Consider the following 56,300-nt stretch of genomic DNA (forward strand, 5'->3'; position numbering starts at 1 on the left):
GAGATTGCACTCACTTTTTTCACTTCTCTATTTTATTGCGATCGCATTCCTCTTTAAAAACTGTCCGGAGTATTGATTTAACGTATATGATACTATGTAAAACACAACCTAATCTCAAAAACTTTAGTTTAGGGAACTCCACAAGTTGAAACTGGTAGATTTGCTCAGGCTCGATCGCACAATTAAGGTTATTGGCTTTGACGACGCTCCGTTTTCTCGTACAAGCGGCAGTCTGGTGTCGATCGCGGGCATAGTCTGCGGGGGAACTCGATTTGAAGGAATGGTGTGGGGACAAGTCCTCCCCGACGGATTAGATGCCACGGATGCCATTTCTGGGCTACTCATCGGAGGCAAATTTTTGCCGCAATTGCATCTGGTTTTGCTAGACGGAATTGCTTTCGGTGGCTTCAATATTATTGACCTTCCCCAGTTAGCATCGCGGCTGCAAATTCCTTGCGTTGCTGTCATGCGTCGCCAACCAGATTTAGCTGCTGTTGAAAAAGCCCTCGGTCATTTACCCGACTCGGAATATCGTTTAGAATTGTTGCGCCGCGCTGGTAAAATTCACGCTTTTGAACCTTTCTTTTTTCAAGTTTGTGGCGAAAAACCGGAAGTAATTGCGCTGGTGCTTCAGCGTTTGACAGACACTGGAAAAGTTCCTGAAGCTTTGCGTTTAGCTCATTTGATTGGTGCGGCGGTAATTAATGGAGTTAGCAGCAGTTCTGCTTGAATTATTGTTAAGAACGGGCAAGATGCCCATTCCACACAGACTAACTTTTCTGATTGGTGCCCCGGAGAACCCGTTAAGAACGGGCAAGATGCCCGTTCCACAAAGAGTAAATTTTCTTGTGGGGTGGGCATCCTGCCCGCCCATGACAGACTTATTGACAATGGTGCAATATCTCAGTTTCTAGTCTCTTACTTAGACAATCTCGCCCTCTAATTCACCAAATTCGATTTGAGTTCCCAACGCCAAAGTCAGGGTACTTTCAGGTTCTACCATTTTTATATCACCTTGAATGTCGGTAGCCCACCAAGCGCGATCGCACAAATTGGTCAATCCTAATGAAAGCTCGTTTCTCGATCGAGAAGTGACTATAGCTACAAGACCGTTAGATGCTGCGGCTGTTAAACTCGGTATGTCAGAGGTGAATAGTTGAGTTCCCGCACTCAGAGGAATAACTCGACTGCCTAATTTCAGAGAAAATTGCCTGCTGGTAAAAGAATTTACTGCGGGCTGATCTGATATAAAGGTAGGCGGAATATTTGCTGGTGTTGGGGCTGGCAAGTCAGAGTTTCCTACTGTAATTGTACAGTTGCCGATTTTCTTTTGGTCGCCCGATCGCAAATAACTCACCGCCCCGCTATCAACATTCTCGCAAACAATTTGACCTGCTTCTAATTGAAACCGCATTGCCAAGGGTGAAACATTAGGAATGCAGATAATAGACAAATTTTCATCACTGCCAAAAGTCACTGGTTCCGAACCCAGAGTGAGAGTGCGATTTGCTCCGGTATCGTAACTAATTACCAGCCAAGCTTTGTTGAACAAAGTTTCAGCTACAACTAGCATAATTCCAATCCAAAAACCGATCGCAGCACAGCCAGCTAAGCGGCCTGCTGTACCCGATAAATTGTAAGCAAACAGAATAAACAAACAGCCGCCCAAAACTCCTCCAACACCGCCGCCTCCAGTGCCGCGAAGCGCTCCCAAATTAGGAATCCGCTGTGCAAGTCCCAGTCCTAACAAACTGCCAGCTATTCCCCAGCAAATTACTCGTAATAATTCGTTGTTTCCGTCGCCAATTCCGCTGTAAATACCTTCTGCGATCGCCCCAGAAATCGCTCCTGCTATTAAACCAAACAAGCCGCCATTTTTTAAAGCCTGTTTAATTTGAGGTTTGCCTTTGATATAGTAATAATAGCCGAACATAATAGCAGTAGCAATGCCACCGCCTACCAATCCAAACCAGCGAGCGGTAGAAAATACACTGTCAAAAACAGATTCCGAACCAGTGAGACCCTGCATGAAAGGTTCGGTGATGAGATTGCCGACGAAACCGCCGACAGCACCGCTAATCCCAAACTGTAAAGCTTTTTTAATGGCTGATAGATTTCTTTTCACGGCGCACCAGATTTAAAGTGAGAGTCAAATCTAGCTACAAGCTCGAAACTTAGGATTTCCGATGATCTTATTATCTGGCATCGCGATCGAGAACAGGCAAGATGCCTGTTCCACAAACACAAAGAGTTGAGTTTTCTTATGAGTAGTAGAGGTTGGGCAGGAACCATTGGTGTCAACTTAAGCTTTTAGTCCGCCAGTCCTCCCGCTGACCCAGCAGTCCACCAGGGAATTCATTCCCTGTCTAGTAGCAAAAGTCCTCTCAAAGAGGACTGAATCATTCCTTAGTCCTCTTTGAGAGGACTTTCGCTTTGAGGCAGGGGTTTCAACCCCTGACGGACTATCGGTTTTACCTTAAGTGCACACCAATGGGTAAGAGATTCCGCCCGTCCAAGACTTATTCAGAATGGTGCAAGATGTGAGACGATCGCACCTCTCCCCGCCTGTCTCCCGCCTGTCTCCCCCCATCTCCCGCTTGTCTCCCTCTCAGGGAGAAGTCTTTGACCCTCGCGCCGTCGCCCGTCACAATTCCCGCTCAATGCTCGATCGCCTGTAACCCTTGCTGCCCGATAATTTTAGAAATTTTTTAACTGTGAAATTTTAACGGAGAAGACCCCAGCGAGGGCCCCAATATGAAAAGGAATGTTACAAACTATTACAGTAACACTCAGAATGTGAACATAATGCCTCAAAATACTTGCGAGAGGTAGTTGTGTCAGAGAAGCAATATCCTTACTAACTGCCCGACAGTCACTCGATCGCCACTAAGTGGCCTGCTGCAATCTTTATCATAAATTAAAGATCGCATCAGTCATTTATGGTATTGTAAGCGACAGGCTTAGTGCGAGCACTCACAACCGCACCGGCGTGAAGAACAAGCGCCGTTAAGCACCGAAGGCAGTCAACCGCCAACAACTTCAACAGTTGCTGAGTGTGGAAAGTCCAGCCTTCCCCGTCAAAGCTCCTGCCTGAGCAGGAAAGATACGGGACACAAGCGCCCGCTTTCGCTAGCTCAGCGCAGAGCAGTTCATATAGCAAAATATCCAGCGGGTACACACAAGATGAGTATCGTCACCAAATCAATCGTCAACGCAGACGCCGAAGCTCGCTACTTGAGCCCAGGTGAATTAGATCGGATCAAAAGCTTCGTCACCTCTGGTGAACGCCGCGTCCGCATCGCCCAAATTTTGAGCGAATCCCGCGAACGCATCGTCAAGCAAGCAGGCGACCAACTTTTCCAAAAGCGCCCTGATATTGTTTCTCCCGGCGGCAACGCTTACGGCGAAGAAATGACCGCAACTTGCTTGCGCGACATGGACTACTACCTGCGTTTGATTACCTACGGAATCGTAGCTGGCGACATTACTCCGATCGAAGAAATCGGTATTGTCGGCGTCCGCGAAATGTACAAATCTCTCGGCACCCCGATTGAAGCCGTCGCCGAAGGCGTTCGCGCTATGAAAAATGCAGCAAGCTCGCTGCTGTCTGGAGAAGATGCTTCCGAAGCTTCCTCTTACTTCGACTACGTTATCGGTGCGATGCAGTAAGGAATTTTGATTTTAGGTTTTCGATTTTAGATTGAAAAATTGGGGGTTGCCGGCAACAAGTTAAAAGCTTTTGCAAATAACCAGCCAGTTAAAAATCTCAAATCCCACATCCCAAATTCCAAATTCTAGCTCCAAAATTGGACTGACTCAGCCACTTTCTAGGAAACAAGACAACCATGCAAGACGCAATTACCGCCGTTATCAATTCCTCTGACGTTCAAGGTAAGTACCTGGACATCAGCGCTCTAGACAAGCTCAAGAACTACTTTGCTTCTGGCGAACTGCGCGTCCGCGCCGCTACAGCCATCAGCGCTAATGCAGCCACAATCGTCAAAGAAGCAGTTGCTAAGTCTCTGTTGTACTCTGATGTAACTCGTCCCGGCGGCAATATGTACACCACTCGTCGTTATGCAGCTTGCATCCGCGACTTGGACTACTACCTCCGCTATGCCACCTACGCTATGCTAGCTGGCGACCCTTCCATCCTCGATGAGCGCGTGCTCAACGGTTTGAAAGAAACCTACAACTCCTTGGGCGTGCCCATCGGTTCTACCGTGCAAGCAATCCAAGCAATGAAAGAAGTCACCGCCGGTTTGGTCGGTTCTGACGCTGGTAAAGAAATGGGCGTCTATTTCGACTACATCTGCTCTGGCTTGAGCTAAGACTCAGGAAGAAGGAAGAAGGAAGAAGGAAGTTCGGCAACGGATTCTGTAACGGATGTAACAGATTTCAGTCCGATGGAAGTCGGAAGAAGGAAGAAGATTTATTTCTTACCTCTTTTAACTTTTTACTTTTTACTTTGGACTTGTTACCTTTGGCTTTCAAAAGAGGTCAGGGAAGTTGAGAGTGATTGCTAGACCGTCAAAGGCTTGTCGAGAAAGCCCGGTGAGTTTTAACGAGCTAGTTTTGACTCCTAACTCCCTGCCTTCAATCTTTAAAAAATCCATCTAATAATCTGTAAACCTACTCAGGAGTTAGTTTCCCATGAGAATGTTTAAGGTGACTGCTTGCGTCCCAAGTCAAACTCGCATCCGCACTCAGCGCGAATTGCAAAATACCTATTTTACTAAGCTCGTTCCTTACGACAACTGGTTCCGGGAACAGCAAAGAATTATGAAAATGGGCGGCAGAATTATTAAAGTGCAACTGGCTACCGGTAAGCCCGGTGCTAATACAGGTTTACTTTAAGAGCCGAAGCTGGATTAGTAGAGGGGTAAGAGGTCGCGATCGACCTCTTTTTTGTTGTTATAGTAGAAGGAAGAATGTCCAGGGTTGTTAATCTAATCATTGACAAATATTTCAATAAGCCGAAAGTATAACTGCGATTATCGCTAACAAAACAGCAAGCATTTGTGGTAATGTAATAGCCTCTTTCAAGAATAAAGACGATAATAATATAGTAATCAGCGGGTAGATAGACGTAACACTCACTACATTGGCAACTTCACCTTTACCAAGGGCTATAAAAAATACTAATGATGCCACCGTACCACAAACGCCAACTAACATGGCAAACAAAATTCCCCTAAGATCCCCCTCAAAACTAAAATTATTAGTGTGGAAAATAATAAATAAAGTAGTTAAAATAGCGCCAATAGCTTCATAAACAAAAGCAGTTTTATAGTCAATATATTTAGTCGCTAAATTGCCAAAAAATCCCCACAAACCATATAATAGCGAACAGATTAATGCGTAAATTAACCAATCTGGTACTTTAGCCATCTTTGTTAGAGTTTATTGAGATCATTCTAAAATCCTATGGCTAATGACATTCGACGTTTCATTCCATTTTTTGACCCCAGCGCGTCTCAATGGGCCGCTGAGGCCCGGTGGCTGAGGTGGCTGACTTTTCTGTGGCTGTTTGTAGGCCTGACCGCATTGTTTTCGGCTTCCTATCCCATTGCAAATTATGAATTTGGAGACGGGCTTTATTATTTTAAACGACAGCTAGTCGCAGTGGCGATCGGGCTGGCCGGCTTTAACTTGATGGTGTACTCCCCACTGCGCTACATCATGAAAACATCTCAGTTAGGCGTTTTGTTGCTGCTGGGATTACTGTGGCTGACCTTGGTTCCGGGGGTGGGAACCACAATCAACGGGGCGACTCGCTGGATATCTCTGGGCCCGGTTCCGATTATTCAACCTTCGGAGTTGATTAAGCCGTTTTTTGTTCTCCAAAGCGCCCGGATTTTCGGCAACTGGTCCCGGTTGACAAATAAAGTTCGCTTAACTTGGCTGTTAATTTTCGGTGCAATGCTGTTGGGAATTTTGTTGCAGCCGAATTTAAGTACCACGGCTTTGTGCGGGATGACTTTGTGGTTGGTGGCTTTAGCGGCTGGCTTGCCTTACTTGCAGTTGGGCGCCACGGCTATGGGGGGAATGCTTTTGGCGGTTTTAAGTATTAGTTTGAGGGAATATCAGCGCCGCCGGATTATGTCTTTCCTCAATCCTTGGGCTGACCCGATGCAAGACGGCTATCAGTTGATTCAAAGTCTCCTGGCTGTGGGTTCTGGGGGCATTTGGGGTGTGGGTTTGGGGATGTCGCAGCAAAAATTATTTTATTTGCCGATTCAGTACAGCGATTTTATTTTTGCTGTGTTTGCTGAGGAGTTTGGTTTGGTGGGAGGTTTCTCGCTGTTACTGATGTTAGCGGCTTACTCTACTGTGGCTTTGAGGGTAGCGATGAAGGCTCGAAATAGTGAGAGTCAGTTGGTGGCGATTGGGGTGATGGTGGTGATGGTGGGACAGTCGCTGCTGAATATTGGGGTGGCGACGGGGGTTTTGCCGACTACGGGTTTGCCGCTGCCGTTTTTTAGTTACGGGGGTTCTTCGATGTTGGCGAGTTTGTTGTTGTCGGGTTTGCTGATTCGGGTGGCGAGGGAGAGTTCTGAGGCTGATGTGGTTTCTTTGGATGGACGCAGAGGGAAGCCGGAAAAACCGAAGTTACGATCGAACAACGGCACTACACAAACTGAATAATTTGTCAAGTTATTTCTTTGACGCGCGGGTAGCTAGAAACCGGGTTTTTTAACCAAAATATTTGCTTAAAACCTTCCATAAGAGTCAAAAAACCCGGTTTCTTTACCTTCTGCGGCCCTTTCATTCCGGGCGATCGACTATTTCCGCCCGTCACCCTTATTGGGCGGTTCTTCTTGTTGTTCTTGAGGTTGAGCTGTGATGTCAGTTAATTCTTTTTTGTCTGGTTGCGGTGTTTCTTGAGTAGAGTTAGCCATTGAGTTTTTCCCTAAATAGATGCAGCGCTTAATTATATCTTTTCCGGCTACAAATGTGTTGCTGTAGATAGGGGGAGGAAAATCAAGACAGACAATTCTGATGCAATTCGATTTTGGCTTTAATATTAGACAGCATTATGTAAATGCAAATGGCGGTCGCTTGCTATACTGCTGGAGGGTTGCAGCCAAACAAATCGGAGGCGGACGCAAAAACACCTTTGTTAAGAATTAAATGCCGAGATGGCGATCTCGATTGATTAACCCTTGCGGCTGCAATTTTCCCAGCATTCGCGTTACTGTTACCAGAAAGAATTGGTTTAAAGCCGGAACTGCGATCGGGAGAAATAAAAAAAAGACTATTCATTACTCCAATCCTCTTCCTTCCAGGTAGATGTCGCTATCTTGCGGTCAACAGTCAACAGTCAACAGCCAACAGTCAACAGTCAACAGTCAACAGAACCGCGTCGTGCAAATCGCATTAGCAATATTTTGATATGTCAAGCGGATATTCAAACCAGAGGCCTCTCAAAAGTTATGAAACTGCAAAAAATTGGATTGTCGGCACTGATCTCAATCTTAGCGGCGCTGACTGTAGGTGAGTTTCGGTTTATCCCTAACTCTCAATTTAAAATCATCAATTCTCAGGCCTTGGCTCAAACTCAAGCTCAGCGGAAAGCCGAAGCAGACCGACTGTTAAACCAAGGGATTCAGCAGCATCAGATTAGTCAATTTCAAGCTGCATTGCAGTCTTGGCAACAGGCACTAATAATTTATCGAGAAATTAAAAACCGCCAAGGTGAAGGGAAAGCTCTGGGAAATCTGGGAATTGCTTACGATTCCCTCGGCGACTACGCCAAAGCCATCGAGTACGCTCAGCAGTTGTTGGCGATCGCCCGAGAAATTAAAGACCGCCAAAGCCAGGGGAAAGCTCTGGGAAATCTGGGAAGTGCTTACCTTTCCCTCGGCGACTACGCCAAAGCGATCGAGTACCAACAGCAGTGGTTGGCGATCGCCCGAGAAATTAAAGACCGCCAAAGCCAGGGGAAAGCTCTGGGAAATCTGGGAAATGCTTACCATTCCCTCGGCGACTACGCCAAAGCCATCGAGTACACTCAGCAGTTATTGGCGATCGCGCGAGAAATTAAAGACCGCCAAAGCGAGGGGGGGGCTCTGGGAAATCTGGGAAATGCTTACCATTCCCTCGGCGACTACGCCAAAGCCATCGAGTACGCTCAGCAGCAGTTGGCGATCGCGCGAGAAATTAAAGACCGCCAAAGCGAGGGGAAAGCTCTGGGAAGTCTGGGAAATGCTTACCTTTCCCAGGGCAACTACGCCAAAGCGATCGAGTACCAACAGCAGGACTTGGCGATCGCCCGAGAAATTCAAGACCGCGAAAGCGAGGGGACGGCTCTCAACAATCTAGGATTGGCTCTCGCCAACTCTGGCAATCTCCCAGCAGCAGAGAAAACCCTACTTGATAGTATTAAAGTTTCCGAATCTCTCCGTGCTGGATTAGACGATGCCAATAAAGTGTCAATATTTGAAACGCAAACTAACCCCTACGTCAATTTACAACAAGTCCTCATTGCCCAGAAAAAAACTAATGACGCTTTAGAAATTGCCGAACGGGGTAGAGCCCGAGCTTTTGTGGAGTTATTGGCATCTCGCCTTTCCCCATCTGTATCTGTCCAAACTACTATCAACCCGCCCAATATCCAGCAAATTCAACAAATTGCTAAACAGCAAAACGCTACCCTCGTCGAGTATTCAACTATTGGGAATCAAGCCCTTTATATTTGGGTCATCAAGCCGACTGGTGAAATTACCTTTCGCTCAGTTGACCTGAAATCTCTTAACATCAATCTACCCGAAGCCAGCGAAGGGGCAAGAGTATCTGCTGCTCTGGGGACGAGAGGATTAAATGATCGAGATACCGCCATCGCTGAGATGATTCGCGGCACTCGCGAGGCTCTGGGTGTATCGGCGGGGGACACTGCCAATAAACAAACAGCTAATCCCCCTGCTTCTACCACTGCTAATTCTCGGATAATCTACCCCAAATTACAGCAAAGTTATCAACTACTGATTCAACCCATTGCCGATCTTTTACCTACTGACCCGAATGCTCCTGTCATCTTCATTCCCCATAAATCCCTGTTTTTAGTTCCCTTTGTCGCCTTACAAGATCCGACAGGTCAATATCTGATTGAAAAACATACTATCCTCACCGCTCCCGCCCTGCAAATTTTGCAGTTCACCCGCCAATCACGGCAAAAAGTCCGACAACTTTCTCTCCAGAATAACTTAGTTGTAGGCAATCCAATTATGCCCAAAATTGGCACACCGCCGCGCCAATTAGCTGCCTTACCGGGCAGTGAACAGGAAGCAATTACAATTGCCCAACTTCTGAATACTAAACCGATTACAGGCTCTCAAGCCACTAAAGCATCGATTGTTCAACAGATGCTAAAAGCCCGGATTATTCATCTGGCAACTCACGGATTACTCAATGAAGTGAAGAGGCGAGATTTACCGGGAGCGATCGCCCTGGCTCCATCAGGAAATGATGACGGATTGCTGACTTCCAGTGAAATCTTGGATTTAAAATTAAATGCAGAATTAGTGGTATTAAGTGCTTGCAATACTGGCAGAGGAAAACTCACAGGTGATGGTGTGCTTGGGTTATCTCGTGCTTTCATTAGTGCTGGTGTTTCCAGTATTATCGTTTCTCTGTGGTTAGTGCCGGATGAGCAGACAGCGGAATTAATGGCAGAATTCTATCGCCAGTTACAGAAAAACCCGAATAAAGCTGAAGCTTTACGGCAAGCAATGCTGATGACAATGAAGATGCACCCAAATCCGCAAGATTGGGCAGCGTTTACGCTGATTGGCGAAGCAGAATAAGATTTTTTTCGGCGCTTGCTACACTGCTTGAGGGTTGCAGCCAAACAAATCCGATGTGGACGCAAAAACATCTTTGTTAAGAATTAAATGCCGATCGCCATCTCGACTGATTAACCCTTGCTGCTGCAATTTTCCCAGCATTCGAGTTACTGTTACCCGCGTCGTGCAAATCGCATTAGCAATATCTTGATGTGTCAAGCGGATATTCAAACGAGTTCCCTCAACCACAGGCTGACCAAATTCCTGTTGCAATAATAGCAGTAGCTGATACAAACGGTCATCTACTCGCCGCTGTCCGGCGATCGCTAAAATTGCTTCCATTTGCCGCAGTCGCCGTACCATTTGAGGCAGCAACTCGTGAGCCAATTGAGGAGAAGCTTCGATTTCCACCATAGAATACCACATCAAATAAATATCTGATGTCGCCGTAGCTCGGTAAGTCTGCAAGCTTGTCAACCACAAACCGAAGCACATCGAAGGCCCAACCCAACCCAAAAGTCCTTCTTCCCCGGTTGGATAAAGCGTACTCAGTTGTGCTAGACCTTGACAGACTCGCCAAAGACCTTGCGACATCATAGGAATGGTTTCGCCCTTAGCATAAAAATGCAAGTTTCGACTCGCTCCTGTGTTATGCTGGACTTCCGCTAAAAGTGCTTTGGATGTTGGTGGCATATCCGTTATTTCCAGCTAAAAAACATTGGTCTGAGACCTACGCCTCTGACTCTAACCGGCAAAGGTAAAGGTTTGGTAATCGTCTGGTTAGCGGCAAGATAAGTTTTAGTCATTAGTCATTAGTTGTTAGTCATTAGTTGTTAGTTGTTATAAAATAATGACTGACGAGCCGCTGGCTTAAAGAAAATAAATGTACTCGTTATTCGGGCTTTTGCAAATAAATATTTAAGTTAAAAAATCCGCCGAATATTTGTTAATAAAGAGTCGGTAAATCAAGGTTTTATAGAAAACAGAGGCGAGTTCTGAAGGTCGATCGCACTCCCAGGCCCGCTGAGTCAAGTGCTGCTATCTGCTGCCACAACCTTCAAGAACTTCTAAAATAGTTCAAGAAGGTATCAAAAGACAAAGTAAGGTTTTTCATGGCCGATCAATTAATTCGCGCTACAGCCGCAGAGGGCGGAATTCGCGCTGTAGGCGTCATTTCCACCCGCCTCACCGAAGAAGCAAGACAGCGGCACAAGCTCTCCTACGTGGCTACAGCCGCCCTCGGTCGCACAATGTCGGCAGGGCTGTTACTCGCCTCCAGCATGAAGCGGCCCGAATCGAGAGTCAATATTCGCATCAAAGGAGATGGGCCACTGGGCGGGCTTCTGGTGGATGCGGGACTTGATGGAACAGTTCGAGGTTATGTGGACAATCCCGGAGTGGAATTGCCGCCCAATGCTAAAGGCAAACTCGATGTCGGCGGGGCAATAGGTGACGGTTATTTGTACGTGGTGCGGGACGTTGGATATGGCTTCCCTTATTCAAGTACGGTGGAATTGGTTTCCGGCGAAATTGGCGACGATCTGACTCACTATTTGGCAACCTCGGAGCAAACGCCTTCGGCTCTGGTTTTGGGGGTGTTTGTGGGGGCGGGCGGGGTAGAAGCGTCTGGGGGTGTGCTGTTGCAGGTTCTGCCCAAGGCGGCAACGGACGAAAAATTGGTGCAAACTTTAGAATCTAGAGTTGCTGAATTGTCGGGCTTTACGCCGCTGCTGCGATCAGGCAAAACGCTGCACCAGATTCTCGAAGAGTTACTGGGAGATATGGGCCTGGAAATTTTCCCGGAAACTCAGATGGTGCGCTTTGACTGTGGCTGTTCGTTCGATCGAGTTTTGGGAGCTTTGAAAATGTTGGGCGAAGCCGAATTGCAAGACATGATTGAAAAAGATGGGGGGGCTGAGGCTACGTGCCATTTCTGCAATGAGGTTTACCAAGCTAATAGCGACCAACTTGCGGAACTGATCGGCGATTTGCGCTCAAACTCCGGTTCTTGAGACGATAATGTGTAATTGGCTCTATTGAGTGCGAGTTAGGGATGATGGCCTTGACCAATTGCCAATTACGCATTATCAATTACCTAATCACAAAATTTTGATTTTGGCGGTTTGGCGATCGGCTCTTGCAGTCTGGGGCCGACGGGAGTATGTAAAAGTGATGAATACATTTTATAGAGCAGTTGATAGCAGCGCTCGCAGTTTTTAAATAACTAACGCTGGCTGGTTGCTGTTTGTGGTGAGGATATGAGTCAAGATCGCAAAATACCAGGCCGTTGGTCTGCATCAGAATCCTTGGAGTCAACAAAGGATACTTCGTCGCTGGTGCGCTTACCAGCAAGGAAAAACCGGGCTGAACGACTTAAAGAGCTCCGAGAGTTGGTTACTTCGGGAAAACTGCCGGGAGGGCATCTGGAACTACCGCCGAATTTGTCTGGGGAAAACTCGCAGCCGCCGGGGGAACACAATCCGTTTTGGCGGAACTGGTCGAATAAGTGGCAGTTTTGGCTGGCGCTGAGTTTGATGCTATCGGTGGGTATGGGGTTTGTGGCAATTGCGTCTTTACTCAACCTGACCTCGCAGTCCAATTGCTCAAAGATTTTTTGGCCAACGGCTTCTGCTAACGATCGCTTTTTTTGCGCTCAAGAAGCAGCAAGCAAGCGGACGGCGGATGATTTGCTCAGGGCGATCGAATTAGTGAATGCTTTGCCACAAAACCATCCGCTGCGGCCGAGAATTAACACTCAAATCGATCGGTGGTCGGAGGATATTCTCAAGCTGGGAAATGCTAGTTTCCAAGAAGGAAAGTTGGACGAGGCGATTGCGCTTGCTCGTAAGGTTCCTAAAAACGTTCCCGCTTACCCGAAGGTGGAAAAGCAGATTGAAAAGTGGCAGTCGATATGGGGCGATGCAGAGAAAATTTACCGCACGGCTGAAGACCACTTGCGTCAGGAAGAGTGGCCGCTGGCTTTCAGCCAAGCTACTCTGCTTTTGGATTTGGGAAATACTTTCTGGGAATCGGCTAAGTACGAGGAATTGACTAAGCTAATTCAGACGACTCGGGCTGAGGGCAATAAGTTGCTAAAAGCCCGGAATACAGCCTCCGAGGGAGGTCTCGACAATCTGGTGACGGGGATTAAGCTGGCTCAGGGAATTGATCAAAACAGTTATTTGTATCAAGCTGCCAATAAGGCGATCGCGGAATTTAGCAAGAAAATTCTGGATATCGCCCAAAAACGCTTGCAAGCAGGGGATTGGCAGGAGGCGATGGCGATCGCTAACAAGATTCCAGAGTCGGCAAATTTAAGGGAACAAGTACAGGATTTTAATGAGTTGGCGAATGCTACTTCTCAGGCTTTGACTGGCTCTGTTGAGGGTTTCTCCAAGGCGATCGAGATTGCTCAAAAGTTGAAGTCCGGCCGCCCTTTATACAAACAAGCTCAAGATTTAGTCGGCCGCTGGCAACAAGAAATGGCTGATGTGAAAGTTTTGGATTTGGCAAGCAGGCTGGCGGCGCCGGGTGGGGTAAATGATTTGAGGGCTGCAATCGCGCAATTGCAAACAGTCCCGGAATCAAATCCCCGCGCTTCGGAAGCTCGCAGTCAAATTAGCCGCTTGAGCCGTCAAATCGAGCTGCTGGAAGACAGTCCGTATTTGCAAAGAGCGAACGATTTGGCGAGTACGGGGGATCCGAATTCTCTGGAAGCCGCCGTTGCTCAAGCTTCTCGGATAGCTAGAGGTAGGGCGCTTTACGTGGAAGCTCAAGCCAAAATTCAAGCTTGGATCGACAGGAGACAGCGGCTTGTTGACCAGCCGTTTTTGGATAGAGCTCAGCAGCTAGCGGCGAGCGGCAATTTGGCGGGGGCAATTGAGATGGCCCGCCGGATTCGATCGGGACGGGTGCTTTATGAGGAAGCTCGATCGAACATTCGGACTTGGGAGGCTCAATTTCAGGGCGAGCAAGGTTTGCAGAACGCCCGTCAGACGGCCCGAGCCGGGACTGCTGAGGCTTTGCAAACGGCTATTGCGCTGGCAAGTCAGGTTCCCGAGTCGAGTTCGCTCCGGTGGCAGGCGAGTGAGGCGATTGATGAGTGGAGCCAGCGGATTTTGGCGCTTGGTGTGGAACAGTCGTCGTCGGATCTGGCTGGGGCGATCGCGACTTTGAAGAAAATTCCCTCGGGGACTCGGGCTTTTGAGCAAGCTCGATCGCAAATCAAAGTTTGGGAGGAGTCGCTGAATCCTCCTGAGTCTGAATCTCCCCCTCCTGAACCGCCGGAAATTGAGCCTCCGACCAGCTCTGGCAATCGTTAGGTTAACTGGTTTGCCCGACATTGGGCGGGGGTTTAAAGTCTGAGAATTAGTGCTTGATTTGAGTTTTAACTCAAATCAACCATCATTCTCAATCAACTTCTAGGGGTGGGTTTACGAATAATCCTCACATTGCCAACAAATTAAATAAAGCCACCCCCACCACGCGATAAAACTCAGAGAATCTCTATTTAACGAACCGCGAAGACGCAAAGGGCGCGTTCGGCGAAGCCGTTCCCGTTCCCCGCAGGGGTTCCCGAAGGGTAGGGTAGGAAGAAAAGGAAGAGAAGAGAGACAAGAGAAAGACTTCACAATTGATACGAGGCTTGCTATAGCAGTTTTCTATTGGGTGAGGTACATCTTAGCAATTACCTTTTTCCCAATGATCAATTACCAATTACCTGTAATTTTAGATCAATTAAACATCCGCCGGATTCAGGTGCATCATTGCCCAAGTGGTGTAAGTGCCGATCGGACTCCAAAGTATGTAAGGTAGCAATAACAGGGCGGCCGGCTCCGAAACTTGCAAGACACTTAAAGCTAGCATTACGCTTAAAATAGCGCCAGTTCCGCCGATTATTGTGCCGACTTTTAGGCTCCTAACTTTGCACATAACCGAGGTGTAAGACATAGTTACTATTTCTAAAAGCAGGTACAAACCCATTCTCAGCCAAGTCTCCTGAGTTCCTGGTTCTTTTTCCCAAACAATCACTGCTGACCAAGCTGCACAAATAAAAATTACTGTCCAAATTAGGGGAATTGCTTTTTCAAATACTAGCCATCTGGGACGCTGTAAGCGGTTGAACCATTGGATGTCGCTGGGCGCGATTATGTTAGCAGCTAAAGCTACTACAAAGGCGACTCCTCCAATTACCATCCAGGATTTAATCATTTTGTTACCTTGGGCGAGGTTGACGGGTTCGATTCAGCAGATATTATCTCGGATTTTGGCGATCGCGCAATCTGTGCCTAGTTATATTAGATTGGGCCCAGTTGCGAAACCCCAACATCAGTTGACAACTAATTTAGACTTCTGGGAAACCTCAATTTATTTTTTTCTATTCCGTTTCATAATATAAAAAATGTGACTCTTGCTTCCTCCCCTTGACAAGGGGAGGGATCGAGTCTGCTTTTTAGTAAAATTTACCAGTAAATTGAACAAAAAGTCTCTTAGTCTTTCAAAAAAATCGGCTACTAGCCGAGGCGGTGATGTTGTTCTAATTCTAAACTAGAGTCATCCTCTTTTTTCGGAACCAGAAGCGTATTTTCGCTGCTCGGTTGCAACACGGCTTTAATCACTTGGAGAAAACGGTTAGGCTTTTTGGTTTGACCGTTGAGAGTGCGCCGGTCTTGCACTTTTTTAGAAAGGTGCCTCATCACAGATAAATCGAGTTCATCGATGAAATGGTCTGCTATACGTTCTCCCATTAAATCAATAGCTTCAGCATACTGATCGGTTAGCGTTTCTATGGCATCGTATGCTTCGTCAGCAACTTGACTTGCTACTGTTTTATTTTGGTCGCCCGGTGTCTGGGAATGGCTGCGGCGCCGATCTAAAAGACTTTGGTAATCCGCAATGCTCATTCCCAAATTGTAGAGATGGTGGTGAGCGTGATCCATCAAATCTACTTCACTGGGATAGAAGAAACCACGAGTGCTGTTGATGCCGTGCAGTTTTGCCCAACGCCGCAGAGTTGTTTCATCTTGCAGTTGGTATCGCTCCAACATTTGAGCTGTGTTCAGCTCTACTTCTGGCGTAACTTTGAAATCGCTCATCGGTAAATCCTCGCTGGTGAGTAAATAAATAAAATTGAAACTTAGAATGTGTGATTGGCGTACAGTCTGAAAATGATGATCAATCCTGTGACGGCATTGAGGGAAGTCTTGCGGGCATTTGCTAACCGTCGATCGTGCGATCGTGCGATCGAGTCAGAAGATTTCAGGGTAGCGTACTTTTGGGCTTTGTCTCGATCGCATCCGGGAGCAAGCACACAGGGTTAATAATATAGCTGATTTATGGTTTCAACAACCGTTAAAAATAGTAAAGTTTGATTGTTGGGCTTGAATTCTTAGTAATGTTGAGCTATAATATTCTCCATAACCGTGCAATTAGTAATTTTAGTAGTTGCAAACGAGATTCTTAGTATGCCTGTATACGATTATTTGTGTCCCGAAAACAACCAGCAGTTAGAAGTTTGGCACAGCATGAACCTGGAAGTTTCGACTTGGGCCCAACTGTGCGAGTTGGCTAAGTGCGAGCCCGGTGACACTCCCCCAGATGCTCCGGTACGCCGACTGCTGAGCGCTCCGAGGTTGATGAAGCCGACATCCGACACCGATTATAAAAATTCGGGTTTCAGCAAGTACGTGAAGCGGGATGAAGGGGTTTATGAAAATGTCACGGCTAAGGATGGTGAAAGCCGTATTGTCAATCGAGATGGTAAGCCGATTAAAGACTGAGAATCCATAATTATCAAGTTTTCAGTTGAGTGAATTACAGATATTATGTAGGGACACGGCAGCGCAGTGTCCTTTATTTGATCTATTAAAAACAGCTTATTATTCAGATTATATTAGTCTGATGCCGACACCACAAAACGCTCAACCGGACATAATATTATTGACCAAACCAATCTTTCATTTTTTGTTTGGCTTGTTCTTTAGTATCAGCATTAATGTAAACTGAAACAGTAGCTATTGCCGCCAGTAACACTCCCAAATCATCTGTAAATCCAACACCGACTAATATATCGGGAATGGCATCAACAGGAGATATAAAATAGGTCAAAGCTCCAACTACAACTCCTTTTGCCCAAGCAGGCACGTTTGGGTTCTGAGCCGTATAGTAGAGAATCAAAGCTTTTTCAACTACTTCTCTTCCTGCGGTTAAAGCAAAGTTTTTAAGTTTAGTCCAAAAACTTTCATCTGAATAGTTAATTTTGGGGTTGCTGAGGTTGGTTGTGGTTCCTTTTCGGTCGATTAAATCGAGAGGAATGCCCTTATTTTTAAGCTGAGAAACAGCAGAATTGAAGGATGCTGATGCCTGATTTTTATTGGGCGCGGCCTCTCGTATTTGTTTCAGGTCTGCGATAAATTCCTGCATGGCTTGGATTTGCAAGTCAGAAACCGCCAGCAGTTTTTTGGCGGATTGGATCGCCTCGCTTTCTGCAGGATGCAGCGTCTTATTTGCCCCAACAATGTTAATTAAAAAATACATGACTCCCAAACGCAGCGCTTCTTCTGACTTGCTGAGTGTTTGCAAACAGTCGCTGAGTGATGGGGGACTGGCTGTGTAGGATTGGATTTGAGCCTTTGCAGAGTCAGAAAATTTGTCTAAATTTATGGTTTTAAATAACAAATCTAGTTCATCAATATCAATGGAACCATCGGCGGCTGCGATCGCAAACAAAGAACCATAAAAAGCTAAAAGTTCGCTTTCTGAGGATGTGGCAAAAATATCTCTTTCGGACATGATGCTACTCCGATTGATAAGGACGCTTTGCATTTTACCACAAAACTCAGCGCGCCATGATTTCAGAAACCGGCAATAATTTTAGAGAGGATGACACAATGGAGAATTTTTTATGAAAGTTGCGATCGTCGGCTGCGGCTATGTGGGGACTGCGACAGCCAAACATTTACGCGGCAAATCTGATTGTACCGTGACGGCGACAACTACCACGGCGACGCGAGTAGTTGAGTTGGAGGGGGTCGCGCAGCGGGTAGCCGTGCTCAAAGGAAGTGACAAAGATGCCATGACGGCTGTATTGCAAGAACAAGATGCTGTTATGCTGTGCGTGGGTGCTCCAAATTCTCAGGCTTATCGGGAAAGTTATTTAGATACTGCGACAACTTTAGTATCGGTTTTAAAGCAGATACCGACAATCAAGCAGGTAATTTATACGGGTACTTATTCTGTGTATGGCGATCGCCAAGGTGAATTGGTAAATGAAGAATCACCCGTCGCAGCGGCTAATCCAAATGGTGAAATTCTCGCAGAAACAGAACGGGTTTTATTAGCAGCATCTAGCCCCAATCTTCAAGTCTGCATTCTCCGTTTGGGAGGAATTTATGGGCCTGGGCGAGAATTAGTTAAAATCTTTGGAGGCTGGGCTGGTAGCACTCGTCCCGGTAGGGGGGAAGATGCTACTAATTGGGTGCATCGGGATGATATTGTTGGGGGGTTAACCTTTGCTTTGGAAAATCGATTGCAGGGAATTTACAATTTAGTCGGGGATGTGTCGCTATCCAGTGGTGAATTGCTCGATCGCATTTTTGAAGCTAATAATTTGCCTAAAGTTTCTTGGGATGGAAGCCCTAGCGTGCGGCCTTATAATGCTAGGGTGTCGAATCAAAAGATTAAGGCGGCTGGTTATCAATTTGTTCATCCTGAGATTAGGGAGTTTTAGTTTGGCTATCGCTCTTTTTCTTTACCGCAGATGCAGGCGGATAGACGCGGATGAACGCGGATAAAGAAAGGGCGATCGCTAAATTAAATAATTATCTCGATAACGTTCCTGTGCCATTTGTCGTGCTTCAAATTCATTCCATTGCTGGATAGGTCGTAAATTTTCTACAGTTGTCAATTCATCGGGAATTGGTGTACCTATTATTTGATTGATTACTTCGGCTATTACCCGACAACAGCTTTGTGGCCAACAGACTACTTGCTCCTCAGCAAATCTAATGACTATCCATCCTTTTTCTAAAAAGAGTTGATGGCGCTGATTTTCTTGGACAAGCACTTCGTAATTTTTAGGCTCACCGGTTTCATAGTGATAAGGTTTATCAATTGTTATATCAATACGTAAATTTGTTAACTTATCAAAATAAGAAATTTCAATACAGTAAGGTTGATAGGAATGGGATTTTTGGATGATTAAATTGTTATTAATTTTATCTGGGAATAATTGCTGTAATTTCTTATAAAATTTACTTTCAAGCCACTGAGACTTTGTACTGACAATTCTACCTTCAGGAGGGACGGTTTTTATGATAATATCTTTAATGATCTGATAGCGATACTGTTTTATTTTTTCAGGCTTTTGGGATTCTGCTATCTGCCGTTTATGCTGAATCTCACGCTTTTGCCATTCTGCTAACAAATCTTTATAATCGCGCATTTGTTGCTTGTATTGATTAAGTTTTCGTAAGTAAGACACTTGTTGTTGCCAGAAGTTCAAGGCAGTAACAAAAATTCCCCCTACAGAAATATAGACACTAATGATAATATTTCTACTGGCAATCAGACAAATAGTTGCAAAAGGAATAATTAAGGGGAGAGATTTATAAAAAAACAAAAATACATCAATTGGTTGGGGCTTATAATTAGGAGGTAAAGGTTTTGGTTCACTAAATTTCCATGTAAATGGAACTGCATCCAGAGCTTGAATAACAGGGTCGGGCAAGAGGATAATAGGATATTGATTCATGTTTTTTAGTGGTTGTATTATTAAACTATAATACTCAACTATTTTCACGAGATATTCCGCTCGGCAAAGGCCAACGATGTTCTAACAAGGTGGGTATTTGCCCACCTCACCAAATTATCCCATAATCCCCGCAAAAAAGTCGATCGTCTCTTTCAACGCTTTCACAAACACATCAATCTCCTCCCGAGTATTGTAAAAATACAAACTCGCTCTGGCAGTCGATGAAATATTCAAATAGCGGTGCAAAGCTTGCGTGCAGTGATGCCCGGAACGAATCGCGACTCCCTCCTGATCTAACATGGTAGACAAGTCTTGAGGGTGAATTTCTCCCGCAGTAAATGCTGCCAAAGCTGCCCTACCTTCGCCGTTGCTGTCTGGTTGTGGCCCGTAAATTTTGATTTCTGGAATTTGCCGCAATTGTTGGAACATATAAGCCGTTAATTCAGCTTCACAAGCGTGAATCTTATCCATGCCAATGTTACTAAGATAATCGATTGCTGCACCAAGGGCGATCGCCTCGCCGATTGCAGGCGTGCCGGCCTCAAATTTGTGCGGCAAATCGGCATAAGTTGAATATTCTAAAAATACGTCAGCAATCATCTCGCCGCCGCCGAAAAACGGAGGCATTTCTCTCAGCAAGTCCAGCTTACCGTACAGAAAACCGATGCCGGTGGGAGCGCACATTTTGTGACCGGAAGCAACCAGCCAATCGCAATCTATTGCTTGCACATCTACTATCATGTGCGGCACGCTTTGGCAAGCATCTATTAAAACTTTGGCGCCGAAACTGTGGGCAATTTCGCAGATTTCTTTTACTGGACTGATGCAGCCTAAAGTATTAGAAACGTGAACGGTTGACACCAATTTTGTTTTATGGGAAATCAGGGTTTTAAACTGTTCCAAATCAAACTCGTTAGTTTCCGTTAACTCGACAAACTTCAGCACCGCACCGGTTCTTTGAGCAATCATTTGCCAGGGAACGAGATTGCTGTGGTGTTCCATCACCGACAGGATAATTTCGTCTCCGGCTTGCAGATTGCTCAAACCCCAAGAATAAGCAACCAAATTAATCGCTTCGGTGGCGTTGCGAGTGTAAACAATTTCTTGCCGCGATGCCGCATTTACAAACGCCGCAACTTTGTCTCTAGCACCTTCGTAAGCATCAGTGGCTTTGGCGCTGAGAGTGTGAGCGCCGCGGTGCACGTTTGCATTATATTGTCCGTAGTAATCACGCCAAGCGTTGAGTACAGCTAGGGGTTTTTGAGAGGTAGCTGCATTGTCTAAATAAACTAGCGGTTTACCATTTACTTTTTCATTCAAAATTGGGAAGTCGCCACGAACTTTTGAGGCAAGTGTTTTTTCTTGAATAAGTGTCATATTTTTTGAAGTTAGTGATTTGTCGTTGGGTGGGGGCGGGTTTACGAGATTGTTGGTTTTAGGCAATTATTATTCGTGAAACCCGCCCCTACAGGCTGTTATAAATGGTGCAAGATGTTGTAGGGACACAGCAGTGCTGTGTCCTCTGTGTCCTCATCTTTATGAGTTATCCTTGGATAGCCACACAGGTAGAAAGCATTTTTGCCACGCCCAGAATCGGTAATTGATTGAGCATTTCCGCCGCGAAAGCATCGATTAGCAAATAGCGACTTCTTTCTAAATCCAAACCGCGACTTTGCAAGTAGAAAAGTTCATCATCTTCTAATTGACTGACAGTTGCACCGTGGGAACATTTAACGTTGTCGGCGACAATTTCCAACTGCGGTTTGGTATCTACGCGAGCCCTCGGCGACAGCAGCAAATTCCGGCTCAACTGTCCGGCATCTGTCAATTGTGCGGCTTTGCGAACGAAAACTTTGCCGTTAAATACAGCGCGAGCTTTGTTACCGATAATGCACTTGTGCAATTGGCGGCTTGTACCGTGAGGATGATTGAAATCGATTACACTGTGAGTGTCTGATAACTGTTCACCAAAGGCTACGGTTAAACCATTTAGAGTTGTTTCAGTGGCTTCGCCGCGCTGAAATACTTCTAAATTGTGCCGCGATATTTTGCCTCCCAAGCTGATAGCATGGCAAGTATAACGGCTATTACGAGATTGCTCGATCGCACTTTTGCCGATATGAACAACTTCCCCACCTTCCCGCTGAAGCCGAACGTGATTCACAGTAGCATTTTCGCCGACCATAACATCGGTTACAGCATTCGTAAATGCAGCGACATTTCCGATAGTTGTGTAATCCTCAACCAGCGTCACATTGCTTCCAGGCTCAGCTATGACCAAGCAGTGTGGCTGGGACATCGTGGGAGATGCACCTGGTGCTGTCAGGAACAGCAAGTGAATCGGAAGGTCGATCGACATATTGGCCGGCACGAACACCACCGCAGAATCCGCCAAACCCGCAGTATTCAGCGCCGTAAACACCTCGGTTTGCTGTCTGTGCTTGCTCAAAACATCGCTGATGCGCCCTTGATATTTTTCGGGTACATTGGATAGATTACCTGCGTAAAAGTCGATCCTCTTCGAGGGCTCCGCTAACGGCAAATTCGGCAAATTCACCGTTGATAAATCCGGTGCATAAAAACCGTTGACAAATACCAATCTTAATGGTAAATCATCCCGATTTTTCACTGGCATAATGATATCAGCCAGCTTAACTTTTGACTGATTGCTCTGGGGTATATGAAAAGGAATTTGCAACACCGACGACAAATCAGTAAAGCGCCATTCCTCATCCCTCACCGTCGGAAAACTCGAAGCAAGCACGTATTCAGTCGCCGCATCCCGCAAATCCTGCAACCCGTAGGCCGCACTTTTGCTATTAGCAGCCTCCAACTTGCCGCACTGATTCACCAAATCAGTCAAAAACATTTCCCTACTAGCAACTTGCGTATTCATCATCGCGCGCCTACTCCTGCTGCTTCCTCTTCCACAACCCAGTCATAACCGCGCTCTTCCAATTCCAGCGCCAACTCTTTCGGGCCAGTCAAGATAATTCGGCCGGCTTCCATGACGTGAATAAAATCAGGAATAATGTAATTCAACAACCGCTGATAGTGAGTAATCACCAACATCGAATTTTCAGCATTTGACAAATGATTCACACCGCCGGCGACAATCTTGAGAGCATCGATATCCAAACCCGAATCAGTCTCGTCCAAAATAGCTAATTTCGGTTCCAACAACGCCATTTGTAAAATTTCATTCCGCTTTTTCTCGCCACCGGAAAAACCCTCATTTACGCTGCGGCCTAAAAAAGAATCATTCATCTTGACAATATCTAGCTTTTCCTCGATTAAATCTTGGAAATCAAAAGCATCCAATTCTTCCAAGCCGCGATGTTTGCGGTGAGAATTGTAAGCCACGCGCAAGAAATCCAGATTGCTAACGCCGGGAATTTCTAAAGGATATTGGAAAGCTAGGAATACGCCCGCCAAAGAGCGTTCTTCCGGCGCTAATTCCAGCAAGTTTTGACCCAAAAAAGTAACTTCTCCACCCGTTACCGTATAAGCAGGATGGCCGGCTAATATCTTGGATAAAGTGCTTTTACCCGAACCGTTGGGGCCCATAATCGCGTGAATTTCACCCGATTTAATTTCCAGATTCAAACCCTTAAGGATTTGGGTATCTTCCACATTCGCAGTTAAATCGCGGACGGATAGCACCACTTGACTATTTTCTACAATCATCTATTTTTGTCCTCATTCCTCAATGCACTTTACAGTTTTTTCTTCTCGTTCTTCTCGTTCCTAGGCTCTGTCCATTGGTGACAATTTAACGTGAAACCGATAGTCCGCCAGGGAATGAATTCCCTGTCTCAAAGCTTAAGTCCTCTGAAGAGGACTGAGAAGAAAATTTTTAAACTCATTAGTCCTCTTTAGAGGACTTTAGCTATTAGCCAGGGAATTCATTCCCTGGCGGACGGTGGGCTTAAGTTGTCACCAATGGACTCGGCCTGGAAGGGTTTCTTGCCCGCGAAAATTATCCGACACTTCCTTCGAGTTTCAAACTCAACAGCTTATCAGCTTCCGCCGCAAATTCCATCGGTAACTGATTGAAAACATCTTTACAGAAACCGCTAATCATCATCGAAATAGCATTTTCTGCGGAAATTCCCCGCTGTGCGAAGAAGAACAATTGCTCTTCCCCAATCTTAGAAGTAGAAGCTTCGTGTTCCACTTTAGCAGTATGGTTCTGCACTTGAATATAAGGGAAAGTATTCGCTTGAGCGTTATCCCCAATCAGCATGGAATCGCACTGAGAGTAATTACGAGAGCCTTTAGAGTTAGGCCCCATTTTCACCAAACCGCGATAGCTGTTCGATGAATTTCCCGCAGAAATTCCCTTAGAAATAATCGTGCTGCGAGTGTTTTTACCGACGTGGATCATTTTGGTGCCGGTGTCAGCTTGCTGTTTGTTGTTTGTCAGCGCTACTGAGTAGAATTCGCCCACCGAGTTGTCGCCGACTAACACGCAACTGGGATATTTCCAAGTAATCGCGGAACCAGTTTCTACTTGTGTCCAAGAAATCTTAGAATTTACTCCCTGACACAAACCGCGCTTAGTCACGAAGTTGTAAATGCCGCCTTTGCCGTTGGCGTCGCCAGCGTACCAGTTTTGCACTGTGGAATATTTGATGTCGGCATTGTCCATTGTTACCAATTCCACGACGGCGGCGTGCAGTTGGTTGGTGTCAAACATGGGGGCGGTACAGCCTTCGAGGTAAGACACAGAACTGTTTTCTTCTGCGACAATTAAGGTGCGCTCGAACTGGCCGGAATCTCCGTTGTTGATGCGGAAATAGGTGGACAATTCCATCGGACATTTGACGCCTTTGGGAATGTAAACGAAGGAACCGTCGCTGAATACGGCGGAGTTGAGGGCTGCGAAAAAGTTATCGCCGACTGGTACGACGCTGCCGAGATATTTTTCTATTAATTCGGGATAATCTTTGACGGCTTCTGAAATGGAACAGAAAATAACGCCATCTTTGGCTAACTTTTCTCTAAATGTTGTGGCAATTGAAACGCTGTCGAAAACGGCATCGACGGCGACATTTCCCAGCCGTTTTTGTTCGGAGAGGGGAATGCCGAGTTTCTCGAAGGTTTCTAGGAGTGTCGGATCAACTTCATCCAAACTGTTGAGCTTTTTGGGCTTTTGTTTGGGCGCGGAATAGTAGATAATTTGTTGGTAGTCGATCGCGGGATAGTGGACGTGGGGCCAGGTGGGCTCGGTCATTGTCAGCCACTTGCGGTATGCTTTGAGGCGGAATTGCAGCATGAATTCCGGTTCGTTTTTCTTGGCGGAAATCAGGCGGACTACATCTTCGCTCAAGCCGCGGGGGATGGTGTCTGACTCGATGTCGGTGACGAAACCGTATTTGTAGGGCTGGTTGACTAAGGTTTTGACTGTGGTAGAACTCATTATTTTGCGTGTTCAGTGTTCTAGATAATGCTCTCTGGATGGCAGACTGGGCAATGCCTGTCTGGGCTTGAGCGAGTTCTGCTGGACTGCTCTGGGAAGTTAAACAACAATTTGGTTGCTTTACTATATTTTAAGCTACATTAACAATAGTGATATTGTCAAAGTCAAATTAATAATTTTTTGTGAAGATGATGGAGACTACTCAGCAGACTTCCACGAAACAAGACATCCTGCAATATTTGCTCAAGGTGGGGCAGGGGACGGCTATTGAGTTGGCGGAGTCTTTGGATATCAGCCCGCAGGCAATTCGCCGTCACTTGAAGGATTTGGAAGCGGAGGGGCTGATTCAGTATCAGTCGGTTCAGGCTGGGATGGGGCGGCCGCAGCACATTTATGAGCTTACCAGTTTGGGGCGCGATCGATTCCCGAATCGTTACGGCGATTTTGCAGTCTCTTTCTTGGATACTTTGGCGGAAACCGTCGGCCGCGAGCAAGTGATTACTATCCTGCGAAAACAGTGGCAGCGCAAGGCGACGGAGTATCGGCGGCTGGTGGGTGCGGGTTCGCTGGAAGAGCGGGTGACTAAGCTAATGGAACTCCGCAGGGCTGAAGGTTATATGGCTGAGTGTTATCCTGTAGAATCGGTAGAGGTTGGGATGTGCGATCGCGCGGGTTTGGGCGATCGATTTGTGTTGATGGAACACAACTGCGCGATTTCTAATGTTGCTGAAACTTTTCCGAGTGTCTGCGGTAATGAGTTGGAAATGTTTGCAGCGGTTTTGCCGGATTGCATTGTAGAGCGGACTCACTGGATTATTGATGGGGAACACCGCTGCGGTTATTTGATTGCAAAGAAGAATGAAGAAGTTCGGCAACGGATTTTCTAACGGATGTCACGGATGTCACGGATGAAAGTTCGGCAACGGATGAGTGTAACGGATGTCACGGATGTCAGGGATTACCAATTACCGATTAGCAATTACCAATTTTTAATAGACCTCTTGCAAAATAATTTTATGCTATAATCAAAGGTTTGGCTTAAGTAGAGCAGATTGCAGGTTATATCAGCACTTGACAATTATGAGTTGGCTCTCAGGTCTAAAACTCAAAACCTTTAATTCTAACATAGATTTTTTTTGCAAGAGGTCTAATATATGGAACCGCTAGCAGATTTTTTAAAGCCGGAAGAGTGTGCCGAAGTTGATATGGCGCTGCTGTCGTCGAAGGAGAAGTTTTCGGCACGGCTGGCAATTTATGCTTTGAGGGTGCTCAAGCAAATTTCTGAGGAGAGGGGTTTGCCGGTGGCTGAGGTGACTAATGGGCAGGTGATGGATTGGATTAAGAATGATGAGAGTATTAAAGGGTCGATCGAACTTGATGCGAGTTTTGAAAACTTTTTTACGAATTTGGTAATTGCGTCTTTGCGGCCTTTGAGGCAAATTGCGACAGAATCGGGAGGGGCGATCGAACAATTAACAGTTAAGCAGGTCGTGGCGTGGTTTGAGAAGGACGGGAAGATTCGCAGAGAACAGGGAACCGAGGCGGCGTTTTTGGACTTGTGAGTTAAAGGTCGATCGGCCCATCTGGCCAATAATACGTCAAACTCGGCTATTGGGGGCTGTTTCGGGCGCTCGAAAAAAAGTTTTGATAAAGGGGTTGACAGACAAAGGAAAACTTGATAAGGTAATTAAGTCGAGCGAAAGAGATGCAGCGCATCAAACTGAACGCAGACACAGGATTAAAAGTTTTCAAAGCTTTCCTGGTGCTTATGATGTAATGGAACCACTCCGATCCATCCCGAACTCGGTTGTTAAACGTTGCTATGGCGAAGATACTCGGCGGGTCACTGCCCGGTAAAATAGCTCAGTGCCAGGTTAATAATAAATTAAAGCTCTTTTCCCGCAACAACGGAAAAGGGCTTTAGTTTTTTGGTGAGTGATTAGGCATCTACACAACAGCAAGTCTTGGGCCACAGGATGCCTAAACTATACTCCCCACAAGAATTGTTAGAGATGTCTTTGGTGCCAGTTTTGTAGAAATCTAAATATTCTGGGCCAGCAGCAGATTTTGGGTCGCTCGAACTTGATGCTACTTTGGAAAACTTTTTTACGAATTTGGTGGTGGCGTCTTTGCTGCCTTTGAGGCAAATTGCGACAGAAGCCGAAAGGGCGATCGAACAATTAACAGTTAAGCAGGTTGTGGCGTGGTTTGTGAAGGACGGGAAGATTCCCACAGAACAGGGAACCGAGGCGGCTTTTTTGGACTTGTGAGTTAAAGGTCGATCGGCAACACTGGCAAATAATACGTCAAACTCGGCTATTGGGGGCGGTTTCGGGCGCTCGAAAAAAAGTTTTGATAAAGGGGTTGACAGACAAAGGCAAACTTGATACAGTAATTAAGTCGAGCGAAAGAGATGCAGCGCATCAAACAAAACGCAGACACAGGATTAAAAGTTTTCAAAGCTTTCCTGGTGCTTATGATGTAATGGAACCACTCCGATCCATCCCGAACTCGGTTGTTAAACGTTGCTATGGCGAAGATACTCGGCGGGTCACTGCCCGGTAAAATAGCTCAGTGCCAGGTTAATAATAAATTAAAGCTCTTTTCCCGCAACAACGGAAAAGGGCTTTAGTTTTTTGGTGAATTATTACTCATCTACACAAAAGCTCGTCTAGGGCCCTTTGTAGAAATCTCAATATTCTGGGCCAGCAGCAGATTTGTGGTCGATCGAACTTGATGCGAGGAAGGAAAACTTTTTTACGAATTTGGTAATTGCGTCTTTGCGGCATGAGAGGCAAATTGCGACAGAATCGGGAGGGGCGATCGAACAATTAACAGTTAAGCAGGTTGTGGCGTGGTTTGTGAAGGACGGGAAGATTCGCAGAGAGTAGGGTGTCGAGGCGACTTTTTTGGATTTGTGAGTGAAAGGTCGATCGGTCTTTAACTCACAAACCCGGCCTGAAACCCAAATAATTCGAGCTGTTTCGGGCGATCGAAAAAAAGTTTTGATAAAGGGGTTGACAGACAGGGGAAAACTTGATAAGGTAATTAAGTCGAGCAAAAGAGATGCAGCGCATCAAACTGAACGCAGACACAGGATTAAAAGTTTTCAAAGCTTTCCTGGTGCTTATGATGTAATGGGACCACTCCGATCCATCCCGAACTCGGTTGTTAAACGTTGCTATGGCGAAGATACTCGGCGGGTCACTGCCCGGTAAAATAGCTCAGTGCCAGGTTAATAATAAATTAAAGCTCTTTTCCCGCAACAACGGAAAAGGGCTTTAGTTTTTTCACATAATATTTTCACATAATATTTTCACATACTATTTTTGCCCCGTCTGCTCCAACGCCCTGCTAGAAGGCGCTTTGGCGGCAATTTCACAACTTCTCTGCCACTTTCAGCTTGTTTCTTCTCCAAGTCGGCAAATATTGCGTCCAAGAAGTCATAATTGAAAGACTTGGCATACTCTTCACGAATTTTGTGAATTTCTTCTACGATTTCATCTGTCAGCATAAATTAATTTCCTAGTAATTCATAAGGCGTACAAAGAATCGGTAATTCGTACCCGCAATCAAAGCTGATTTCTGCAAGTTTTCCCTGGATTTGAGCGTTTGCGATATGCTTGCAGTTCCAGGTTAACAGGTAATCCAAACCGTGAACGGTTGCTGCTGCAATGTGAATTGCATCGATATGTGCTTTAGGGGGAAGATTGCTGCGTGCAAGAAATTGTGCGGCTAAGTCTCGGACAGCTCGATCTCATTCCAGCAATGGAACACCGCGAAGGAGTTCCATAGGTTGAACCGCAATCTCTGCGTCTCCTTGTGCTACCTCGTTTAGGACAGCCTGTGAGATGTACAGTGTGAAAGCACTGCGGCGATACTCCCACCAATCTTTTGTGACCTCGATATTGGCAGCCAGGATTAGGTTTTTGGTCGATCAAGCTGTGAGGTAGCCCAAGATGCTGGTTTCAATGTAGAGGGTTTCACTCATACGGGATAGGTTGATAGCCTCTTCATTTTAAACCCAACCATTCCTCGTTGTAAAACTCCTGCATCGCATAGGATCATAGCTCTAAACCTTATTGCCGATACTTGTTGAGTAGGACTTGCTGATATTCGCTCTCAGGCTCATTAGTCATTACTTCCAAGCGAGCGACTTCCTCGAACCATTTTGCCCAAGCTTTGGCAATATCGTCTGGGAGTTGGGGTTCAGCTATTCTATTTTGGTGCTTGTGCATCACAAAGTCGAGGAAGTCACTGACTTCTGGCAAGAATGATTCTGGAAGTGGCTGCAATTTGGCATCATAATATCACGAATAGTCATAATAATTGCCCATATTACCATATTCGCTGAAGGTCATAGGCATCAGAACCCGCATCATGACTAATCAAAGCAAGGGAATGATTTAACTTTATGAAGATTAGTTATGATTCCGAAGTTATCGGCTGTATCTGAATTGCTATACCGCTGAATCTAAGCCATATTGTAATAACATTTTTCCATACTCGTTTAATTCATAAACAACGCCTCCAGAAAAAGGTTCACCCAAATTTCCACCATCCATCCCAGCAAAAATAAGTAATCCAGCACTTTGAAGGCTGGCAGCAATATTCGGATTACTCTGAACACCAGCTATAAATCTAGTTAGGTAATTTAAGTCAGACATATATACACGCTCGACTATGAAGGATAATCGCATAGCGTCCTCATAGGATATATTTCCGAGGATATGGTGCTTGAGTAGTCGTCCTAAAATTGATGTTTTTCAAGGCTGTCTGCACGGTCAATTAGCAGTAATAAAGTTTCTTCAAATGCACGCTTTTTCTGGGGATTTTTATCGATAGATTTAAGGAAACTTTGACGTTTTTCAGAGGACACATTGGGTAGCTATCCCAAAAATTTTATCATTTTCTGGATAAATAACCCCTGGGAAATTGCAACAGTCGCTTTGCCTAAATTATAAATGTTGTTAACAACAGGAATCTCACGCAATACACCTTCACTTAGAATTTGGTCAAGTGCCACTTCAACTAAATCACGCCCTAGGGAACTAATTTACTCACTGGCGATGGCATCGAACAACTCAATACTTATTTTTTGGTTCATTTGTTGTCTCTTGTTGAAATTTACCGCCCCACTAATAACATTAAAGTAATCTAATCATGAGCATTAACATATTCCTTCATATCCTCAAGCGGCTCATCAAATTCATCAGGCAACGGTAGAACAAACATTCCTTTCATTGTCCCAGCAACTCGACGCTTCTTTGTTGGCTTTTGTTGAGTTGAGTTTTTAGCCTGCTTTTCAATCAAAAACTCAATATAATGAAGCAGTTCTGTCTGCAGAGACTCAGGGAGTTCTGCTAATTTTTCTAAAATGACTGGCTGCATCATGGTTTCTGCTCGCGATCGCCCTATCTATTCCATTAAAGCACCAACACCCAATGTCAGCAACAGAATACCCCATGATCTAGCCCGATCGCCCTCACTCTACCCAAATCCCGATCGCACTGACACCCTCATTATTTTGCAACTTGCCTAAAATCCCCCGATCGACTATTCTTCCTAGTAGATATGATCTTGATATAACAACTGACAAAAACATGACAGCAATATTACCGCCTTGGATAGTTTTAGACTCCCTATTGCACAACTGGCTACTAGAAGATATCGGTAGGGGCGATCGCACAACATCGGCCTTATTTCCTGCAAACAGCATCCAGGGTACAGCTAAATGGATTGTCAAAGAAGCTGGAGTCATTGCCGGATTGCCAATTGCCGATCGCACATTTAAACTTTTAGACAGCAGCCTCAGTTTCATCCCCCAAGTACCAGAAGGGAAACTGTGCGAAAAAGGAGAAGTAATCGCCGAGATTTCCGGCAATTTCGATGCGCTGCTAACCGGAGAAAGAGTAGCATTAAACTTGGCAATGCGTTTGAGCGGCATCGCTACTTTAACTCAGAAATATGTTGACAAAATTGCCGATTTGCCCGTGCAATTAGTGGATACGCGCAAGACAACGCCGGGGTTGAGATTGTTGGAAAAATACGCAACTCAAGTCGGCGGTGCTTGCAATCACCGGATGGGATTAGATGACGCGGTGATGATTAAAGACAATCACATTGCGGCGGCTGGAGGAATTGCAGAGGCGATCGCCCTAATTCGCAATTCTATCCCCTATCCGCTGACGATCGAAGTTGAAACCGAAACTATCGCTGAAGTAGAAACAGCTTTGCAGCACAAAGCGGATATTATCATGTTAGATAATATGTCCTTTGATTTGATGCGGCAGGCTGTGGCAATAATTCGCCAAAAGAGCGATCGGGTAAAAATTGAAGCTTCCGGCAATGTTACTTTAGAAACAATTAGAAGTGTAGCCGAAACCGGAGTTGACTATATTTCTACCAGTGCTCCGATTACGCGATCAACTTGGCTGGATTTGAGCATGAAAATTAATAGTTAGTTGACTGTTGACTGTTGACTGTTGTGATATCAAATCAGGGTTAAATACTCTCTTGATCTCTTAGTCTCGCGTTGCCCGGAATTCGTTTGTGTGCTCGCGTTGGTAGCGGTTTCAACCGCTTAGTGATAAAGAAGTTAATGAACCCGGATTTAGTATCATTAGTCAGTAGTAACAAGGCTAATTTTCAATTCCCAATTCCCCATTCCCCATTCCCAATTACTTAGAGATAAAATGAACCCAAAAATTCCCGTCAGGCATACACACGCTGCGGATTAAGCGATAGGGATAGTGCAAGTAGGCACCGCTGACACTTGTATCGTAGCCACTTCCTAACCACTCACCATAGGGATCGTGGACGAAGAATCCCTCGCTGTCGTAGCCTGATGCAACTATAATGTGACCGAAAGACGTAAAGTATCCGTGGATGACAGCAGGATTTCCGGTGGCGAGCCAATCTTGAACGTCATCAATAGTTGCATTCTCGGTAAAGAAATCTTGAGCGCCGTAATCTCTAACAATCTTTGCTAAATCGTAGGGGTCCCAGCGACTGTAACCTTTGGCGATCGCATATTCGTAAAGTTCGTCTTCATATTGCCCGGTTTGTTTGCGCCGTGGCACCCTCAAAAAGTCCATACACATCGCTAATGAAGTTACATTGCAAGAACCTGTAGGATTATTCAAGTTATCCAGTTGCGATAGATAAGGAATGCCAAGCCTGACCGTTGGAGGATTCGGTTTGGGATAAAACAGAACGCTGTCTTGAGTAACTTGAGCGTGTGCTCCGAAAACATACCAAATTCCTGAATCTTTGAAAGACTCGTTGCGGAGAGCAACTCTGATGTGACCGCGAGCCGGGGCAAAAGCCAAGATTTCAAACTCTTTTCCGGCTGGTATTACTTGTTTTTCCGAGTCCTGAAGTTGAGAAGACGCCAGCGGTTTTGATTTAAAAATAGTGTCTCTGAGCGTTTTCAGGATCAGGGGATGTGTGGGAATATCCTCTGGTTTGGTTTCAATCAGCTTTTTGGCTGTGACTGCTCCCAAAAAACCCGCTTCGCCGCACTTCATCAGAGTTTGAAATCGGTGGAGGGTGGCGGTAGAGAGAGGGCCAAAAATTCCGTCTACGGGAGGTTTCAGTAAACCCAAGTCAATGAGGCGGCTTTGAATTTGGGCACTGAGTTCGTCGTCTGCGGCAATTGCTTTGGCATCGTACCTAATTTTTGAGTTGAGAAAGTTTTGTAATTTCATGCTTGCGTGCCCCTGTCAATCGATTTTAGATTTTAGATTTTAGATTTTAGATTTTAGAATTACGATGCCGATCAATCCGGTTTTCCTAGACTACATTGCTGAGTCGTCAATAATTCCCCGTTTATCGTCTCATAAAATTACGGTAATTTTGCCGAGCAATCGATTTTAGATTTTAGATTTTAGAATTACGATGCCGATCAACCCGGTTTCCCTAGACTAAATTGCTTGCTCCTCAATAATTCCCAGTTTATCGTCTCATAAAATTACGGTAATTTTGCCGATCGCCCGTACCTTAAAGGCTTTGTATTAATTATTTGATACAAAACCTTCAAGGCGAGAGCCGATCGAATTTCATGCACTATTGACTAAAAATCCCTGATGCCCATTGACATTGTTTCTGCCCAATGCCGAATGGCGTTGGATGCCTCAAAACCAGAGCGATGGTAGAATTGCCCTGTTGAGGCGATCGTCTGATTTATGCTTCGTCCGGGCGAATTACCACAACACCCATCGCATCGGGAGACAGATATTTTACGGCGGCTTCTCGGAGATCCTCGGCAGTCTGAGCTTGGATGCAAGCGGCATAGTTAAGGGCGGGAGCGATATCTCCTACCATCGACTGATAGTAACCGTACAAACTTGCTCGATCGCTCGGAGTTTCGTTACCAAAGATAAACCGATTTGCTACTTGCGTGCGGATGCGGGAAATTTCGGCATCTGTCACCAGTTCGGTTTGGAGAGTGCGGATGTGTTGGACGATCGCAGCTTCCACTGCTGCCAAGTTTTCTGTCGGTAGTTGAGCGGAAATTGAGAATATGCCGCCGAGTCGCTGAGTCATGTTGCTGACCGAAATTGACGAGACTAGCCCTTTTTCTTCGCGCAAATCATGAACCAAGCGAGTTGTGCGGCCATGACCCAATATTGTCGCCAAAACGTCGAGGGCATAAGTTTCTGACATTTCCATGAAACCAGGCACTCGCCACATCACGATCAGTCGGGCTTGCTGAAGGGCAGAGTCTACAAATTCGCGGCGGACTGTTTCTGTAAACGGCGACTCTTGGCCGTAGTTCAGGATTTGGGCTTCGGGGTGAAAGTTGCCGACAGCGGGCACATTTATTTTGTTGTTTTGTGCTGTACTTTTTGCTGCAAAACTGTCTGCGACAATTTCTATTAGTTGATCGACTGGCAAATTGCCGACAGCTACGGCTGTCATCGCCCCTGGGTGATATCTGCTGCTGTGGAAATCCCGCATTTGTTGGGCTGTCAACTGTTCGATTACCGCAGTCGGGCCGAGTACCGGTCGCTTGTAGGGCAGGACTTCAAAGGCTAATTCCATCGATCGCTGATAGGTGCGGCGGCGGGGATTGTCTTCCGATCGTCTAATTTCTTCTAAGACTACCAGCCGTTCGCGATCGAAGGCGTCGTCGGGAATGCTGGCGTTGAGCAACACATCGACTTGCAGGGGGGCTAGTTCGGCAAAATCTTTAGGAGCTGTGGTGATGTAATAGTTAGTGTAATCTTGGCTGGTGGCAGCATTGGTGACAGCGCCGCGTTGCTCGATCGCGCGCTCAAATTCGCCACTGGGAATGCTGGGAGTTCCCTTAAAAATCATGTGTTCTAAAAAGTGAGCCATGCCGTTAATGTCGTCTGGTTCGACGGCTGAGCCTAAATTGAGCCACACGCTGAGGTTAACAGCATCGACCGGCAAGTGTTCGGCTATAACGGTGAGGCCGTTGGGGAAATGGCGGATTGTTGGGGCGTTGAGGGGCGATCGGGCTGAGGTTTTGAGCAGGGTTGATGTCATTTGGCTTTTAAATTTATCTTGTTCTCTATATCTTAAAGGGTCTTTAAGGAAGAGCTCAGGCATTGGGCATTTGGGGCAAAAAATGCGACTTTGGGTATGGAGGGTAATGCACGCACCGAGTTTTTGGTTTCCCTGGAGCAAGTCCTGTTAACGTATTTCTGCGAGCGCGATCGTTAATTTATCCTAATAGTTGCCCAAGTCCTCAGTTTTTTTGGTGACAACATTCGATGGAAAATCGAAGATTGAATAAAAACTTAGTATTTCCACAAGCAGCTTTTCAACGATTTTGGCGATCAACTTCGGGGAAAATCGGCTTAATTTTGACTGTAGCGCTGATGATATCGGCAGTGTTGGCCCCCCTACTTTCTCCTTACGATGCTGCGGTCGATCGAGATTATTTGTCGCGCTTGGTGGCTCCTAGCGCGAAACATGGGTTGGGCACCGACGGTTTGGGGCGAGATTTGTTGGTGCGGGTGTGGCACGGATTGGGAATATCTTTACTCGTCAGCCTGGTTTCTGTGGGTGTGGGTTTAATTGTGGGAGCGCTTTTGGGGCTGGTGGCGGGGTATTTTCGGGGGTTGCTGGAAATGGCGATCGGCACTTTGGCGGATATTTTGCTAGCTTTTCCTTCGATTTTACTGGCGATCGGCGTTGTTACCGTCACCGGGCCGAGCCTGCAAAGCGTAATTATCGCCGTCAGCCTCGTGCAAATTCCGATTTACATCCGTTTAACTCGCAGTATGGTACTGTCTCTGCGGGAACAAGAATTTGTTTTGGCTGTCAAGGCCTTGGGCGCCAGCGACTTACGGATTATTTTTCGCCACATTTTGCCGGGAAGTCTCGCGCCTCTAGTTGTACAAGCAACTCTTTCGACTGGTACGGCGACACTAGAAGCTGCCGGTTTGGGTTTTTTGGGTTTGGGCGCACAGCCGCCGGTTCCTGAGTTGGGGACGATGCTTTCTGATGCTTTTAAGGGCGGATACGCTCTTTCTTCTCCTTGGACGATCGTGTTTCCAGGTTTGCTGATTACGTTGACTGTTCTTGGTTTCAACCTTTTGGGCGATGGCCTACGAGACGTTTTAGATCCCAGAGGGAATTAGAGAGGGAGTGGGGGAATTTATACTTTTTCGTTTTGCCTTCTGCCTTTTACCTTCTGCCTTCTTCCCTCTGCGCCCTCTGCGCCCTCTGCCGTTCATCCCCTCTTCCTTCTTCCTGACTCTCCAATCTCAAATCTCATCAAATAGACTGACTTGACTGCTGTCACGATCTACGCGAAACTTTACATACAACTGATGTATTGCTTCTACCTATTAATAAGTTCTGTTAAGTTGTGACTCAAAACCTATCAATTCGTCAAAATTGATATAGCGCTTTGTCAGTCAGCCAACTCTCAAGAAGCTACTTCAGGAGGCATCGTCCCTGGCTTGCTGGTGTCGGTGTCTGGTCTCACTATTCCTATTCAGTCAGCCCGGATTATGGAAACACTAGAGTTTGTGATCTATCCAGATGGCCGCGTACAGGAAACAGTCACCGGCATTGTCGGTGCTTCCTGTGCTGAGGTAACGGCTGCAATTGAAGCTCAGCTCGGCGTGGTGCTTCACCAAGAGTCAACATCTGAATATTTCACGCAAGCGCTGCATCAGTCAGCCGAAGCGACCGCCCAAGTGGCTTTTAGCGATTGGTAATTTTTTTGTTGAGTTCACTTAAATTTTTTTGGAACCACCATGTCACATTTTAGCCAAATTAAGACCCAGATCCGCAATTTGAATTCTTTGGAAGCTGCTTTAACTGACTTGGGTATCGACTGGAAGTCGGGCCCGACTGAGGTGCGTGGCTATCGCGGCCTAACCAGCACCGCTGAGGTCGTAATTGAGCAAAAAAACGGCTACGACGTAGGTTTTAGCTGGAACGGGACTGAGTATGAATTGGTGGCTGACTTGCAGTTTTGGCAGCAAGCTTGGTCTGTAGACCGTTTTCTGAATAAGGTGACTCAGCGCTACGCTTACCATACTGTGGTGAATGAAAGCGCTAAGCAGGGTTTCCAAATTTCTGAGCAAAAGCAAAATCAAGACGGTTCTATCCGTTTGGTGGTGCAGCGTTGGTGCGCTTAATCATTTTTCGAGATTTTTGCAATCTTGTTTCATCAAAGTCCGCCTGTGCGGACTTATTTACTATTGTGGGGGTCTAAATGTCTGAGCTTTCTGGACTCGGAATAGATACAGCAATTGATCGCTCTGGTTTAGAGCCGGAGTTGGGAGGATTTTTGCGGGATGCGCCCGATCGCTCTGGTTTGGAACCGGAGTTGGGCGGTGTGTTGCGCCAAAAAGGTGTCTATGTTGATGAAATTACCTGCATTGGCTGCAAGCACTGTGCTCACGTTGCTCGCAATACTTTTTATATTGAACCGGATTACGGTCGATCGCGCGTAGTTCGACAAGACGGGGATTCTGAAGAGTTGATTGCTGAGGCGATCGACACTTGTCCGGTGAATTGCATTCACTGGGTTGATTACACCGAACTCAAGAATCTGGAAGAAGAACGCAAGGATCAGGTGATGCCTGTCGTTGGTTTTCCGGTGGATATGGCAACAGTTAAGGCCGGTATTCGCCAGCGCCAAAAGAATAAGTTGCGCGATCGTCAGTTCAAAGGTAGCCATTGAAATCCCCAATTCCCATCCGCAGCTTGAAACCTGTGGCTCAAACAACGAAAACAGCCCGCGCGGGCTGTTTTTATATACATTCTATAATTAATTTATTTGAGAGGATGGTGCTCAGCGAGAATTTTCTCAACTCTAGCTTCGTCGATTCTGGCCGTTAATGTTGTTGCCTCGTTGTTATCCCGAATGGTTTTTGCTAAAGTAAAAGACGAGCCAACTGAAAAAGTTAAACCCATACCCATAAAAGCTTTTTGCCAGGGGTCTACCTGTAAGTAAATGATACCTACAGTAGTTGCGGAAAGGGCAAGAATAAAAGAAACCCAGCACTGAAGTATCCAAGCATTAGTATCTTTTTGGCGTATGATTTGTTTCTGCATAGTCCCTCTAAGTCAAATATATCTTTTGGTTCATTAACTTAAAGAATAGATAGGGTGAGTGAAGCGGTCAGGAGAGGAATGGACAGTTTCGATAAGTGAACAGTGCGATCGGGCTTTTGACTAAAAATTAGAACGCTGTAGATAGGGTTTAAGGCTCAAGGAAGACTGGGTGGGAGTAGACAGTTGGAAAACTCCACTAAGGAAAGCTAGTTTTTTCTCAAAATAGGGTAAGGTGCGCCGGGCGGCACCTTACTTTTCCCACTCCGCCTCCGCTGACGAGAGTTTGACTTTTGAGCGGTTTCAAGCGCCGACTCTTATCTACTTGGTATGTGTAGCCCCGGTTTCAACCGCCGAGTTAGATCTACTTATTTTTCTGCTGAGTCTTCGCTTGTTCGATCGCAATTTCCCTGACTGCTTGCAAAGAACTCAAATTCGATGAGCCCTCAATCGCCTTCACCGCCAAATCTTGAACCTGTTTCAAAGCAGAATCGAGTTGTTTCGACAAGCTAGCAAGGCGCGCATCTTGATTTTGAATTGTCTGCAACATCCCTTGAATTTGCAGTTCATAATTTTGCTTTTGCCCTTCGATATCTTTAGCAGACAAATCAGCCTTAACTTTAGCTTGGTAATTGCCAATATTGCGACCGTTATCTTTCCCGTTCTTGATATTCGCTTCCAATTCTTTCGGGAAAGCTTCTACCTTAGCTTTCACCTCAGCATAAAGTTTTTCCCGTTCCGAAATAGATTTTTCGCGTTCCGCCCACAGTTTCTCCTGTTCTTGCTGAAACTCTTCGATTTCTTGATACAGCTTTTTCTGGCGCTGTTGGTATTCTTCGATGTCCAGATTTCGCTGAAGATTCAAATCATAATTATACAACTCTTCATCACGCTCGCGAGCTTTTTGGTGATTTTCATTGCGTTCTTTAACGGCTAACTTGTGGAGTTCCTGCTCTTTTTCCCAAGCTTGCCGACGTTCCAACAATTCCTGTTCAACAGTTTCGCGCTGTTCGCTGAGTTCGCCAGCAAAAGTTTTGGCGCTTTCTTCGTACTGTTGAATTAAATTATCCAGCGTATCTTCTGCAACATCTTCTAAACTGTGCAACTCTTGCAGTTGTTGAATTTCCTCGCCCACAGTGCGCCGCAATTCTTCGACTTTAGCAGCTTCCGAAGTTAATTTCTCCGACAACTCGCTGACAGCGCCACCAAAGCTAAATTGCAGTAAGATTAAATTGTCGATTGTGGACTGCATTTTTTGTGGATTTTGAGTTAAAGCCATTGGTTTTTGTGCCTCCACAATAGGTTTTTCTGGGGCGGCTGTTTGCTTTTGGGAAGCGTTTAGCTGTTGGATTTGCGATTCTAGCTGCGCTTTTTCTTGCGCTGCTTCCTTGTACGCTTCTAAAATTTCAGCCTTGGTGCTTTTGTCGCTAACTCTTTTGTTCATGACTTTTCATTCCTTAATAGTTGGGAAAATTTCTGTCATTTTTTCGCAAGATGGGCATTGCACACCTTACTGGGTTTTAAGCTTTGCTGGCAAAAGCTTTCATTGCCAAATCTTGCGCTTGCTTCATCGTGGCTTGCAGTTGCGCGGAAATTTCGGCAATTTGTTGGGTTTGTCGCTCAATTGTCTGCTGTAGAGATTGCGCTTTCAATTCATATCCTTGCTTAGTGCTTTCCCATTCTTTATCCACTAAATCTGCCTTGACTTTAGCTTCGCGGGAAACTTCTTGAATTGCTTCTTCTTTGGCTTTGACATAAGCCTGTTTGAGTTCTTCTTCAAATCCGGCGGCTTTTCTTTGATTCTCTTCAAACTCCGCTTGATTGTCGCTGAGGACTTTTTCCCGTTCCACCCAATTTTTCTCTTTTTCGCGGGTAGATTCTTGCAAGTCCCGTTCTAGTTTGCGCTTCGTTTCTTCGTATTCGTCGGTTTCGATTTTGCGAGTGCGCTGTAATTCGTATTGATAATCTGCTGTTTCTTCCTGACGCTTTTTAGTTATGAGTGCAGCCTCTTCTTGAACTGCTGTATCAAATTCTTGCTGTTGTTTTTCCCAAATTTTGCGTTTTTGGGTCGTGTCTTTTTCGATAACTTCGCGTTGGTTAGCAGCGTTTTGTTCTAGCAGGGTCAATTTTTCTCGGTGTTCTTGAGTTAAAATGTGGAGGGCGTCTGCTACAACTCGGATTTGCTGCAACTCTTGCAATTGTTGGGCTTCAATTTCGATCGCGCGTTTTAATTCGTCTAATTTGGAAGATTCCGCCTTCAGTTTTTCCGAAAGTCCGCTGATGGTGCTGCCGAAATCTAATTGCAAGTCGGCGAGGCCTTTGACGATGCTGTCAATTGTGTAGGTAGAAGCGACTTCGAGGAGTTGTTTGTTTTTGGCTTTTTCGGCTGACTGTTCTTTGGTTTCGACTTTGGATTCGATCTTTTTCTTGTCGGCTAAAATCTGCTGAAAGTTTTGCAAAATTTGGGCTTTGCTATCCTTGGCAGTTGCTACTGTCATAATTGTTTTTTCTCCTGATTATAACTTTTTGAGGCTTTTGAGTGAGACTTTCTCAGTTATTCTAAGTTGCGGAGTTGGCTGAGAATGGAACGGTACTTGCTGGCTGCGTCGGGTTTTTCTTCTGAATTATCGCTGGCTAGCATTTTGAGAAGTTTCCAGCAGCGATCGCACCGATTTCCTTCCCAGCAGGCGCACTCATCAATTATACTCAAAAGTGCGCCTTTTAGCAATTGATTTTCGGCTAACAAAGCTCGGTAATTCCGCTGGACTGATTCGGCTACTAAAGTCATGTGCTGGAAGTCTTCGGTGAGACTTTCGAGGTCGTTAACTGCATCTGTCCGAATTTGGTCTAGCAGCTCAAGATTCTCTTTCAAACGGCTTTCTTGCAGGTTTGGTTTGGTTTTCAGCTTGGTTAATTTCTTCATTTTACTCTGTTGTAACAGTTATGGTAAAGGCGCGATTAAATCGCGCCTTTACAACAAAATTAGAACAAGTCAGCAGTTAATTGCTCTTCGGCTGGCGGTAGCGACATATTGCCGTTGGAATTCAAAGCAATAGCATCGTTTTCACCGCTAGCGTGAGCAGCCATCAAGCAGGCAACTTGCTGTGCCGGCAGGTTATCTAAACACACCATAGCTTTTGTTCCTTCTAAGTCAATCATCCGCGATTGATTGCTAGAATCGGACAAAACTGCTGCGGCTTGGTCGATAACCGCCCAATCTTTCCGCTCGTTCCAAGACCATTTTAAGCTGTAGTAGTTGATCGGTTTTACTACTCCGCTGTCGTCTGGTTTTTGGCCGGAATGTTTGACAAATTCTGGAATAAAAATTCCTGTTGCAGGCTCTACACCGCGAGATTGAACTGATGCTACCAAACGGTTAAAATCGTTCAAGCTCCGGTTTTTGATGTAGGTCACCATGACAACTCCTTGCGGCAATTCGCCGCTTTCTGCGACAAACCACAGTTGACCCCATAATGTGTGGGAAGTTTGACCTAAACTGCCGAAGAATTTGGAAAATTTGAGGATTGTCATGGAACACTTGGAACCGTAGTCGGTGTCGCCGATCGCCCACTGGCCACTTTGGCAATTGTTACGTACTGCGATCGGGATTTCTGGTACTAGCAAAGCATTGCTCGGTTTGGCACCAAATACTGAAAATGTAGGTCTTTCTTGTGTTTTAGTAGTCATTGTTCGTTTTTCCTTAGTTATTTATTGCTTTACGGGGAATTGGTAATTGGTAATCCGTTAAATCTCGTACATTGCTCGTGGCCGAACTTCGATTACCTAATGAGATGTGTTGTCGCTTTTGGTTCTGGATAGGTATACTCAAGCATCGCCTCTTGTTGAGCTTTAATAATCCGCAGCGCGGCGAGCAAATGCTCTAACGTTTCTAAGTGCGCTGGGGTGAAGTGGATGCTGAAGCCTTCGCCATCCCGCGCGTAGCCGGGACAAACCAGTGAGGCTGAGCTTTGTTCTTCGTGGGTGGCGATGTATAGCCAGTCATCGTCTTCGAGCTTGTAATGCGTGTCTGTCCAGGTTCTCAGCATTTGCGATCTGCTCCTCCTTATTTGCTGCGTACAAGCGTTTTGACGCCCAGCGCTTCTCACTCCTCTGAAGTTGACGACGCTATATGTAGCGTATGAGCTAGGCTAATTTGCACTTTTAACCCTACCAGTCATGCTCTGCGGGTTGATTAAACCGTCAACTGATCTCATGGTAGCGCGGGTTGATTTTCCCGTCAAGTAGTTTGTTGAACTTTTCATCAAAACAGGCTAGAATGCTTGTCAGGAGGCAAAAAACCGTGGAACAAACATTTGGAAGACTGATCCGTCAAGCTCGCAAGGACAAAGCTTACTCACAACGTGAGCTTGCAGCTATGCTAAGTGTGGACTTTACTTATTTGTCGAAGTTGGAGAACGATCGAGCGGATTATGCGCCAAAAGAGGAGGTAATCCGATCGCTAGCGCGGAATCTCGACATAAACGAAGAGGAATTGATTTTCCTGGCGGGGAGACTGCCGCAGCAGTACGAAGCGCTGCTGAAGCAGAATCCGAAGGAAATGCAGGCTCTTTTCCGCCGGATGCAAGAAAATCCAGATTGGCTCAAACAATCTTTTGAAGCGTAAGAGAGGCCCCTCATAGTGAGTATTTTTAAGCCGTATTGCTTCTACCCCAAAGAAACGATCGAGCGTTTGGCAAATGACATCTTGATGCAGATGCAGAAAACGCAAAATTTTGCTCCGAGATGGCCTTTTGATGCGACAACGGTTGCTGATTTTCTGGATTTGGGCGTAGTTTGGGAGTGCATTGACCCGGATGAAGAAGGTGCGATCGCGGCGAGGATTTTGCCGCAGCAGCGGTTAATCGAAATCAACGAACAGATTCTCGAAAAACCGCCGGGTTTCATCGAATCGACGATCGCCCACGAAATCGGCCACTGGGTGCTACACGTCAATCAAGACGAAGCAGACGGCACTGTGGAACAGTTGGAATTAAACTTGGGCAATGAAGGAAAAGCAGCCCAGGATGTCGAGGAACCGTTTGTTTGTCGGGGTGCGAGTGCTGATAATAAGGTTTTGTCGATCGAATGGCAAGCGCAATATTTTGCAAGCTGTTTGTTGATGCCTCGGTGTATTTTGGAAGAAAAAAGACAGGGACGCGATTTAACAAAGTGGTCGCATTTATACAAAATGAGAGATGAGTTGGGAGTGAGCATTTCCAATTTGACAAACCGCTTGCAAGAATTCGATTGGATATATATTCCCAAGGGAACGCGCGAGATTTATGCCGGGAAAGATGCCGCAAACGGGCAGCAGCGGTTGTTTGGATAAGAGGGAACTCGAATTTGAGATTTGAGGATTGCGACTTCTCGAATCTCAAATCTTTAAAATTAATTTCTAATTAAGTTAAATTTTATGCTAACCAATATTGAAATCCTGCTGGCAGCTTGCGAGGAATTAAATATCCCTTACGAAATCCTGCATCCTTCCCAAAACTTGATTAGACTCAAAGAGGGCGGCGAAGAATATTATTTTGTCAATTACATGACGCCATTTAACAGCGCATCAGTAGCAGAGATTTTTAAAGACAAAGAATATACTTATCAACTATTAAACGGCCAAATAAATACTCCCAGAACTCTCGGTTTTGTCTCGCCTTACTGCGAGGAGAAGTATAAAAAGTATTTGAGTTTCCCAGATATTGAATCAATAGTTTTAGAAGTAAACAAAAATTATTCTTTTCCGGTGATTCTCAAAAGAAATCGCGGTGCTGGTGGCAACAATGTTTTTTTGTGTAAAACTATAGAGCAAATTAAAGAAGCCCTAGAAATTATATTTAACATCAACAGTAAAGATTATGACTATGTGGCGCTAGCTCAAGAATACATCGGAATTGCCCGCGAATATCGGGCTGTATTCTGCAAAGAAAAGCTAGTTTTACTGTACGAGAAAGACAAATCTCAGGCTAAATTTGCGGGGAATTTAAGCCCGCTGCACTGGGAAGGTGCAAAAGCAAAACATATAATTAACCCCACTCTCATGTCTGAGATTGAAGATTTTGTTAAACCTGTTTTTGCCGAAATGGCGATTAATTATGCTGGGTTTGACATCGCGCTAGATACAAAAGGAGCATATTGGTTAATTGAAATTAACTCAAGTCCCAATTACGATATTTTTGTCAGAGATAACGATCGCCAAATTGTGGTAACAATGTTTAAAGGTATTCTGGATAGCTTGATTCTTAACAAAAAGCCGTAAATGCTCGATTTTAGAGATACGCTACAATTAACTAAATCCCAATCTCAAAAAAAGTAAAAGCAATGACATCAGAAATGTTAAAAGTAGAGGAAACTTGGGCATAAATTCTCGCCCTATCCCCTCCTCTTTCATTAGCGTTTATCAGCGTTTATCAGCGGTTAAAATTATCTTATTTCCGGTTGCATCGGTATTGTTCAAGACTTGGGGCGGTGGGTGATTGCAAACAGTCTCATCATCTAGATTCAAATATTTATTGCTCTCACGCACCCTACAGCTACAAACTTTATATCACATTCTTTCTAAAACCTGAATCCCCAATAACTCCAAACCCAACTTCAAAGTCCTCGCCGTCAAATCGCACAAAATCAACCGCGAAGTCCGCAACGGTTCCTCAGCTTTCAAAACCGGACATTGCTCAAAAAATTGATTGTACTTTTGACTCAATTCAAACAAATACTGACAAATTCGATTCGGCAATAAATCGCCCTCAACCGCATTTATCACTTCACTAAACTGCAATAAATGTTTGGCTAAAACCAACTCTGCATCAGACTGCAAGATTACTTTCGCACCAGCATCTAAATTCTCGAAATTAATCTCACCTTTGCGGCGAATTCCCTGCACGCGCGCGTAAGCATACAGCATATATAGAGCAGTATTTCCTTGCAAGGCGAGCATTTTGTCGTAACTAAATACATAGTTGCTGGCGCGGTTTTGACTTAAGTCGGCATACTTAACGGCACTCAAACCAACTGTTCGAGATACGTTAGCAATAAATTCCTCAGTTTCTTGTCTTTCTTCTGCTTTTAATATCCCTTCTAAAACTTGGCGCGTGCGGACGATCGCCTCATCTAACAAATCCTGCAACCGCACCGTTTCCCCAGAACGAGTTTTGAGTTTTTTGCCGTCTTCTCCCAATACCAAACCGAAGGGAATATGGACAATTTCGACATCTTCGGGAATCCAACCGGCTTTTCTCGCTACTGCAAATACTTGGGCAAAATGGTTAGCTTGTCCTGAATCCGTGACATAAATTATGCGCTTTGCATTGTCTTTTTGGATGCGGTAGCGCACTGCTGCTAAATCGGTGGTGGCGTAGTTGTAGCCGCCGTCGGTTTTTTGGACAATTAGCGGGAGAGGTTCTCCTTCTTTATTGGTGAAACCGTCTACAAAAACGCATTTCGCGCCGTCACTTTCTACTAGCAAACCTAGATTGGTTAAATCTTCGACTACTGCGGGCAATAATGGATTGTAAAACGATTCGCCGCGTTCGGTTAATTTGATATCGAGCAAGTCGTATATTACTTGAAATTCGCGGCGGGATTGATCGCACAGCAATTTCCAAGCGCGGCGGGTGTCTTCGGCGCCTGCTTGCAGTTTTACTACTTCTTGGCGGGCGGTTTCTTTGAAGGTTTCGTCTGCGTCAAAGCGCTGTTTTGCTTGGCGGTAAAATGCGACTAAATCGCCTAAATCTAGGGCGTCAGCGGTTGTGAGGGCTTCGGGGTGAACTTCGCGCAAGTATGCGATCAGCATCCCGAATTGGGTGCCCCAGTCGCCGATGTGGTTGATTCTGAGTACGTCGTGGCCTTGAAATTCGAGGATGCGGGCGATCGCATCTCCGATGATTGTCGATCGCAAGTGTCCGACGTGCATTTCTTTGGCTATATTCGGACTCGAAAAGTCGATCGCAATTGTCTGAGGCGTTTTCGCGGGTTCAATCCCCAAACGCGAGTCGCCGGCGATCGCACTAATTTGCGCTTCCAAATAAGCCGGTTTCAGCTTCAAATTGATAAAACCGGGCCCGGCGATTTCTGGGGTTTCGCAGATGTCGGTAATATCTAGGTTTTCGATGATTGTCGAGGCGATCGCCCGTGGGGGCTTTCCTAACTTTTTCCCCAAACTCATCGCCGCGTTGCACTGAAAGTCCCCAAAGTTGGGATTGCTGGCGGCGGCTAGCATTGGATCTGCACCTGCATAACTTTCGCCGAATGCCGCGGTGAATGCTTTTTCAAATTTTGCTTTTAACTGTTGGGCGATCGAGTTCATGTTTAATATTTTGATTGGATGTTTATTTTAAACTCTAGATTAAGCACTTTTTGCCAATAATACTCTTACTACTTAGGTAATTTCCCCATCCGACGCTCTCCCTCTGGCCCTCTGGCCCTCTCCCCACCTACTAAGAAATTTTGTACTTAGCTTTGAGCTGCTGAGCGGATCAAAATCACTTGCAGCGCTAACACACAGTACATTTTATCACAGTTGCGATCGCTACACAAATTAAAAATTATCACATCTAGCCAATGATCTCGATCGCTAGATAATTTTGTTAAATCGCTTACATTAAGGTATGTTAAAATTTTTTCAATGCTCCCAAAAATCCTACGAAAGGAAGTAGTTATGTTATCTCAACCTATTTTTGGCGATCGCTCTCTGACCCAAGCCTTTTATCAAGCAGTAATCGCTCGCTTCTACGACGGTTTCAGTCTCTCCACCCAAGCACTATTACGAGAGTGTACGCTTGGCTTTGCCCCTTGTCCCGATGGAGTCAAAACCTTTTTCATCATCGCGCCGAGTCTCGATGCAGCAGAGCAACTAATGGAAAAAATGGACAGTATTTTGGAGCGAGTTGCCGAACTCATGGCTGGAGTCGGACAAGTTGCCCTGTGCATAGTTCCCCCCGGCAGCGAAGCAGAGCAACCAGTAGATATGCAAGACTTAGAAAAAGTTCCCCCAGATTGTCTGGCTTGCAAATTCTTTACAATTATATGGGCCGATGCTGCGGCCGATCGGTAAAATTGACACTTAGCAACCAGCAACTCAACACGGTTCGGCCCAAGCTGTGCCCGTGGTGGCGCGGGGTAGATTGTCTGTTAGTTACAGTCCCTGGAATTATCGGGCACAGCGTGCAGGTAATTTAGAGCGTTTGCAAGGTTGCACTCGCAATCTTTGGCAAGTGTTAAACCAGACAAAATATATATCAAAGACCCGCTTGTCAGTCGCTCAGATTTTTACCTGCCGGCTAAAACAGCCGTGCATCTACTTTTTACATTCCCAATAAAGGCCACCAAAAAGCCGCATCAACTATCCTGGGTGTCTCACTTCAAAAGACAGCAGCAGGAATTAGGCGGTATCGCTAGAAAATAGATTTTTGGGAAATATCTGCTGATGTTCAGGATAAGCAGAAATATTCTCAAAAATAGATAAGAGTTCCGCACTTTGACCTCAGAAACCCGGTTTTTACCCCCGCGCTTCATATTCGCGGTTCGCTGGAAAATTGACAGAAAATAGGCTGTTTGTGGGAGAGTCACCAGCTAGAAACAAAGCACAGATTTACTCAAAAAAAGATTAGTTTTCCAGCGACACCCCTGGCAGTGCAGAGCGATCGTACCACAAGCTCATAGAATTTGTTAAAAATTTCAGTTGAAAATTTGAATTATTAAATTTTATGCCTAACATTGGGGATAAAATCTAAGATTGAAATTCTCAAATCTGAAATCAAGGCATCATGGTAAAACTGACACCGAACCCCAGCTTTAGTTTAACAATTCGGGTTGCTCTGCCGAACCGGCCGGGAATGCTGGCAAGCGTCACCAGCGCGATCGCATCTGTCGGCGGCAACTTCGGCCAAATCGACTTGATCGAGCAAACCCGCGCCACTACAATTCGCGATATCACCGTCGATGCTTACAGCCTCGAACACAACGAAGAAATATTGCAAGCAGTGAAAGCGCTGCCGGATATCAAAGTGATCGATGTGTACGATCGCACTTTCAACTTGCACCGCGGCGGAAAAATCAGCGTAGTTAGCAAAATTTCCCTCAAACGCCAGTCAGATTTGGCAATGGCATACACCCCTGGAGTCGGCCGCATCTGCACTGCGATCGCCAATGACCCGCAACAAGTTTATAACCTCACAATCAAACAAAATACTGTTGCCATTGTTACCGACGGTAGCGCAGTTTTGGGACTGGGAAACCTCGGCCCTGCCGCCGCACTGCCAGTCATGGAAGGCAAAGCCATGCTATTTAAAGAATTTGCTGGGATTGACGCCTTTCCTATCTGTTTGAACACCCAAGATACCGACGAAATTATTCGCACAGTGCAGAATATCGCCCCGGTTTTTGGTGGCGTTAACCTCGAAGATATTTCTTCTCCCCGCTGCTTTGAAATCGAAGCAAGATTGCGGGAAACTTTAGATATTCCGATTTTTCATGATGACCAGCACGGCACTGCAATTGTCAGTTTGGCAGCATTAATTAATGCCTTGAAAATCGTCAAAAAAACCATCGCAGAAGTGTGTATCGTGATTAACGGAGCCGGTGCGGCCGGAGTCGCGATCGCCCGCTTGCTGCGTAAAGCAGGTGCCCAAAATATCATCATGTGCGACTCCAAAGGCGTCCTCTCCCAAGACCGCACGGATATGAACCCAGAAAAACTAGAATTTGCCGTGGCTTCGAGCGGTACTTTGGAAGATGCGATCGCCGGTGCCGATGTATTTTTAGGAGTCAGCGCCCCCGGCGTAGTCACCCGATCGATGGTGCGTTCGATGGCCGAAAATCCCATTGTTTTTGCAATGGCAAATCCCATTCCCGAAATTCAGCCAGAATTAATTATGGAAGATGCGGCGATCATAGCAACCGGACGCAGCGATTACCCGAATCAAATTAACAATGTTTTGGCATTTCCGGGGATATTTCGAGGCGCTTTGGACTGCAAAGCTGCCACGATTACGCCCACTATGTACTTGGAAGCAGCTTATGCGATCGCCTCTTTAGTCAGTCCTTCTCAGCTTGACAAAGAGCACATTATACCGTCGGTTTTTGATGAAAGAGTTGCCATTGCTGTCGCCGGTGCAGTGCAGTTGGCCGCCCGATCCGAAGGTATTGCCCGCGATTAATTGACGGAAGTTCGGCAACGGATTCGCTCGACGGATGTAACGGATGTAACGGATGTAACGGATGTCCGTCCGATGTCCGTCGGAAGAAGGAAGAAGGGAGAAGGTTGGAGGGAAGAAGGAAGAAGGTTGGAGGGAAGATACCATGTATAAATTAATGGTTTTTGTACCAGTTTTATACTTCTTCTTTTGTGATTTTTCTGGTTTCTTCTCATTCCCTCTTTCCTCCTTCCCGTTGATTATTACTCATTTTTGTTTTCCCATCCTGTCTTTTTCCTCAACATCCATCCGTTAAATCCCGATCGCGTGATCGTTGCCAAACTGCCCTCGAACCTCCAACCTCCAACCTCTTCCTTCTTCCCTCCAACCTCAGCATCCATCCGTTACATTTGTTAAATCCCGTAGAGGGATCGTTGGCGAACTTCCTTTTTCCCTCTTTTTTAATTAAGGATAAAACTCACAGCAATAAACAAGATAATAAAGATATAATTAAATAAACCAAGTCCAGCTAGGTCAGATGCAAAGCCAGTTAGGAAAAGCCAAGCGCAATCGCTCCCGTTGCCAATTGTTAGAACTGTGCCCGATAGGGCTGGCATTGTGCCGGACGGACGGGACTTTTCTCGACGTAAATCCAGCTTTTGCAAGTATTATCGGCCGCACAGTTGCAGAAACTCTCCACCTCAACTACTGGGAAATTCAGCAAACACAGTGCGCGCGCCCAGAAAAATATCTAGAATGTCAAGCAAAAAATAGCCACACGCACCTGTGCGAAGCAGCATACAAACATAAAAACCAGCATCTCGTACCCGTGCGAGTTTCCGAGCGGGCAATTGAAACAGAGGGACTGTCCGCGATTTGGCTAAGTGTTGAAGAAATCTTTAATAATCGGGATCAAAATAGCGATCCGCTGGAATCAGCATCGCCACACAGCAATTCACATCTAGAAAAATTGCTGACAAAGCAGACTGCCGAACTAGAAAAAACTCAGAAACTACTCGCAGAAAAAATCTCCGAACTGGAGCAAACTCAAGAAAAATTACGTCTCCAAAGTCAAATCATTGACCAAATTCATGAGGCGGTAGTTTCTACCGATATGGACGGCTCGATCACCATTTGGAATCAAGCCTGCCAAAAGTTATACGGCTATCAAGCAACTGAGGCTATCGGACAGCACATTTCTCTAATTTACCCGCCCGAACAGCAAGAATTTTTGTTAGAGCAAGTCATCAAGCCGCTACAAGAAAAAGGCGAGCATGAAATTGAAGTTATAACACGCCGTAAATCAGGAGAAAAATTTTCCTCGAACCTGATGCTGTCGCTATTGAAAGACAAAAGGGGAGAAGTTGTGGGGATGATGGGATCTTTAACAGATCTGAGCGTTTGCAAAGCTTTAGAACAAGAATTAGCACAGAGACAAGCACTATTTGATGCCTTTTTGAAGGAGGCGCCGGCGGGACTTTGCATTTTGGACTCCCAACTGCGGTATGTGCAAATTAATCAATTTCTAGCAGAAATAAATTGCCTGAGTCCAGCAGAACACATTGGCAAGACTGTACGCGAAATATTGCCGAATATGGCTCCAATAATAGAGCCTTTGTACGCAGAAATTTTGAGGACGAAACAACCCCTAATTAATATCGAGATCAGTGGTGACAATCCAAGAAAGCCGGGGTTTGTCCGACACCTGACAGGCTCTTATTTTCCCTTGCTAGACAAAGATGGTGAGGCGATCGGCATCGGTGCAGTTGTAGTTGACATTAGCGATCGCAAACAAGCAGAAGCTGCGCTGCAAAAAAGCGAACAGCTTTACCGCACTATGGCAAGCAACTTTCCTAACGGTGCGGTGATGTTGTTCGATCCAGAACTGCGCTACACGCTGGTAGAAGGTACAGAATTAGCAGCAGTGGGGCTTGCCAAAGAATTGATGGAAGGCAAGACTATCTGGGAAGTATTCGAGCCAGATGTTTGTACTGATATCGAGCCAACTTATCGGGCAGCACTGGCAGGAGAAACAGTTGTTACAGAATTTTTTTACAGCGATCGCGTTTACCTCGGTTATGCTTTGCCAGTCAGAAACGAACGGCAAGAAATTATCGGCGGATTGCTAATGACTCAAAACATTACGGCTCGCCAATTAGCAGAAGAAGCGCTCAGAGAAAGCGAGGAAAAATACAGGTGCATTGTCGAGACAGCGGACGAAGGAATTTGGATCATAGATGCGGAGGGTAAAACTACTTTTGTCAACCAAAAAATGGCCGATCTGCTCTGCTGCAGCCCAGAGGAAATGATCGGGGAGTCGCTATTTGCTTTCATGGATGCAGAAGGCATGGCGATCGCACAAATCAGTCTCGACCGCCGCCGTGAAGGAATTCGCGAACAGCTCGATTTTAAGTTCCGTCGCCGAGACGGCAGGGACTTGTGGGCGATGGTTTCTACTAATTCCTTGGCCGACAAACAGGGACGCTATGTGGGCGCTTTGGCAATGGTTGCTGATATTACCGATCGCAAGCAAACAGAAGCCGCATTGCAGCAGTCGGAAGCCAAATTTCGATCGCTCTACGAATTAACCAGTTTGCCTGTTTTTATGCTATGTGACAATGCCATCACCGATGCTAACACAGCCACACTAAAACTATTCGGCTGTACTACCCCGCAACAGTTGTACTGCCAAAACCATGGCACACTCTCGCCTCCTTTCCAACCCAACGGCAAAGATTCTTTGAGCATGGCTGACGACATGATAGCGATCGCTTTTGAGCGGGGAAAGCACCGTTTTGATTGGGTTCATCAGCGCTTAGACGGTACTGATTTTCCCGCAGAAGTCGTGCTGACAGTCATCGAGGTGGGAAATGAAAAAATTATCCAAGGAGTGATCCAAGATTTAACAGATCGCAAACTTGCAGAAGAAACATTAGTGCGATCGGAACAAGCCCTCAGACAGCAAGCAAGACGACAACAACTGCTCAATCAAATTGCCAACCAGATTCGCACATCTTTAGATTTAGACACAATTTTAGAAACCGCAGTTCAAAAAATTCGCAATTTGATGCACATAGATTGGTGCCTGTTCACTTGGTATCGCCCAAACCGCAATCCTCCGGTTTGGGAAATAGTTTGCGAAGCGAAGAATGAAGCTTTGCCGAGTTTGCTCGGTACTTATTCTGTAGAGGATCAATCTAGTGTCGCCCTGCCACAGATTTTGCAGCGACACATCCTGCGAATTGATGATGTCAGCACTTTTGAAGATTTAGAAGTGCGCGAAAATTTCCAGGCCTTAAAAATTAACTCAGTGCTGTCGCTGCCAGTTCAAACTGCTTCAGGCGATATGGGGGCAATTACCTGCTATGAGGCTGTGTCCATGCGAAATTGGAGCGACTCGGAAGTCGAACTGATGCAAGCGGTGGTCGCTCAAATTGCGATCGCGATCGACCACGCTGAACTGTACACCCAAACCCGCAAAGCGGCCCGACTAGCTCAAGCTCAAACTCAACAGCTAGAAGAAACTTTGCGCGAACTAAAACGTACCCAAACTCAATTAATTCAAAGTGAAAAAATGTCAAGTTTGGGACAGTTAGTAGCAGGTGTCGCCCACGAAATTAACAACCCAGTTAATTTTATCTACGGCAATCTCAGCTACACCAGCGAATACACTCAAAACTTGCTAAAAATGCTGCAACTTTACCAGAAGGAATACCCGCAGCCTAGCGCAAGAATTGTAGATGCAAGGGATGACTTTGAAATTGATTATCTTATTGAAGATTTACCAAAAATTTTAGCATCTATGAAAGTCGGAGCCGATCGCATCCGCGACATAGTTTTGAGCCTGCGAACTTTTTCAAGACTTGACGAAGCCGAAAAAAAACAAGTTGACATTCACGAAGGTATTGAAAGCACGCTGCTAATTTTGCAAAACCGCCTGAAACATAAAGCCGATCACCAGACAATTAATGTGATTAAAGAATACGGTAATTTGCCTTTAGTTGAATGTTATCCCGGTCAGTTAAATCAAGTATTTATGAATTTATTGAGCAATGCGCTAGACGCATTGGAAATGGAGATGAAGGAATCCAATCGCACCGCCAAAAATCTCGCAATTACGATTCGCACCCAAGTAACCGAAAATAACAGCGTTGCCATATGGATAGCTGACAGTGGCCCCGGCATGAGCGAAGATGTGCAAAAGCGCTTGTTTGACCCGTTTTTTACTACTAAACCCATTGGCAAAGGTACTGGATTAGGATTGGCGATTTCGCACTCTATTATAGTAGAAAAACACGGCGGCAAGCTTTCTTGCAATTCTGTATTGGGAGAAGGTTCCGAATTTGCGATCGAGATTCCTCTGCAGCAAAAATTAAATTAAAACCCGTTGTATCGGTATCATATCAAATCCGATCGAGCGATCGGATTTGATATGATTCAAATCCGATCCTTTACCGTCAGATGCACACCACCAGCGGGTGCCATTGTCAAACCGCGACGTACTGGCACCACGGGACTATTTTCTGCAAGTTCTAAAGAGTATCGTGACAGCACTTTCGCCAATACTAACTTCATTTCAAACATGGCAAATGCCGCCCCAATACAGCGGCGGTTTCCTCCTCCAAACGGCAAATATTCGTAAGGCGAAAATTGACGTTCGAGAAAACGTTCTGGTTTAAAACAATTTGGTTCCGGGTAAATATCAGGACGGTGATGAACCAAATAAATACAGGAAGAAACTATCATTCCTTTGGGAAGATTATAACCCATTAACTGCATCGGAGCTTGCAGAATGCGCGGAAATGCAAAAAATACGATCGGATAAATCCGCAGCGTTTCGCAACAGACAGCATTCAAATACGGGAGTTTAGTTATTTCCGCCGGATCGGAATTTTTCAAATCAATAGAATTGAGTTCTTGCAGCAGTTTTTCACGAACTTCTGGGAGGTAGTGAATCCAATACAAAGCCCAGGCTAAAGCTGTGGCTGTAGTTTCGTGTCCCACGAATAACATTGTCATTAATTCATCCCGCAATTCAACGTCGCTCATCGGCTGTCCCGCTTCGTCACGAGCTGAAATTAACAAGCTCAGGATGTCTTCGCCTAATGGTTCAGACTGAGTTTTGCGTTCGCGAATTTCTTGATAAAGCAGTTCATCTAAACGCTGTCTTTGTCGCACAAATCCTCCCCAAGGACTCCAAGCACCTAAATCTTGTTGCAACGACTTCACAAACAAAAATGTCGCACTCAAAGGATTGCTAAAAAAATTTAACATCTTAACAAGAAGTTGCTGGATTTGCTGGTAGCGTTCTCCTTCGCTCAGCCCAAACACCGCGTGCAAAATCACTTCCAAGGAAATCTCCTGCATAGTTGATTGCGCGATAACCGAGTTACCCGGAGTCCAATTATTAATTACTTTTTCGGTGGTATTGCAGATGATTTGTCCGTAAGCTTTCATGCGTTCACCGTGAAAAGGTGGCATTAAAAGTTTGCGCTGCTGCAAATGTCGATCGCCATCTAACAACAATAACGAATTCGAGCCTACTAAAGGTAGCGCTATCTGGTTTCCCGTACCGGATTCAAAAAGTTTGGAATCCGCTGTAAAAATTTCTTGAATAGCTTGAGGATTGCTAATAATTACCTGGGGCGGAAAATTGCTGAATTTGCTGGTAAAAATGTCACCGTAGCTTTTATAGTTTCGTTCTAAATAATACAGAGGATTTAAAATCCCCCGCACTGTCTGAACAAATCTATTATCTTTAGGGCCGTCTAAAACTTTGTTTGTAGCATGATTTTGAGATGGAGAGTTGTTGGTGAGGATAGTCATTTGTTTTTATCCTAATTTTATGGTTTCACAGGACTAATCAAAGCATAAGTCTTATTTCAAAAAAATCTCAAATCCCTCAGCTATTGAAAAATAGTACGCGGTACGCATCATAAAATAGTACGGCAATAGTAGGATACAGAGTAACTCCCAGGCCAAAAGCTCGTTCTATCGGCTCTTTGAGATAGCCTATCCAAAACGCCATTCTTCCCAAAACAAACAAAATTGCCAAAATTGGAATCAGCTTGATGCTGTAAGTATCTAAAAAGGTAGAAAGGATTAAACTGCCTACAAAAAACAGCACAAATTGCTCTAGAGTGTTGCTCAGATAACGCAAATGAATCCGCATTGCTTCTGATTCGGCATTCGCTAAAGGGTTGATGGCTGGGCTGCTAAATCTACCATTACCAACTGCCACTATGCCGGCAAATAACATCAGTAACGGAAAGATTTGGCAGCGAAGGGCGAAGATTAGGCGCGACTCTGCGGTATTGAAGGGCGGTAGGGGCAGCGCTATCACAAAATAACTAATCAGTACAAAACTAAGGCAGAAGATTAAGGCAGAAATGCCTCGCCAAACAACTCTTTGCTGTTGTGGATTGAAACTGAGTAAATTAATCATTGTTTACAGAAACCCAACCTTATTATATATTTTTTATACCTAGATATTTTACGTAAACCCGATCGCACCTTGGCGTCTCCACACCCGTTGTCGGTAGATATCCGCTATTTTCGTACAGTTTAACAGCTTCCTTGAGAATGCTAGCAGTTTCTATCCAAATTTCCTCAAAGCCGCGAGCGATAATTTTACTTTCCAATTCTTGCAGTAAAAATTTCCCCAAACCCTGTCCCCTTGCTGCGGGCAAAATATACATTTTGCGAATTTCCACAGCATTATTTCCGCGCTCAATCGGATAGTAAGCCGCTGTACCCACTATTTTATCCTGCCGTTCAACTACCCAAAATTCGCCGCCTTGATTATGATAATGTAGTTCTACATCATAGACATCTCGATCTGCCCCGTGAGGTTCGCATTTTAAACCGTACTCTGCTAAAACATCCCTAATTAAATAGAACGCCTCAGCGCGATCGCGCGTTTCCCAGGAACGAATTAAAAAATCCAGATGTTGGGTTTTCATGGGTGGTTGCAACTTAATATTTATTTGTTGACTTTAGCAACTGTAAACTTACTAATTTTTTTTTACAGTTTTTAAATGCACCTAGCTTTTAACTGTGAATTCTCGGTTCGGGATGAAGACTTGCCAGCAACTCGCTCTCTACTAATGATAATTCCTCCAACCTCTGCATCACAATATCCCGATCGAAATAAGTTGTTGCCAAAATCCAATATACCCCGTAATGGCGCGCTTCCGAAGCCATCAAACTGCGGTAAAACTTAGCTAATTCCGCGTCGGGACAGCGATCGCCCAGCAGCCCCAACCGTTCGTGACTGCGCGCTTCTATCAAACCAGAAACTAACAAAGAATCCAAAAGTCTCTCCGGTTCCTGCTTGCGAATTTGGGCGGACAAACCTGCACCGTAGGGAGGTGCGGCCAAAGGGCCCAAAGCGATGCTGCGCTTTTCTAACCGCTGGTTGACTTGCTCGAAATGCTCTAATTCTTCGCGGGCGATCGCCGTTAGCATCCTCACCAATTTTTCCCTTGCTGGGTAGCGAAACATTAAATTTAACGCTACTCCCGCCGCTTTCCGCTCGCAGTGAGAATGGTCTAATAAGATTGTATCCAAATGGGCGATCGCCTGTTGCACCCAAGCTTCCGAAGTCGGCTGTTTCAAAAACTTAATAGTTGGCAGTGTAGAAGTCATTAGTCATCAGTTATTAGTCATTA

The 56,300-nt window shown here is 45.5% G+C and carries 58 protein-coding genes, 3 rRNA genes and 1 pseudogene; 32 read left to right on the forward strand and 30 right to left on the reverse strand.

Translation table 11 applies throughout. The features are described from left to right. The first annotated feature begins 145 nt into the window (after positions 1-145). Positions 146-730: an endonuclease dU gene (locus QUA34_RS02230; protein ID WP_333323313.1), complete on the forward strand. Its 585-nt coding sequence runs from the start codon at positions 146-148 to the stop codon at positions 728-730. Positions 731-922: 192 nt separating this feature from the next. Here QUA34_RS02230 and QUA34_RS02235 read toward each other — a convergent pair whose 3' ends face one another. After that, positions 923-2,125, reverse strand: coding sequence for a hypothetical protein (locus tag QUA34_RS02235; protein WP_333323311.1), 1,203 nt, complete (start codon positions 2,123-2,125; stop codon positions 923-925). Between the two features lie 403 nt (positions 2,126-2,528). Between QUA34_RS02235 and QUA34_RS02240 the strand changes: the two genes are divergently transcribed. The 4 genes from QUA34_RS02240 (at position 2,529) to QUA34_RS02255 (ending at position 4,857) form a co-directional block, all read left to right on the forward strand. Then, positions 2,529-2,678, forward strand: a complete 150-nt coding sequence (locus QUA34_RS02240; RefSeq protein WP_333383788.1) for a hypothetical protein — start codon at positions 2,529-2,531, stop codon at positions 2,676-2,678. A 505-nt stretch (positions 2,679-3,183) separates the two neighbouring features. Continuing rightward, positions 3,184-3,669, forward strand: a complete 486-nt coding sequence (gene apcA / locus QUA34_RS02245) for an allophycocyanin subunit alpha (protein ID WP_333036136.1) — start codon at positions 3,184-3,186, stop codon at positions 3,667-3,669. 176 nt (positions 3,670-3,845) lie between these two features. Continuing rightward, positions 3,846-4,331 (forward strand): allophycocyanin subunit beta, encoded by a 486-nt coding sequence (gene apcB / locus QUA34_RS02250; RefSeq protein ID WP_006634930.1) that lies wholly within the window; start codon positions 3,846-3,848, stop codon positions 4,329-4,331. A gap of 322 nt (positions 4,332-4,653) precedes the next feature. Next, positions 4,654-4,857, forward strand: a complete 204-nt coding sequence (locus QUA34_RS02255) for a phycobilisome linker polypeptide (RefSeq protein WP_006634929.1) — start codon at positions 4,654-4,656, stop codon at positions 4,855-4,857. 111 nt (positions 4,858-4,968) lie between these two features. On the opposite strand, the gene QUA34_RS02260 is transcribed toward QUA34_RS02255, so the two are convergent. Then, the gene (locus QUA34_RS02260) at positions 4,969-5,391 is read right to left on the reverse strand and encodes an EamA family transporter (RefSeq protein WP_333383791.1); all 423 of its coding nucleotides are present in this window, start codon (positions 5,389-5,391) and stop codon (positions 4,969-4,971) included. 36 nt (positions 5,392-5,427) lie between these two features. Here QUA34_RS02260 and QUA34_RS02265 point away from each other — a divergent pair, with 36 nt between their 5' ends. Continuing rightward, positions 5,428-6,648: an FtsW/RodA/SpoVE family cell cycle protein gene (locus QUA34_RS02265; protein WP_333383792.1), complete on the forward strand. Its 1,221-nt coding sequence runs from the start codon at positions 5,428-5,430 to the stop codon at positions 6,646-6,648. A gap of 417 nt (positions 6,649-7,065) precedes the next feature. On the opposite strand, the gene QUA34_RS30105 is transcribed toward QUA34_RS02265, so the two are convergent. Beyond that, a complete protein-coding gene (locus QUA34_RS30105) occupies positions 7,066-7,266 on the reverse strand; it encodes a hypothetical protein (protein WP_445242787.1) in 201 nt (66 codons plus the stop codon). A 170-nt stretch (positions 7,267-7,436) separates the two neighbouring features. Here QUA34_RS30105 and QUA34_RS02275 point away from each other — a divergent pair, with 170 nt between their 5' ends. Further along, positions 7,437-9,806 (forward strand): CHAT domain-containing tetratricopeptide repeat protein, encoded by a 2,370-nt coding sequence (locus QUA34_RS02275; protein ID WP_333383794.1) that lies wholly within the window; start codon positions 7,437-7,439, stop codon positions 9,804-9,806. Between the two features lie 18 nt (positions 9,807-9,824). Here the strand turns inward: QUA34_RS02275 and QUA34_RS02280 are convergent, their stop codons facing one another. Then, positions 9,825-10,478, reverse strand: a complete 654-nt coding sequence (locus QUA34_RS02280) for a Crp/Fnr family transcriptional regulator (protein WP_333383796.1) — start codon at positions 10,476-10,478, stop codon at positions 9,825-9,827. A 419-nt stretch (positions 10,479-10,897) separates the two neighbouring features. Here QUA34_RS02280 and hslO point away from each other — a divergent pair, with 419 nt between their 5' ends. Both hslO and QUA34_RS02290 read left to right on the forward strand, forming a co-directional pair. Next, positions 10,898-11,797: an Hsp33 family molecular chaperone HslO gene (gene hslO / locus QUA34_RS02285; RefSeq protein WP_333383798.1), complete on the forward strand. Its 900-nt coding sequence runs from the start codon at positions 10,898-10,900 to the stop codon at positions 11,795-11,797. Between the two features lie 246 nt (positions 11,798-12,043). Then, positions 12,044-14,107, forward strand: coding sequence for a hypothetical protein (locus QUA34_RS02290; protein WP_333383800.1), 2,064 nt, complete (start codon positions 12,044-12,046; stop codon positions 14,105-14,107). Between the two features lie 415 nt (positions 14,108-14,522). On the opposite strand, the gene QUA34_RS02295 is transcribed toward QUA34_RS02290, so the two are convergent. Further along, on the reverse strand, positions 14,523-14,996 hold the full coding sequence (locus QUA34_RS02295) for a TspO/MBR family protein (protein WP_333323304.1): 474 nt from the start codon (positions 14,994-14,996) through the stop codon (positions 14,523-14,525). Positions 14,997-15,298: 302 nt separating this feature from the next. Further along, positions 15,299-15,880, reverse strand: a complete 582-nt coding sequence (locus QUA34_RS02300; protein ID WP_333084571.1) for a hypothetical protein — start codon at positions 15,878-15,880, stop codon at positions 15,299-15,301. 72 nt (positions 15,881-15,952) lie between these two features. Here QUA34_RS02300 and QUA34_RS02305 point away from each other — a divergent pair, with 72 nt between their 5' ends. Then, positions 15,953-16,105 carry a hypothetical protein gene (locus QUA34_RS02305; protein WP_333383803.1) on the forward strand — a complete coding sequence of 51 codons (153 nt, stop codon included), beginning with the start codon at positions 15,953-15,955 and terminating at the stop codon, positions 16,103-16,105. Positions 16,106-16,249: 144 nt separating this feature from the next. Next, positions 16,250-16,564 (forward strand): zinc ribbon domain-containing protein, encoded by a 315-nt coding sequence (locus QUA34_RS02310; RefSeq protein WP_333323301.1) that lies wholly within the window; start codon positions 16,250-16,252, stop codon positions 16,562-16,564. A 157-nt stretch (positions 16,565-16,721) separates the two neighbouring features. Here QUA34_RS02310 and QUA34_RS02315 read toward each other — a convergent pair whose 3' ends face one another. Then, positions 16,722-17,576: a DUF1232 domain-containing protein gene (locus tag QUA34_RS02315; protein ID WP_333323300.1), complete on the reverse strand. Its 855-nt coding sequence runs from the start codon at positions 17,574-17,576 to the stop codon at positions 16,722-16,724. A gap of 112 nt (positions 17,577-17,688) precedes the next feature. On the opposite strand from QUA34_RS02315, the gene QUA34_RS02320 reads away from it, so the two are divergent. Next, positions 17,689-18,513 (forward strand): NAD-dependent epimerase/dehydratase family protein, encoded by an 825-nt coding sequence (locus QUA34_RS02320; protein ID WP_333323299.1) that lies wholly within the window; start codon positions 17,689-17,691, stop codon positions 18,511-18,513. 78 nt (positions 18,514-18,591) lie between these two features. On the opposite strand, the gene QUA34_RS02325 is transcribed toward QUA34_RS02320, so the two are convergent. From QUA34_RS02325 to sufB, 5 genes are all read right to left on the reverse strand, one after another. Then, positions 18,592-19,584: a hypothetical protein gene (locus tag QUA34_RS02325; protein ID WP_333383806.1), complete on the reverse strand. Its 993-nt coding sequence runs from the start codon at positions 19,582-19,584 to the stop codon at positions 18,592-18,594. A 66-nt stretch (positions 19,585-19,650) separates the two neighbouring features. Continuing rightward, a complete protein-coding gene (locus tag QUA34_RS02330) occupies positions 19,651-20,913 on the reverse strand; it encodes a SufS family cysteine desulfurase (protein WP_333383808.1) in 1,263 nt (420 codons plus the stop codon). Positions 20,914-21,079: 166 nt separating this feature from the next. Beyond that, the gene (gene sufD / locus QUA34_RS02335; RefSeq protein ID WP_333323294.1) at positions 21,080-22,435 is read right to left on the reverse strand and encodes a Fe-S cluster assembly protein SufD; all 1,356 of its coding nucleotides are present in this window, start codon (positions 22,433-22,435) and stop codon (positions 21,080-21,082) included. Then, positions 22,432-23,223, reverse strand: a complete 792-nt coding sequence (gene sufC / locus QUA34_RS02340; protein ID WP_333323292.1) for a Fe-S cluster assembly ATPase SufC — start codon at positions 23,221-23,223, stop codon at positions 22,432-22,434. The genes sufD and sufC overlap by 4 nt, the downstream gene beginning before the upstream one ends. A 292-nt stretch (positions 23,224-23,515) precedes the next feature. Beyond that, positions 23,516-24,958 carry a Fe-S cluster assembly protein SufB gene (gene sufB, locus QUA34_RS02345; protein WP_333383811.1) on the reverse strand — a complete coding sequence of 481 codons (1,443 nt, stop codon included), beginning with the start codon at positions 24,956-24,958 and terminating at the stop codon, positions 23,516-23,518. A gap of 188 nt (positions 24,959-25,146) precedes the next feature. Between sufB and sufR the strand changes: the two genes are divergently transcribed. The 7 genes from sufR to rrf (QUA34_RS02380) all read left to right on the forward strand — a co-directional run bounded on the left by sufR (position 25,147) and on the right by rrf (QUA34_RS02380) (position 28,194). Continuing rightward, positions 25,147-25,845 (forward strand): iron-sulfur cluster biosynthesis transcriptional regulator SufR, encoded by a 699-nt coding sequence (sufR, locus tag QUA34_RS02350; protein WP_333323290.1) that lies wholly within the window; start codon positions 25,147-25,149, stop codon positions 25,843-25,845. Positions 25,846-26,112: 267 nt separating this feature from the next. Then, positions 26,113-26,520 carry a hypothetical protein gene (locus tag QUA34_RS02355; protein WP_333323289.1) on the forward strand — a complete coding sequence of 136 codons (408 nt, stop codon included), beginning with the start codon at positions 26,113-26,115 and terminating at the stop codon, positions 26,518-26,520. A 196-nt stretch (positions 26,521-26,716) separates the two neighbouring features. Next, positions 26,717-26,833, forward strand: a 5S ribosomal RNA gene (gene rrf / locus QUA34_RS02360). A 218-nt stretch (positions 26,834-27,051) separates the two neighbouring features. After that, the gene (locus QUA34_RS02365) at positions 27,052-27,228 is read left to right on the forward strand and encodes a hypothetical protein (protein ID WP_333383814.1); all 177 of its coding nucleotides are present in this window, start codon (positions 27,052-27,054) and stop codon (positions 27,226-27,228) included. A gap of 196 nt (positions 27,229-27,424) precedes the next feature. After that, a 5S ribosomal RNA gene (gene rrf / locus QUA34_RS02370) occupies positions 27,425-27,541 on the forward strand. A gap of 134 nt (positions 27,542-27,675) precedes the next feature. Further along, a complete protein-coding gene (locus tag QUA34_RS02375) occupies positions 27,676-27,849 on the forward strand; it encodes a hypothetical protein (RefSeq protein ID WP_333383816.1) in 174 nt (57 codons plus the stop codon). Between the two features lie 228 nt (positions 27,850-28,077). Then, a 5S ribosomal RNA gene (rrf, locus tag QUA34_RS02380) occupies positions 28,078-28,194 on the forward strand. 80 nt (positions 28,195-28,274) lie between these two features. Here rrf (QUA34_RS02380) and QUA34_RS02385 read toward each other — a convergent pair. The 5 genes and pseudogenes from QUA34_RS02385 to vapB all read right to left on the reverse strand — a co-directional run bounded on the left by QUA34_RS02385 (position 28,275) and on the right by vapB (position 30,352). Next, positions 28,275-28,472 carry a hypothetical protein gene (locus QUA34_RS02385; RefSeq protein WP_333383819.1) on the reverse strand — a complete coding sequence of 66 codons (198 nt, stop codon included), beginning with the start codon at positions 28,470-28,472 and terminating at the stop codon, positions 28,275-28,277. Between the two features lie 3 nt (positions 28,473-28,475). Next, positions 28,476-28,949: pseudogene (locus QUA34_RS02390) on the reverse strand (type II toxin-antitoxin system VapC family toxin). Positions 28,950-29,037: 88 nt separating this feature from the next. Beyond that, complete coding sequence (locus QUA34_RS02395) at positions 29,038-29,229, reverse strand: hypothetical protein (RefSeq protein WP_333383821.1); 192 nt, start codon at positions 29,227-29,229, stop codon at positions 29,038-29,040. A gap of 189 nt (positions 29,230-29,418) precedes the next feature. Beyond that, positions 29,419-29,625, reverse strand: a complete 207-nt coding sequence (locus tag QUA34_RS02400; protein ID WP_333383823.1) for a hypothetical protein — start codon at positions 29,623-29,625, stop codon at positions 29,419-29,421. A 490-nt stretch (positions 29,626-30,115) separates the two neighbouring features. Continuing rightward, on the reverse strand, positions 30,116-30,352 hold the full coding sequence (gene vapB, locus QUA34_RS02405) for a type II toxin-antitoxin system VapB family antitoxin (RefSeq protein WP_333383826.1): 237 nt from the start codon (positions 30,350-30,352) through the stop codon (positions 30,116-30,118). Between vapB and QUA34_RS02410 the strand changes: the two genes are divergently transcribed. Beyond that, on the forward strand, positions 30,351-30,500 hold the full coding sequence (locus tag QUA34_RS02410) for a hypothetical protein (RefSeq protein ID WP_333383829.1): 150 nt from the start codon (positions 30,351-30,353) through the stop codon (positions 30,498-30,500). The two genes, vapB and QUA34_RS02410, sit on opposite strands and share 2 nt — an antisense overlap. A 61-nt stretch (positions 30,501-30,561) precedes the next feature. Then, positions 30,562-31,422 (forward strand): carboxylating nicotinate-nucleotide diphosphorylase, encoded by an 861-nt coding sequence (nadC, locus tag QUA34_RS02415; RefSeq protein ID WP_333383831.1) that lies wholly within the window; start codon positions 30,562-30,564, stop codon positions 31,420-31,422. Positions 31,423-31,638: 216 nt separating this feature from the next. Here nadC and QUA34_RS02420 read toward each other — a convergent pair whose 3' ends face one another. Both QUA34_RS02420 and QUA34_RS02425 read right to left on the reverse strand, forming a co-directional pair. Continuing rightward, positions 31,639-32,667 (reverse strand): C39 family peptidase, encoded by a 1,029-nt coding sequence (locus QUA34_RS02420; protein WP_333383834.1) that lies wholly within the window; start codon positions 32,665-32,667, stop codon positions 31,639-31,641. A gap of 475 nt (positions 32,668-33,142) precedes the next feature. Further along, positions 33,143-34,471 (reverse strand): pitrilysin family protein, encoded by a 1,329-nt coding sequence (locus tag QUA34_RS02425; RefSeq protein WP_333327125.1) that lies wholly within the window; start codon positions 34,469-34,471, stop codon positions 33,143-33,145. Positions 34,472-34,698: 227 nt separating this feature from the next. On the opposite strand from QUA34_RS02425, the gene QUA34_RS02430 reads away from it, so the two are divergent. The 4 genes from QUA34_RS02430 to QUA34_RS02445 all read left to right on the forward strand — a co-directional run bounded on the left by QUA34_RS02430 (position 34,699) and on the right by QUA34_RS02445 (position 37,130). Further along, positions 34,699-35,571, forward strand: coding sequence for an ABC transporter permease (locus tag QUA34_RS02430; RefSeq protein WP_333383837.1), 873 nt, complete (start codon positions 34,699-34,701; stop codon positions 35,569-35,571). A gap of 375 nt (positions 35,572-35,946) precedes the next feature. After that, positions 35,947-36,156, forward strand: coding sequence for a DUF2997 domain-containing protein (locus tag QUA34_RS02435; protein ID WP_015176940.1), 210 nt, complete (start codon positions 35,947-35,949; stop codon positions 36,154-36,156). Between the two features lie 39 nt (positions 36,157-36,195). Continuing rightward, the gene (locus tag QUA34_RS02440; protein ID WP_006634895.1) at positions 36,196-36,582 is read left to right on the forward strand and encodes a DUF1257 domain-containing protein; all 387 of its coding nucleotides are present in this window, start codon (positions 36,196-36,198) and stop codon (positions 36,580-36,582) included. Between the two features lie 77 nt (positions 36,583-36,659). Beyond that, entirely contained in the window at positions 36,660-37,130 is a 471-nt protein-coding gene (locus tag QUA34_RS02445; RefSeq protein WP_333327121.1) for a ferredoxin, read from the forward strand. Between the two features lie 92 nt (positions 37,131-37,222). Here the strand turns inward: QUA34_RS02445 and QUA34_RS02450 are convergent, their stop codons facing one another. From QUA34_RS02450 to QUA34_RS02475, 6 genes are all read right to left on the reverse strand, one after another. After that, on the reverse strand, positions 37,223-37,504 hold the full coding sequence (locus QUA34_RS02450) for a YiaA/YiaB family inner membrane protein (RefSeq protein WP_333036187.1): 282 nt from the start codon (positions 37,502-37,504) through the stop codon (positions 37,223-37,225). Between the two features lie 361 nt (positions 37,505-37,865). Beyond that, entirely contained in the window at positions 37,866-38,945 is a 1,080-nt protein-coding gene (locus QUA34_RS02455; protein WP_333383840.1) for a hypothetical protein, read from the reverse strand. 76 nt (positions 38,946-39,021) lie between these two features. Further along, entirely contained in the window at positions 39,022-39,999 is a 978-nt protein-coding gene (locus QUA34_RS02460) for a hypothetical protein (protein ID WP_333383842.1), read from the reverse strand. Between the two features lie 56 nt (positions 40,000-40,055). Further along, positions 40,056-40,424, reverse strand: a complete 369-nt coding sequence (locus QUA34_RS02465) for a hypothetical protein (RefSeq protein ID WP_333383845.1) — start codon at positions 40,422-40,424, stop codon at positions 40,056-40,058. Positions 40,425-40,483: 59 nt separating this feature from the next. After that, entirely contained in the window at positions 40,484-41,188 is a 705-nt protein-coding gene (locus QUA34_RS02470; RefSeq protein WP_333383848.1) for a hypothetical protein, read from the reverse strand. 92 nt (positions 41,189-41,280) lie between these two features. Beyond that, positions 41,281-41,547, reverse strand: a complete 267-nt coding sequence (locus QUA34_RS02475; RefSeq protein ID WP_006634886.1) for a hypothetical protein — start codon at positions 41,545-41,547, stop codon at positions 41,281-41,283. A gap of 254 nt (positions 41,548-41,801) precedes the next feature. Here QUA34_RS02475 and QUA34_RS02480 point away from each other — a divergent pair, with 254 nt between their 5' ends. The 3 genes from QUA34_RS02480 to QUA34_RS02490 all read left to right on the forward strand — a co-directional run bounded on the left by QUA34_RS02480 (position 41,802) and on the right by QUA34_RS02490 (position 43,757). After that, complete coding sequence (locus QUA34_RS02480; protein ID WP_333159648.1) at positions 41,802-42,125, forward strand: helix-turn-helix transcriptional regulator; 324 nt, start codon at positions 41,802-41,804, stop codon at positions 42,123-42,125. A gap of 15 nt (positions 42,126-42,140) precedes the next feature. Beyond that, the gene (locus QUA34_RS02485) at positions 42,141-42,830 is read left to right on the forward strand and encodes an ImmA/IrrE family metallo-endopeptidase (RefSeq protein WP_333383850.1); all 690 of its coding nucleotides are present in this window, start codon (positions 42,141-42,143) and stop codon (positions 42,828-42,830) included. Positions 42,831-42,914: 84 nt separating this feature from the next. After that, positions 42,915-43,757 (forward strand): YheC/YheD family protein, encoded by an 843-nt coding sequence (locus QUA34_RS02490; RefSeq protein WP_333383852.1) that lies wholly within the window; start codon positions 42,915-42,917, stop codon positions 43,755-43,757. 288 nt (positions 43,758-44,045) lie between these two features. On the opposite strand, the gene argS is transcribed toward QUA34_RS02490, so the two are convergent. Beyond that, complete coding sequence (argS, locus tag QUA34_RS02495; RefSeq protein ID WP_333383855.1) at positions 44,046-45,803, reverse strand: arginine--tRNA ligase; 1,758 nt, start codon at positions 45,801-45,803, stop codon at positions 44,046-44,048. Positions 45,804-46,154: 351 nt separating this feature from the next. On the opposite strand from argS, the gene QUA34_RS02500 reads away from it, so the two are divergent. The 4 genes from QUA34_RS02500 (at position 46,155) to QUA34_RS02515 (ending at position 53,011) form a co-directional block, all read left to right on the forward strand. Beyond that, the gene (locus QUA34_RS02500; protein ID WP_333327104.1) at positions 46,155-46,550 is read left to right on the forward strand and encodes a hypothetical protein; all 396 of its coding nucleotides are present in this window, start codon (positions 46,155-46,157) and stop codon (positions 46,548-46,550) included. 712 nt (positions 46,551-47,262) lie between these two features. Next, positions 47,263-48,654: a malic enzyme-like NAD(P)-binding protein gene (locus QUA34_RS02505; protein ID WP_333327102.1), complete on the forward strand. Its 1,392-nt coding sequence runs from the start codon at positions 47,263-47,265 to the stop codon at positions 48,652-48,654. Next, entirely contained in the window at positions 48,655-48,804 is a 150-nt protein-coding gene (locus QUA34_RS02510) for a hypothetical protein (protein ID WP_333327100.1), read from the forward strand. 364 nt (positions 48,805-49,168) lie between these two features. Continuing rightward, positions 49,169-53,011 carry a PAS domain S-box protein gene (locus tag QUA34_RS02515; RefSeq protein ID WP_333383859.1) on the forward strand — a complete coding sequence of 1,281 codons (3,843 nt, stop codon included), beginning with the start codon at positions 49,169-49,171 and terminating at the stop codon, positions 53,009-53,011. Positions 53,012-53,067: 56 nt separating this feature from the next. Here the strand turns inward: QUA34_RS02515 and QUA34_RS02520 are convergent, their stop codons facing one another. The 4 genes from QUA34_RS02520 to QUA34_RS02535 form a co-directional block, all read right to left on the reverse strand. Further along, positions 53,068-54,456 (reverse strand): cytochrome P450, encoded by a 1,389-nt coding sequence (locus tag QUA34_RS02520; RefSeq protein WP_333383861.1) that lies wholly within the window; start codon positions 54,454-54,456, stop codon positions 53,068-53,070. Positions 54,457-54,532: 76 nt separating this feature from the next. After that, positions 54,533-55,075, reverse strand: coding sequence for an MAPEG family protein (locus tag QUA34_RS02525; RefSeq protein ID WP_333383863.1), 543 nt, complete (start codon positions 55,073-55,075; stop codon positions 54,533-54,535). A 22-nt stretch (positions 55,076-55,097) separates the two neighbouring features. Continuing rightward, positions 55,098-55,592, reverse strand: coding sequence for a GNAT family N-acetyltransferase (locus QUA34_RS02530; protein ID WP_333327092.1), 495 nt, complete (start codon positions 55,590-55,592; stop codon positions 55,098-55,100). 88 nt (positions 55,593-55,680) lie between these two features. After that, the gene (locus QUA34_RS02535; protein ID WP_333042132.1) at positions 55,681-56,277 is read right to left on the reverse strand and encodes a tRNA isopentenyl-2-thiomethyl-A-37 hydroxylase MiaE; all 597 of its coding nucleotides are present in this window, start codon (positions 56,275-56,277) and stop codon (positions 55,681-55,683) included. Positions 56,278-56,300: the final 23 nt, after the last annotated feature.

This window comes from Microcoleus sp. POL10_C6 (assembly GCF_036701585.1).
Taxonomy (GTDB): Bacteria; Cyanobacteriota; Cyanobacteriia; order Cyanobacteriales; family Microcoleaceae; genus Microcoleus.

Bases quoted from the DNA above. Each gene is read 5' to 3' on its own strand.
- sufB (WP_333383811.1), bottom strand. From the start codon at position 24,958: ATGAGTTCTACCACAGTCAAAACCTTAGTCAACCAGCCCTACAAATAC.
- apcB (WP_006634930.1), top strand. From the start codon at position 3,846: ATGCAAGACGCAATTACCGCCGTTATCAATTCCTCTGACGTTCAAGGT.
- QUA34_RS02460 (WP_333383842.1), bottom strand. From the start codon at position 39,999: ATGACAGTAGCAACTGCCAAGGATAGCAAAGCCCAAATTTTGCAAAAC.
- QUA34_RS02290 (WP_333383800.1), top strand. From the start codon at position 12,044: ATGAGTCAAGATCGCAAAATACCAGGCCGTTGGTCTGCATCAGAATCC.
- QUA34_RS02320 (WP_333323299.1), top strand. From the start codon at position 17,689: ATGAAAGTTGCGATCGTCGGCTGCGGCTATGTGGGGACTGCGACAGCC.
- hslO (WP_333383798.1), top strand. From the start codon at position 10,898: ATGGCCGATCAATTAATTCGCGCTACAGCCGCAGAGGGCGGAATTCGC.
- QUA34_RS02265 (WP_333383792.1), top strand. From the start codon at position 5,428: ATGGCTAATGACATTCGACGTTTCATTCCATTTTTTGACCCCAGCGCG.
- QUA34_RS02525 (WP_333383863.1), bottom strand. From the start codon at position 55,075: ATGATTAATTTACTCAGTTTCAATCCACAACAGCAAAGAGTTGTTTGG.
- nadC (WP_333383831.1), top strand. From the start codon at position 30,562: ATGACAGCAATATTACCGCCTTGGATAGTTTTAGACTCCCTATTGCAC.
- QUA34_RS02530 (WP_333327092.1), bottom strand. From the start codon at position 55,592: ATGAAAACCCAACATCTGGATTTTTTAATTCGTTCCTGGGAAACGCGC.
- QUA34_RS02500 (WP_333327104.1), top strand. From the start codon at position 46,155: ATGTTATCTCAACCTATTTTTGGCGATCGCTCTCTGACCCAAGCCTTT.
- QUA34_RS02240 (WP_333383788.1), top strand. From the start codon at position 2,529: ATGGTGCAAGATGTGAGACGATCGCACCTCTCCCCGCCTGTCTCCCGC.
- QUA34_RS02435 (WP_015176940.1), top strand. From the start codon at position 35,947: ATGGAAACACTAGAGTTTGTGATCTATCCAGATGGCCGCGTACAGGAA.
- QUA34_RS30105 (WP_445242787.1), bottom strand. From the start codon at position 7,266: ATGAATAGTCTTTTTTTTATTTCTCCCGATCGCAGTTCCGGCTTTAAA.
- QUA34_RS02275 (WP_333383794.1), top strand. From the start codon at position 7,437: ATGAAACTGCAAAAAATTGGATTGTCGGCACTGATCTCAATCTTAGCG.
- QUA34_RS02425 (WP_333327125.1), bottom strand. From the start codon at position 34,471: ATGACATCAACCCTGCTCAAAACCTCAGCCCGATCGCCCCTCAACGCC.
- vapB (WP_333383826.1), bottom strand. From the start codon at position 30,352: ATGATGCAGCCAGTCATTTTAGAAAAATTAGCAGAACTCCCTGAGTCT.
- QUA34_RS02490 (WP_333383852.1), top strand. From the start codon at position 42,915: ATGCTAACCAATATTGAAATCCTGCTGGCAGCTTGCGAGGAATTAAAT.
- QUA34_RS02505 (WP_333327102.1), top strand. From the start codon at position 47,263: ATGGTAAAACTGACACCGAACCCCAGCTTTAGTTTAACAATTCGGGTT.
- QUA34_RS02255 (WP_006634929.1), top strand. From the start codon at position 4,654: ATGAGAATGTTTAAGGTGACTGCTTGCGTCCCAAGTCAAACTCGCATC.
- QUA34_RS02300 (WP_333084571.1), bottom strand. From the start codon at position 15,880: ATGAGCGATTTCAAAGTTACGCCAGAAGTAGAGCTGAACACAGCTCAA.
- QUA34_RS02260 (WP_333383791.1), bottom strand. From the start codon at position 5,391: ATGGCTAAAGTACCAGATTGGTTAATTTACGCATTAATCTGTTCGCTA.
- QUA34_RS02430 (WP_333383837.1), top strand. From the start codon at position 34,699: ATGGAAAATCGAAGATTGAATAAAAACTTAGTATTTCCACAAGCAGCT.
- QUA34_RS02410 (WP_333383829.1), top strand. From the start codon at position 30,351: ATGGTTTCTGCTCGCGATCGCCCTATCTATTCCATTAAAGCACCAACA.
- argS (WP_333383855.1), bottom strand. From the start codon at position 45,803: ATGAACTCGATCGCCCAACAGTTAAAAGCAAAATTTGAAAAAGCATTC.
- QUA34_RS02280 (WP_333383796.1), bottom strand. From the start codon at position 10,478: ATGCCACCAACATCCAAAGCACTTTTAGCGGAAGTCCAGCATAACACA.
- apcA (WP_333036136.1), top strand. From the start codon at position 3,184: ATGAGTATCGTCACCAAATCAATCGTCAACGCAGACGCCGAAGCTCGC.
- QUA34_RS02385 (WP_333383819.1), bottom strand. From the start codon at position 28,472: ATGCTGACAGATGAAATCGTAGAAGAAATTCACAAAATTCGTGAAGAG.
- QUA34_RS02310 (WP_333323301.1), top strand. From the start codon at position 16,250: ATGCCTGTATACGATTATTTGTGTCCCGAAAACAACCAGCAGTTAGAA.
- QUA34_RS02515 (WP_333383859.1), top strand. From the start codon at position 49,169: ATGCAAAGCCAGTTAGGAAAAGCCAAGCGCAATCGCTCCCGTTGCCAA.
- QUA34_RS02470 (WP_333383848.1), bottom strand. From the start codon at position 41,188: ATGACTACTAAAACACAAGAAAGACCTACATTTTCAGTATTTGGTGCC.
- QUA34_RS02455 (WP_333383840.1), bottom strand. From the start codon at position 38,945: ATGAACAAAAGAGTTAGCGACAAAAGCACCAAGGCTGAAATTTTAGAA.
- QUA34_RS02475 (WP_006634886.1), bottom strand. From the start codon at position 41,547: ATGCTGAGAACCTGGACAGACACGCATTACAAGCTCGAAGACGATGAC.
- QUA34_RS02355 (WP_333323289.1), top strand. From the start codon at position 26,113: ATGGAACCGCTAGCAGATTTTTTAAAGCCGGAAGAGTGTGCCGAAGTT.
- QUA34_RS02420 (WP_333383834.1), bottom strand. From the start codon at position 32,667: ATGAAATTACAAAACTTTCTCAACTCAAAAATTAGGTACGATGCCAAA.
- QUA34_RS02445 (WP_333327121.1), top strand. From the start codon at position 36,660: ATGTCTGAGCTTTCTGGACTCGGAATAGATACAGCAATTGATCGCTCT.
- QUA34_RS02535 (WP_333042132.1), bottom strand. From the start codon at position 56,277: ATGACTTCTACACTGCCAACTATTAAGTTTTTGAAACAGCCGACTTCG.
- QUA34_RS02440 (WP_006634895.1), top strand. From the start codon at position 36,196: ATGTCACATTTTAGCCAAATTAAGACCCAGATCCGCAATTTGAATTCT.
- QUA34_RS02305 (WP_333383803.1), top strand. From the start codon at position 15,953: ATGATGATCAATCCTGTGACGGCATTGAGGGAAGTCTTGCGGGCATTT.
- QUA34_RS02400 (WP_333383823.1), bottom strand. From the start codon at position 29,625: ATGTCTGACTTAAATTACCTAACTAGATTTATAGCTGGTGTTCAGAGT.
- QUA34_RS02295 (WP_333323304.1), bottom strand. From the start codon at position 14,996: ATGATTAAATCCTGGATGGTAATTGGAGGAGTCGCCTTTGTAGTAGCT.
- QUA34_RS02520 (WP_333383861.1), bottom strand. From the start codon at position 54,456: ATGACTATCCTCACCAACAACTCTCCATCTCAAAATCATGCTACAAAC.
- sufD (WP_333323294.1), bottom strand. From the start codon at position 22,435: ATGATGAATACGCAAGTTGCTAGTAGGGAAATGTTTTTGACTGATTTG.
- QUA34_RS02315 (WP_333323300.1), bottom strand. From the start codon at position 17,576: ATGTCCGAAAGAGATATTTTTGCCACATCCTCAGAAAGCGAACTTTTA.
- QUA34_RS02465 (WP_333383845.1), bottom strand. From the start codon at position 40,424: ATGAAGAAATTAACCAAGCTGAAAACCAAACCAAACCTGCAAGAAAGC.
- sufR (WP_333323290.1), top strand. From the start codon at position 25,147: ATGATGGAGACTACTCAGCAGACTTCCACGAAACAAGACATCCTGCAA.
- QUA34_RS02450 (WP_333036187.1), bottom strand. From the start codon at position 37,504: ATGCAGAAACAAATCATACGCCAAAAAGATACTAATGCTTGGATACTT.
- sufC (WP_333323292.1), bottom strand. From the start codon at position 23,223: ATGATTGTAGAAAATAGTCAAGTGGTGCTATCCGTCCGCGATTTAACT.
- QUA34_RS02330 (WP_333383808.1), bottom strand. From the start codon at position 20,913: ATGACACTTATTCAAGAAAAAACACTTGCCTCAAAAGTTCGTGGCGAC.